General features: G+C 39.1%; 42 protein-coding genes and 7 pseudogenes. 18 read left to right on the top strand and 31 right to left on the bottom strand.

Annotation, left to right across the window (positions count from 1 at the left end; all coding sequences use genetic code 11):
• From ABPH35_RS02050 to ABPH35_RS02025, 6 genes and pseudogenes are all read left to right on the top strand, one after another.
• Positions 1–100: pseudogene (locus ABPH35_RS02050) on the top strand (IS30 family transposase); the annotation flags it as partial.
• Between the two features lie 15 nt (positions 101–115).
• Positions 116–1,771: a helix-turn-helix domain-containing protein gene (locus tag ABPH35_RS02045; RefSeq protein ID WP_368849524.1), complete on the top strand. Its 1,656-nt coding sequence runs from the start codon at positions 116–118 to the stop codon at positions 1,769–1,771.
• 32 nt (positions 1,772–1,803) lie between these two features.
• A complete protein-coding gene (locus tag ABPH35_RS02040) occupies positions 1,804–4,224 on the top strand; it encodes a GH39 family glycosyl hydrolase (RefSeq protein WP_349988868.1) in 2,421 nt (806 codons plus the stop codon).
• Positions 4,225–4,363: 139 nt separating this feature from the next.
• On the top strand, positions 4,364–5,005 hold the full coding sequence (locus ABPH35_RS02035; protein WP_349988869.1) for a histidine phosphatase family protein: 642 nt from the start codon (positions 4,364–4,366) through the stop codon (positions 5,003–5,005).
• A gap of 16 nt (positions 5,006–5,021) precedes the next feature.
• Positions 5,022–6,410: a PTS transporter subunit EIIC gene (locus ABPH35_RS02030; protein WP_349988870.1), complete on the top strand. Its 1,389-nt coding sequence runs from the start codon at positions 5,022–5,024 to the stop codon at positions 6,408–6,410.
• A gap of 67 nt (positions 6,411–6,477) precedes the next feature.
• A complete protein-coding gene (locus ABPH35_RS02025) occupies positions 6,478–9,006 on the top strand; it encodes a hypothetical protein (protein ID WP_368849523.1) in 2,529 nt (842 codons plus the stop codon).
• Positions 9,007–9,191: 185 nt separating this feature from the next.
• On the opposite strand, the pseudogene ABPH35_RS02020 reads toward ABPH35_RS02025, so the two are convergent.
• Positions 9,192–9,745: pseudogene (locus ABPH35_RS02020) on the bottom strand (IS110 family transposase); the annotation flags it as partial.
• A gap of 252 nt (positions 9,746–9,997) precedes the next feature.
• Here ABPH35_RS02020 and ABPH35_RS02015 point away from each other — a divergent pair.
• The 6 genes and pseudogenes from ABPH35_RS02015 (at position 9,998) to ABPH35_RS01990 (ending at position 12,895) form a co-directional block, all read left to right on the top strand.
• The gene (locus ABPH35_RS02015; RefSeq protein WP_349988872.1) at positions 9,998–10,861 is read left to right on the top strand and encodes a sugar phosphate isomerase/epimerase family protein; all 864 of its coding nucleotides are present in this window, start codon (positions 9,998–10,000) and stop codon (positions 10,859–10,861) included.
• Positions 10,862–10,872: 11 nt separating this feature from the next.
• Positions 10,873–11,304, top strand: a complete 432-nt coding sequence (locus tag ABPH35_RS02010) for a C-glycoside deglycosidase beta subunit domain-containing protein (RefSeq protein WP_349988873.1) — start codon at positions 10,873–10,875, stop codon at positions 11,302–11,304.
• 271 nt (positions 11,305–11,575) lie between these two features.
• Complete coding sequence (locus ABPH35_RS02005; RefSeq protein ID WP_349988874.1) at positions 11,576–11,764, top strand: hypothetical protein; 189 nt, start codon at positions 11,576–11,578, stop codon at positions 11,762–11,764.
• A pseudogene (locus tag ABPH35_RS02000) lies at positions 11,751–12,088 on the top strand (IS66 family transposase); the annotation flags it as partial. The gene ABPH35_RS02005 and the pseudogene ABPH35_RS02000, both read left to right, overlap by 14 nt.
• Before the next feature lie 239 nt (positions 12,089–12,327).
• A pseudogene (locus tag ABPH35_RS01995) lies at positions 12,328–12,543 on the top strand (PTS lactose transporter subunit IIBC); the annotation flags it as partial.
• Between the two features lie 169 nt (positions 12,544–12,712).
• A complete protein-coding gene (locus tag ABPH35_RS01990; RefSeq protein ID WP_368849522.1) occupies positions 12,713–12,895 on the top strand; it encodes an LPXTG cell wall anchor domain-containing protein in 183 nt (60 codons plus the stop codon).
• 166 nt (positions 12,896–13,061) lie between these two features.
• Here the strand turns inward: ABPH35_RS01990 and guaA are convergent, their stop codons facing one another.
• On the bottom strand, positions 13,062–14,609 hold the full coding sequence (gene guaA / locus ABPH35_RS01985; RefSeq protein WP_368849521.1) for a glutamine-hydrolyzing GMP synthase: 1,548 nt from the start codon (positions 14,607–14,609) through the stop codon (positions 13,062–13,064).
• Between the two features lie 130 nt (positions 14,610–14,739).
• Between guaA and ABPH35_RS01980 the strand changes: the two genes are divergently transcribed.
• From ABPH35_RS01980 to ABPH35_RS01965, 4 genes are all read left to right on the top strand, one after another.
• Entirely contained in the window at positions 14,740–15,438 is a 699-nt protein-coding gene (locus ABPH35_RS01980) for a UTRA domain-containing protein (protein WP_368849520.1), read from the top strand.
• A 92-nt stretch (positions 15,439–15,530) separates the two neighbouring features.
• Positions 15,531–15,863 carry a putative DNA-binding protein gene (locus tag ABPH35_RS01975; RefSeq protein ID WP_368849519.1) on the top strand — a complete coding sequence of 111 codons (333 nt, stop codon included), beginning with the start codon at positions 15,531–15,533 and terminating at the stop codon, positions 15,861–15,863.
• Positions 15,864–15,874: 11 nt separating this feature from the next.
• The gene (ffh, locus tag ABPH35_RS01970; protein ID WP_368849518.1) at positions 15,875–17,440 is read left to right on the top strand and encodes a signal recognition particle protein; all 1,566 of its coding nucleotides are present in this window, start codon (positions 15,875–15,877) and stop codon (positions 17,438–17,440) included.
• Between the two features lie 43 nt (positions 17,441–17,483).
• Complete coding sequence (locus ABPH35_RS01965) at positions 17,484–17,846, top strand: hypothetical protein (RefSeq protein WP_368849517.1); 363 nt, start codon at positions 17,484–17,486, stop codon at positions 17,844–17,846.
• 268 nt (positions 17,847–18,114) lie between these two features.
• Here ABPH35_RS01965 and ABPH35_RS01960 read toward each other — a convergent pair whose 3' ends face one another.
• Complete coding sequence (locus ABPH35_RS01960) at positions 18,115–18,939, bottom strand: AbaSI family restriction endonuclease (RefSeq protein ID WP_368849516.1); 825 nt, start codon at positions 18,937–18,939, stop codon at positions 18,115–18,117.
• 411 nt (positions 18,940–19,350) lie between these two features.
• Between ABPH35_RS01960 and xerS the strand changes: the two genes are divergently transcribed.
• Complete coding sequence (gene xerS, locus ABPH35_RS01955) at positions 19,351–20,421, top strand: tyrosine recombinase XerS (protein WP_368849515.1); 1,071 nt, start codon at positions 19,351–19,353, stop codon at positions 20,419–20,421.
• Between the two features lie 46 nt (positions 20,422–20,467).
• Here the strand turns inward: xerS and ABPH35_RS01950 are convergent, their stop codons facing one another.
• From ABPH35_RS01950 to ABPH35_RS01845, 22 genes and pseudogenes are all read right to left on the bottom strand, one after another.
• Positions 20,468–21,979, bottom strand: a complete 1,512-nt coding sequence (locus tag ABPH35_RS01950; protein WP_368849514.1) for a phosphomannomutase/phosphoglucomutase — start codon at positions 21,977–21,979, stop codon at positions 20,468–20,470.
• Between the two features lie 179 nt (positions 21,980–22,158).
• Complete coding sequence (locus ABPH35_RS01945; protein ID WP_368849513.1) at positions 22,159–22,878, bottom strand: nitrilase-related carbon-nitrogen hydrolase; 720 nt, start codon at positions 22,876–22,878, stop codon at positions 22,159–22,161.
• 9 nt (positions 22,879–22,887) lie between these two features.
• The gene (locus ABPH35_RS01940; RefSeq protein ID WP_349988559.1) at positions 22,888–23,826 is read right to left on the bottom strand and encodes a sensor histidine kinase; all 939 of its coding nucleotides are present in this window, start codon (positions 23,824–23,826) and stop codon (positions 22,888–22,890) included.
• A complete protein-coding gene (locus ABPH35_RS01935; RefSeq protein WP_349988560.1) occupies positions 23,823–24,488 on the bottom strand; it encodes a response regulator transcription factor in 666 nt (221 codons plus the stop codon). Before ABPH35_RS01935 ends, ABPH35_RS01940 begins: the two co-directional genes overlap by 4 nt.
• A 97-nt stretch (positions 24,489–24,585) precedes the next feature.
• Complete coding sequence (locus ABPH35_RS01930) at positions 24,586–26,553, bottom strand: FtsX-like permease family protein (RefSeq protein ID WP_368849512.1); 1,968 nt, start codon at positions 26,551–26,553, stop codon at positions 24,586–24,588.
• 3 nt (positions 26,554–26,556) lie between these two features.
• On the bottom strand, positions 26,557–27,309 hold the full coding sequence (locus ABPH35_RS01925) for an ATP-binding cassette domain-containing protein (RefSeq protein ID WP_368849511.1): 753 nt from the start codon (positions 27,307–27,309) through the stop codon (positions 26,557–26,559).
• A 272-nt stretch (positions 27,310–27,581) separates the two neighbouring features.
• A complete protein-coding gene (locus ABPH35_RS01920; RefSeq protein WP_368849510.1) occupies positions 27,582–28,748 on the bottom strand; it encodes an ATP-binding protein in 1,167 nt (388 codons plus the stop codon).
• Positions 28,749–28,762: 14 nt separating this feature from the next.
• The gene (locus ABPH35_RS01915; protein WP_368849509.1) at positions 28,763–29,509 is read right to left on the bottom strand and encodes an esterase family protein; all 747 of its coding nucleotides are present in this window, start codon (positions 29,507–29,509) and stop codon (positions 28,763–28,765) included.
• A 13-nt stretch (positions 29,510–29,522) separates the two neighbouring features.
• The gene (locus ABPH35_RS01910; RefSeq protein WP_349988565.1) at positions 29,523–30,347 is read right to left on the bottom strand and encodes an alpha/beta hydrolase; all 825 of its coding nucleotides are present in this window, start codon (positions 30,345–30,347) and stop codon (positions 29,523–29,525) included.
• Positions 30,348–30,475: 128 nt separating this feature from the next.
• The gene (locus ABPH35_RS01905) at positions 30,476–31,489 is read right to left on the bottom strand and encodes a DNA glycosylase AlkZ-like family protein (protein WP_349988566.1); all 1,014 of its coding nucleotides are present in this window, start codon (positions 31,487–31,489) and stop codon (positions 30,476–30,478) included.
• Positions 31,490–31,587: 98 nt separating this feature from the next.
• Entirely contained in the window at positions 31,588–32,706 is a 1,119-nt protein-coding gene (locus ABPH35_RS01900) for a low temperature requirement protein A (protein WP_349988567.1), read from the bottom strand.
• A complete protein-coding gene (locus tag ABPH35_RS01895; RefSeq protein ID WP_349988568.1) occupies positions 32,706–33,338 on the bottom strand; it encodes a putative quinol monooxygenase in 633 nt (210 codons plus the stop codon). The genes ABPH35_RS01900 and ABPH35_RS01895 overlap by 1 nt, the downstream gene beginning before the upstream one ends.
• A pseudogene (locus ABPH35_RS01890) lies at positions 33,338–34,254 on the bottom strand (amidohydrolase family protein). The gene ABPH35_RS01895 and the pseudogene ABPH35_RS01890 overlap by 1 nt, the downstream one beginning before the upstream one ends.
• 4 nt (positions 34,255–34,258) lie before the next feature.
• Positions 34,259–34,699, bottom strand: coding sequence for a MerR family transcriptional regulator (locus ABPH35_RS01885; protein ID WP_368849508.1), 441 nt, complete (start codon positions 34,697–34,699; stop codon positions 34,259–34,261).
• A gap of 88 nt (positions 34,700–34,787) precedes the next feature.
• Positions 34,788–36,134 carry a methylenetetrahydrofolate--tRNA-(uracil(54)-C(5))-methyltransferase (FADH(2)-oxidizing) TrmFO gene (trmFO, locus tag ABPH35_RS01880; protein ID WP_349988569.1) on the bottom strand — a complete coding sequence of 449 codons (1,347 nt, stop codon included), beginning with the start codon at positions 36,132–36,134 and terminating at the stop codon, positions 34,788–34,790.
• Between the two features lie 308 nt (positions 36,135–36,442).
• Positions 36,443–38,527, bottom strand: a complete 2,085-nt coding sequence (topA, locus tag ABPH35_RS01875) for a type I DNA topoisomerase (RefSeq protein WP_349988570.1) — start codon at positions 38,525–38,527, stop codon at positions 36,443–36,445.
• A gap of 100 nt (positions 38,528–38,627) precedes the next feature.
• The gene (dprA, locus tag ABPH35_RS01870) at positions 38,628–39,470 is read right to left on the bottom strand and encodes a DNA-processing protein DprA (protein ID WP_349988571.1); all 843 of its coding nucleotides are present in this window, start codon (positions 39,468–39,470) and stop codon (positions 38,628–38,630) included.
• 189 nt (positions 39,471–39,659) lie between these two features.
• The gene (locus ABPH35_RS01865) at positions 39,660–40,214 is read right to left on the bottom strand and encodes a sugar O-acetyltransferase (RefSeq protein WP_349988572.1); all 555 of its coding nucleotides are present in this window, start codon (positions 40,212–40,214) and stop codon (positions 39,660–39,662) included.
• Positions 40,211–40,993 carry a ribonuclease HII gene (locus ABPH35_RS01860; RefSeq protein WP_349988573.1) on the bottom strand — a complete coding sequence of 261 codons (783 nt, stop codon included), beginning with the start codon at positions 40,991–40,993 and terminating at the stop codon, positions 40,211–40,213. The genes ABPH35_RS01865 and ABPH35_RS01860 overlap by 4 nt, the downstream gene beginning before the upstream one ends.
• Entirely contained in the window at positions 40,980–41,831 is an 852-nt protein-coding gene (ylqF, locus tag ABPH35_RS01855) for a ribosome biogenesis GTPase YlqF (RefSeq protein ID WP_349988574.1), read from the bottom strand. The genes ABPH35_RS01860 and ylqF overlap by 14 nt, the downstream gene beginning before the upstream one ends.
• Positions 41,832–42,372: 541 nt before the next feature.
• Positions 42,373–43,302: a nitronate monooxygenase gene (locus ABPH35_RS01850; RefSeq protein WP_349988575.1), complete on the bottom strand. Its 930-nt coding sequence runs from the start codon at positions 43,300–43,302 to the stop codon at positions 42,373–42,375.
• A gap of 112 nt (positions 43,303–43,414) precedes the next feature.
• Positions 43,415–43,816: a MaoC family dehydratase gene (locus ABPH35_RS01845; protein WP_349988576.1), complete on the bottom strand. Its 402-nt coding sequence runs from the start codon at positions 43,814–43,816 to the stop codon at positions 43,415–43,417.
• A 57-nt stretch (positions 43,817–43,873) separates the two neighbouring features.
• Between ABPH35_RS01845 and ABPH35_RS01840 the strand changes: the two genes are divergently transcribed.
• Positions 43,874–44,374, top strand: coding sequence for an alpha/beta fold hydrolase (locus ABPH35_RS01840; protein ID WP_349988577.1), 501 nt, complete (start codon positions 43,874–43,876; stop codon positions 44,372–44,374).
• A gap of 183 nt (positions 44,375–44,557) precedes the next feature.
• Here the strand turns inward: ABPH35_RS01840 and tnpB are convergent.
• From tnpB to ABPH35_RS01810, 6 genes and pseudogenes are all read right to left on the bottom strand, one after another.
• Positions 44,558–44,847, bottom strand: a pseudogene (gene tnpB, locus ABPH35_RS01835) (IS66 family insertion sequence element accessory protein TnpB).
• Positions 44,848–44,884: 37 nt separating this feature from the next.
• A complete protein-coding gene (locus tag ABPH35_RS01830; RefSeq protein WP_349988578.1) occupies positions 44,885–45,070 on the bottom strand; it encodes a hypothetical protein in 186 nt (61 codons plus the stop codon).
• Between the two features lie 109 nt (positions 45,071–45,179).
• Positions 45,180–45,797: an LPXTG cell wall anchor domain-containing protein gene (locus ABPH35_RS01825; protein WP_349988579.1), complete on the bottom strand. Its 618-nt coding sequence runs from the start codon at positions 45,795–45,797 to the stop codon at positions 45,180–45,182.
• Positions 45,794–46,006: pseudogene (locus ABPH35_RS01820) on the bottom strand (hypothetical protein); the annotation flags it as partial. The gene ABPH35_RS01825 and the pseudogene ABPH35_RS01820, both read right to left, overlap by 4 nt.
• Before the next feature lie 163 nt (positions 46,007–46,169).
• On the bottom strand, positions 46,170–46,355 hold the full coding sequence (locus tag ABPH35_RS01815) for a hypothetical protein (RefSeq protein WP_349988580.1): 186 nt from the start codon (positions 46,353–46,355) through the stop codon (positions 46,170–46,172).
• 49 nt (positions 46,356–46,404) lie between these two features.
• A partial coding sequence (locus tag ABPH35_RS01810) for an LPXTG cell wall anchor domain-containing protein (protein ID WP_349988581.1) occupies positions 46,405–47,403 on the bottom strand: 999 nt, incomplete at its 5' end.

Raw genomic sequence — 47,403 nt, 5'->3', positions numbered from 1 at the left:
CGAGACTTTGGGAAAGGCATTAGGTGACATCAACCACCGACCACGAAAATGTTTAGCTTACAGAACCGCTGTTGAAGCTCTCTTGAATGAGTTCGAATAAAGGTTGCACTTTTTCTTGCAATTTGTCGTATCCAAACAGACCCTCAATCGATTTTTTAATTCACATTTTGGCTTACCTTTTGGAAAGTATCTCCAAGAAAAAAGATTTGAAGTTTTTGAAGAGAATTTGGTCAGTACGGAAGAGTCTATCAATTCTTTAGTCTATGAGGCAGGCTTTAAAAATATCAACTCCTTTAACAGATTGTTTAAGTCTAAGTATGGAGAATCTCCTCATGTTTGGCGTGAGAACCATCGACGGGAAAGGACTGAGCCTGAAAAGGTAGAAAACAGCTTAGTCGATGAAGATTTTTTTGAATTGCAACAGAAAAGCGAATTCAACTATATAATTGGCAATCAAGTTTGGATAACAAATCAGCAAAAAATGATATGGTCCATATCTCATCCGTCAGACCTCTTAGGACCAGTAGCACAAGAGAAACTGGATAAGATTTTAGAAGTTATTACAATTTCAGTTTTGCGGTTTGAGCTGGACTTATCGAAACAGCCTAGTTGGATTTATTTAGCAGTGCTTACTGAGTGTCTACAGAGACATATTCATCCTTGTTTGGTCATTCAGCTTGGAAACATAGTGGAGGTGAATAAAGTCATGTCTTTTCTCAAACAACTGATACTTGAGAAAAGAATGAATTTTAAAAATTGGCAGTTTGAAATTAAATTTGACCAAGAGCTTGAAGAATGGCCAAATGAATACAATCGATTTTATAGTTTTATCAAGGAGAATTTTCTTGATGGCCAATGTGGAATTGGTAATGTATCGTATCAGGAAAGCAAGGAGACATTACTTGCCAGGCTAAGTTTGCTTCAGTCGATTGATTTTGTAGGTATAACAGTTCTTCCTGAAATTGATCACTTTAGCCTTTATTCACGTCGCAATCAAATCGTTTCCCATTCAAGTTTAAGTAATATAAGTGCCGTAGTTTCAGGAATCATAGAATTTCTCAGAGCACACCTTCCGATGACTTCTCTTTTTTTGAGTCAATTTGGTTTGACTGGTGGTGAGAAGGATGAAATCAATGATCATATCTATTTAGCTTCTTATCATCTAGCATTTGTGAATGCATTTATAGAAATGGTTGATGGAATTGGCGGTTATACCTTATTAGATTCCCTGCATAAGAGTGAAGGGGAATTTGTAGGTTCACCTGGTTTAGTTACCAAATCAGGCTTGCTCAAAGCTCCATTACATGCCCTTAGCTTTCAGGAACGACTCTATTCATATATATTGACAAAAGAAGATAATTTTCTTGTTTCATATGACGGAAATGAGAACTATAGGTTATTGGCTTTTCAGTACCAACCAGTAAATGATTACTATTCGAGCGATAAAGATATTAATATTTATCACCATCAACAAAATATCTTTAATGCTAAAAATGATTTGATACAGTTTGAAATCTCCAATGTTTTAAACGGTATTTATAAGTTGACATATTATGTACTTGATAATGACAACGGAAGTGGTCCAGAGGTCCAGAGGAAATTTACAGGATTAGATCAATTAGATCGAAAAATGATTAATTTTTTGGAAACACAATACCGTCCTAGGATTTATCAAAAAAAAATTTCAGTTAAGGATAATAAAATTATTGAAAAATTGATTTTGAAGCCGTTTGAAGTCTTATTTGTAGAGATTGAAAAAGAAATTTTTTAATAAGGAATTGTAGAATAGAAAGAGTAGGTGAGATGATGAATTTTATGAATCCATGGAGTCATATTGAGATCTATCCACTGAGGAAAAATGAGCAATTACAATTTTTTGATACAAAGATTCGGATTATCTATTCTTTGGTGGGTAGTGTCAACATTAAAAGGAACGATTTTGAAACTATTCTAGGATCTGATGATTTTTACCTTATTTCACGATTAACAAAATACGATATTTCAAAAACGAAAGGAAAAGTTTATTGCTTTTCATTTGAGCATTTCCAAAAAGATACTGAGCAGATAGATTATCTGTTTCAAGGGGATTCAGTCAATAAAGTAAAACGAACAGACTTTGAAGTAGTACAAAGGTTGAAACAGCTGTTACTCTTGAAGGTTAGTCCGTCCTCATCTTCCTCAAGTCAAATTTATAAAGAGTATTTTTCTCTAGTACATACTTTGGAAAAATACTATGCTAGTCCAATTGTTTTTTCTGAAACAAAGCATGGAAAAAGTAGGGTTGAGGATATAAAACAGTATATCGATCACTATTTTGATCAGGACTTGACACTTTCCTCTCTCGCACAGAGAGTTTACATATCTGAGCAATATTTATCCAAAATTTTCAAAGATGAAGTTGGAATTGGGGTTTCAGAATATATCATAAAAAGGCGCTTGGAAAAAGTGCGTCGATTATTAACGGAATCAGAACTCGCTATTACAGATATCGCTTTTTCAGCTGGCTTTAGTAATATTAATTCTTTTAATCGTTTGTTTAAAAAATATCAAGGATTAACACCAAGTCTCTATCGACAGGAAACCAAGCAGAATATTGTATTGAAACACAATAAGAATGAACTGATGAGAGAGGACTACAAAGAAATTAAGAATGTTATTGAAAATGAGTTACAAGAATTGCATCATTCAACGATTGAGATTGATATTCGGCAGTTTCAACCCTTTCATCATGATAAATTACTGATTAACCTAGGCTATGCCGAAGATTTACTTCACCGTTCCTATTTCAAGAGCATTAAACCGATTGGTAATTATACTAATTTTAAATATGGTCGTGTATGGGGAATTATTGGTCAGAAATTGATGCCTAAAATAGATGGCATGTTTGATTTTACGAAGGTAGATGAAGTTATTCAGGCTATTTTAGACCTTGGTTTAAAGCCTTTTCTTGAGTTGGGAATCAAAGGAAAAGTAGTACATGGTGCCAATCGTCAGGTTGTTAAACAAACGCTTCTAGAATTACCAAGCCAATCTTTTGATGAGTTACTTGAGCGCTATCAAGCTTTACTTTCTCATTTAATCAATCGATATGGTAGGGAAAGAGCTGCTACTTGGATATTTGAAGTTTGGAAACCAAATTCGATTGTCTTGGAGTCTACTCATCAAGCTGAATTAGCCCTCTTTACGACTTCTGAAAAAGAGATTGACATTTGCTGTGATACGGATTATTTTGTACTATTTCAGGCTGTTCAACAATTAGTTAAAGGAGTTATTCCTGGTGCGAAAGTGGGGGGGTGTGGTATTAGTATGGATATTGAAGGTCAAGAAATGCAGAATTTCGTAACGGCTTGGTCCAAGCAAAAGATTCAGCCAGATTTTCTAAGTATCTATGTCTTTCCAATGGATACAGTAAAAGATAGGGCACTTCAGCATGTAGATTTTTACATTTCCCCTGATTCAGATTTCTTGATTCGTTCGGTTCAAACAGTACAATCATTGTTAAAGCATTTAAAATGGCAACCAGAACTTTACATTTCTGAATTTAATGTCACGATTTCCAGTCGCGATATTATAAATGATACGAGTTTTAAGGGACCTTATATTTTAAAAAATACTTTACCAATTATATCTGAAGTGGATATGTTGGGCTACTGGCAATTGTCTGATTTCCCTAGTGTTTCGATAGATATCTCTGAAGATGAAATTTTTGGTGGTTCAGGCTTGGTTACTAAAAGTGGTATACCGAAACCAGCTTTCTATGCTTTTGAATTTTTAAGTTTACTAGGTACAGATTTACTTTACCAAGCAGATGGCATTGTTGTTACAAAAAAAGGTTCTCGACTTCAACTGTTGTCCTATCATTACGCTCATTTAAATAGCCAATATTACTATGTTGACGAGAAAATGTTTGATAAAAATAATGCAAATGAAATGTTTGAGCAGGATGGAAATCTAAAATTATCTGTTCATATAAGAGGTATAAATGAAGGTAGGAATTATCATCTCAAAAGAAGATTGATGGGAATTGATTCTGGTGCTATCTTGGGAGAAGCAAATCAGTTTAGCCCATTTACTCATTATCGTTTAGAAGAAATAGACTATATGAAACATCGTTGTATTCCAAAGCTCAATCATCAAATTATACTAGCTGAAGATGGTGTATTAAACCTACAGATAGATTTACAACCACATGAAATGGTCTTTTTTGAAATCGAATTATATTAAAATAATATGATTATAATTTAATCTTATTTCATTTAACAATAAATTAGTTGAAAAACGTATCAAAATGATGCGTTTTTTTTGCTAGTTTTCAAAATATGGAAGCGGTATCATATAATCAAAGATAAGTAAAGGAGAAAGTATGAAACTTTATTTAATTAGACATGGGGAAACTTATCTAAATAAGTATAAGCGGATGCAAGGATGGTCTGATAGTCCGCTAACAGAAAAAGGTATTGAAATGGCTAAGCAATGTGGTCAGCGATTGAAAGAATACCCTATTAGCCATATGATTACTACCGATTTGGGACGGACTATTGAAACCGGAAGAATAATTGGCTCTATCCTTAATTTGACAGATAAAGTGAGGCAAATGAAGGCCTTTCGAGAAACCTTTTTTGGTTCATTTGAGGGTAGTTTTGGTAATGAAACATGGTCAACAGTTGCTAAATCAGCTGGTTTTACATCAGTAATAGATTTTTATCAATCTTCGAGCATAGCTGAAGTTATGGATTACTTCCATGAGGTTGATTCTACAGGAGATGCGGAGGATTACCAGGCATTTATTTCTCGAATTCAAGATGGTTTGAAACAGCTTGAGGAACAATACGGTTCCGACGATCATATTGTTCTAGTGACTCATGGAAATGTCATTCGCAATATCGCCTATCTAATAGATCCGACTATAGATTTAGCTGAGGAGCTTGTCAATGCTGGTATTACTATATTAGAGTTAACACTTGAGGGGCGAACATTACTTTCGTACAATAACAATTCTATCTAAAAATGGAGGAAGAATAATGAAGTATCAAGCACTCATTGATGGTATTTTGGAGGGTGTTGGTGGCAAAGCTAATGTCATCAGTGCAACACACTGTTTTACGCGTTTACGACTACAGTTTAAAGACTATGAAATAGTCGACGATGATAAAGTCAAGGCAGTAAAAGGTGTTGTAGGTCTCAATAAACAGGGTAAGGAGTACCAGATTATTATTGGTACTGAAGTTGGTAATTTATATCCAGAGTTCATCCAAGCAACCAACTTAAAAGCGCAAGCTCAGTTGGATGTCAAGGAATCAGAAGCTGATGAAAAACTATTTGATAAGCTTGTGGGAATCATTGTTGGAACATTTGTGCCATTAATTGGTTTGATTGCTGCTGGAGGTACTATTAAAGGCTTGCTATCTGTATTGGTACAAATAAAGTTATTGACCAATGATTCGAGCACATATATTGTACTCTACGCTGCAGCTAATGCTATTTTCTATTTTTTCCCAATATTCATTGGATTTACAGCAGGTAAGAAATTTGGAGCGACACCTTATCTATCTGCTTTAGTTGGTTCTGTTTTGGTATATCCTACATTACTAACTGCAGCTAGTGAAAAAGTAGCAGGGAATTTCTTTGGTCTTCCATTGACATTTCTTGATTACGCAAATACAGTTTTGCCGGCAATTTTTGCAGCCTGGCTAGTGTCTGTTCTTGAAAGATTCTTCAGAAAGCAGTTGCCACATGTCTTGCAAATGGTGTTCGTTCCGTTCTTCACTATCTTGGTTGCAGTACCAATCGTTTTATTAGTGGTAGGTCCATTGGTAACTATTTTTTCAGGTTGGTTATCAACCGGATTAGAATGGATTTTCAATTTTAGTCCAATCTTGACTGGTATTATTTTTGGTGGATTATGGTCAGTTATTATTCTATTTGGTCTTGCTTGGGGAGTTGTACCAATTCTTATCAACTATACCATTCAGTATGGTTACGACCCAATTTACGGTATGTTAGCCCCCGCAGCTTTGGGGATGGCAGGAGCAGTATTTGCAGTTGCTTTAAAATCTAAAAATGCAGAAATCAAATCGCTCGGAATTTCTACGGGAGTTACGGCTCTACTTGGTGTAACCGAACCAGCTATGTATGGTATTGCTATTCCCTCTAAGAAAACCTTTGTTTTTGCCTCTATGGGTACGGCAATTTCAGGAGCAATCGCTGGACTGATGGGAGTAAAAATTTTTGCTCCAGGGTTGAGTGGGGTCTTTAATGTCTTTGCCTATTTCGGAGGTGAGAATCTAGGTCAAAATGTTTTTTGGGGTATTGCAACACTAGTTATTGCTTTTATATCAGCTTTTATTCTGACTTATCTTTTCTCGGGTTGGAACGATAAAGAGTTTGAATCAAAAATTGCTGGCAAATAATTCAGTATACTAATAAGCTTGCCTCTACATAGTTAGCAGAGCAAGCTTTTTTATCTAGGAGAATTATATGAATCATCAATCACATATTTTCCCATTTCTATGGGTAAAGGGAGAACCAATAAACCGAATTAAGGAAGAAATCAGACGGATTAAGGAATCCAACATTGATGAATTTGTTGTGGAATCACGTACTCATCCCCAATTTTTAGAAGAGCAGTGGTGGAGCGATTTCAAGGAGATTTTAGATTATGCCAAAGAGTTAGATATGAAGGTTTGGTTATTGGATGATGCTCATTTTCCGACAGGCTATGCCAATGGCGCCATGAAACATTCTCCTTATCTCCGTAAACAATATCTGTATTATAGTGCAATTGACTTATATAGTGAAGGTTTTGAGCTTACTCTTAATCTCGAACTACTTCGTAAACCAAAAAGAAAGTGGTCAGATAGAAAGCGTTCAGAGTGTTACTATCAATCTTTAGAGGATAATGAGATTCAAGCAATTATTGCTTATCCGTTATTAGAAAATAATATAGTTTCAGAGGATGGGATTGATTTAAGTATTTATAAAAGTCAACAGTTTTTCGACTGCCTCCTACCAGCCGGAACATGGAGAGTCTATGTAATTTATAGCACGTATGAAAATGGTGGACAGGCTGATTATATCGATATGCTACAAAAAGACTCAGTTCGATTATTGATTGATACTGTTTACCAACCACATTTTGCATATTTTAAAGAGTGTTTTGGAAATGTTTTCCGTGGCTTCTTTTCAGATGAACCTGGTTTTGGCAATGCGACTGGGTTTAGTAAGGATGAAATCATCGGGAAAAAGGCTATGGCTTTACCTTGGAGTCAGGAAATTGCTGAGATATTAGCTCATGACAGAATGAGTTTGCCCTTCCTATGGGCTACTAGCAAGGAAAATCACTTATCCAGAAGTATCCGTCTCAACTATATGAATCTTATTACTGATTTATACAGCCAAAATTTCAGCCAACAAATAGGAAATTGGTGTCGTGAACGCGGCATCGAATATATTGGTCATATCATTGAGGACAATAATATGCACTCTAGATTAGGTACTGGTGCTGGTCACTATTTTAAGGCTATGGAAGGCCAAACTATGGCAGGGATAGATATTATCAGTAGCCAGATTACTATCGGTGGTGATGAAACATGGCGAACTAATTCCTCTCAAAATGATGGGCAATTTTATCATTACTGTCTACCTAAATTGGCAGATTCGTCTGCTCAGCTGGATCCTGTAAAACAATTTCAAGCCTTTTGCGAGCTTTACGGAGCCTATGGCTGGCAACTCAGCAGCAGAAACATGAAATGGATTTTGGATGCCCTTTTAGTTCGCGGTGTGACTAATTTTGTTCCCCATGCCTTTTCAATGGCTTCCTTTCCAGATTTTGATTCTCCTCCGCATTTTTATGCTAACGGTTTTAATCCACAATTTTCTCTTTTCAGCAAGTTAATGGAATATATGGGAAAGGCTTCGGATATCATTTCAGGAGGTCGTTCTACAGCTAAAATAGCGATTCTCTATCACGGTGAGTTGGAGTGGATTGGCGATTATATGAAAATACAGGAACCGTCCATGATTTTATCTCAAGCTCAAATTGATTTCCTTTATTTACCAAGTAATTGGCTCAAAAAGGTTCAGGTCAATAGAACAGGATTCCAACTCCAACAGCATCAGTTTGAAAAATTAATTATTCCCCAAACAGATCGCTTACCTTATATTGTTTATGATTTTATCCAAACTTTACCGAAAGACAAAGTGATTTTTATTAATGAAATACCAGAGATAGTAGTATTAGAAAGAGGCGATATGCCTGTAAAAATGACGGACTATATTTGTCTAGATTTGGATAATCTAGCTCAAGAATTACTTACTTACAGGTTGATACAAGCTGATTCAATACGAATGAAATTGGCTGCTCGACAGCAAATCAAAAATGGTGAAGCTTATCTGATTTTGCATAACGAATCGTTAACAGATTCTTACACGGTTGAGCTACCTACTGGATATCAGCAACTCGATATTGATACTGGTAAACTATCTGGTGTTTCGACTGTGCAAACTTTATTTCCTTATCAATTTGGTATTTATCAATACATTGAAGAATCCCAAGCTTTAGATGAAAAAGCACTATCCATTCAATTATTTGAGAGTTTTTCTAAACTTTGGGAAATTGAATTAGTCAATACTAAAGGTGAAAAAATTACTCTTCAATCGACTAAAAAACTACCCCATTTAGGACAGCACTATCCAACCTTTAGTGGAACAATTTTCTATAGAAATCAAATTGTATTAGATGCTAAACAGTCGTACCAACTGATTATAGATAGAGTTTTTGATGGAGCTATCATAAAATTAAATAATCACGAAGTTGCTACTTTAATTGCCCCACCATATCAAGTCCAGCTAGATGCTTACTTGAAAGAAGGACATAATGAATTGGAAATCATAGTTCCAACAACAGCAGACAGACAACTAGCTAATGAGAAGTTATTCATCAATCAATTTGAGCCGATGGAGCCAATAGGAATAGTTGGACAAGTGAGAGTGGTTCAAAGTAACTAAAAAGTGTAATTACTATTGGTGCAATCTTACTCTGATTTCTGGAGGAAAGGTAAAAACTAAAGAGTAAATGAAATAAAATGTATCAAGAGTTTTTCTAACTCTATTGACAAAATAAGCTCCCGATTAGAATTACTTCGCTTATGAATATAGGTTCTAAGAAAAGTCAATAGTTTCGTGTGAAATCATAGTCGTTTGATGGTTAGTAGCTGTTCCAATCCAGCTTCTAGCATTTTCTGAAGGCTGGGATAGAGTAAAAGAAGCTCATAGGCGTAGTCAGAATGCATTCCAATGAACTTATCTAATTCAGAGAAAATAATATCCAGACAGCGTGTGTACTGGACTTTCCAATCAGTTTGTTTCTTCTTGAGACAGTGAATATGTCTTATCAGAATTTTCAGTTCTTCTTGACTGTTATCATAACGAAATTGTTCATGATTAGGGTCTGAAAGTAGCTTAAGAGCAATGGTACGAGCATCCTTCTTATCTGTTTTAGTTTTACGAAGAGATACGGATTTGGCAAATTCCTTAAAAGGAAGTCTAAGAGATTAAAGGCATAGTGTCCCGTATCTTCAAGTGCGATGAGATAATCTGGTTTAAACTGATTTAGAATATTGGGCAAGAGTTCAAATCCAGTTTTACTATTTGAAAAAGTGACCGGTTTGAGAAGGAGTTTACCTTGGTCATCCAAGACAGCTACATCGTGTTTGTTTTTAGCGACATTAATGCCAACGTAAAGCATATGTACACCTCCCTTATGATATTCAAGCACACTTGGTAATCCACGAACTTTTTGCCTTGTTCCCTTACACGAGATAAAACGTCACTGCGTTATCAAACTCATTACTAATTGAAACAAAAAGCTGTGGTTAGAGCCTTTCAAGAGTCGTCAAGCGATTGGAAAACAAACTAATCCACAGTGGCTTATTCCAAGTGTAACACTTGGGCTCTGGCAGTAGCTAACTGCACTAAATATAATATAAGGAGATAGTCTATGTCAAGCAAAGTAAAACGCGGAGTAGCATTGTATAGCTATTCAGGTGAGTACGGAAAAACAATGAATTTGGAGGATTGCTTCAAGGATATGTACGATATGGGAGCAACTGGTATTGAAATTTTAGCCAATTCTCATATTGATTCATATCCCAAATTGAGCGATGATTATTTAGAAAAATGGCAAAGACTCTGTAAACAATACCAGATTGAGCCAGTAGAATATGGACATTGGATTGACACACGTCTCTATAAAAATCGTGATATTTCTATGGAAGAAGCACGAGAAATGTTGATTAATGATTTCAAAATTGCCCATAAGCTAGGATTTAAAATTCTTCGGACAAAGATGGGAGTTATCAATGGTGAATTAGCACCCGTCGAAAACTGGCGTGAAATCGTCAAGAGTGTTTTGGCAGATGCAGAAAAATACAATGTTATCATGTGTCCAGAAATTCACCTGACAACTGTTTTAGCAGATCAGTTTGTTCAAGACTATGTTGACTTTATCAAAGAAACTGGAACTAAGCACTTCGGATTGAATGTTGACCTTAGTGTTTTCCAAAATCGTTTTGATGTACCTGGTGTACTGGTTTTCAATCCTGATTGCAAACATTCTCTTCCAGAAGAAATCATTCCACTTTTGCCCTATATCAAATGTATTCATGCTAAATTCAATAAGATGGATGATGATTTCAACGAACTAACTATTCCTTATCCAGAAATTCTTAACCTCTTAAAAGAGCACGACTGGGAAGGGTATTTGCTCAGCGAATACGAAGGAGTTAATAAAGAGCTTGAAGGCTATGTTTCACAAGAATTACGAAAACATCATGTTATGATGAAACGAATCTTGGGACATTAAGGAGGAAAAGTATGCTAGAATCACAAGTTATTCAATATCGCGGTTTTCATAATATCATCAAACACGGTGAGGTAGTTGGTTTCCAAATCTGTGTCCGATCAGACTACTATCGAGGTGTTTGGCTCAGCCAGTTACGGCCAGGGAAAGTCATTGTGGACGGAGTGACCTATGCTAAAGAAGAGGTCATTTGGGAAATTAATGGAAAAGAGTATACGATAGAAGAATTATCTCAGGCTTCTAAGGATTTTTGGAGAGTGACAGATGTTGCTACCTTAAAAATCTATCAAGAGGGAGGCTTAAGCCAAGGTTTCCATGATGTATCTGTCCGCTTTGCGGCAAGTTGTTCCTATATGCCACCGTTTTTAGATCAGTTTGACGAAGAAGGTGAAGATAGAAGTTTCAATGGTGGTACCTATACACGAGAGAATATGATTATTGTATAGACATTAAGAGTTAGAAAGCTGAGTTGGATTCACATTGTTGCGACCAATCTGGCTAGGACTATGTTAAATAGTTACTCATAGTTATCTATTAAATGGCATATTCCAACTAATTAATGGGTTGAGACTAGATTCTATACTATGACACAGGAAAAGGTATAAGCATATAATAAATTGGTTGTTTTACTAAACATGGGGATTCACCTCATGTTTTTTTGTCATTTACTTTTCCGTAGTATACTGTTAGTAAAAAGTAAAACTGGAGGCTACCCTGATGACCCAATCTATCGTTCCTTTGAAAACTTCCCCATCTCATCGTTTAGATAAGAAAAACAAAAATGAGCTGGTGCTGAAACTGCGGATTGGACAACTTGAACTAAGCTTGTTTCAGGCTCCTCACCAAGAAACACTAGAAACTATTTTGGATAAGGTATTGCGACTAGCTGTTTGCCTTGGAGTATAGCCTCACCTACGAGACCACCTTCCGAACAATTCTCTCGGACCGGTAATCTAGTCTTGTCCAAAAATATGGCAGAGAGGGCTATAAAGACCTTGGTTATGGGGTGTAAAAATTGGTTATTTAGCCAAAGTTTTGAGGGAGCCAAGTCAACAGTTATCATTCTGAGTCTCTTGGAAACAGCCAAGCGACACGGCATTAATTCAGAGAAATATATGACCGACCTATCTTCCAGAGCATCTGCCTAATAATGAGGAAACCCTCGCAAACAGAGAGGTACTAGAGGCTTATTTACCATGGGCTGAAAATATACAAGAAAACTGTAAGTAAAAGTTCCAGAGTCAAGCAAGACTTTGGAACTTTTTCAAGTACGACGGGCATGTCGTACATCAGAGGTGCAAGTCCTCCGTGGGCACCCCTACTGGTGAACCAAATAGTGACTCCCAAGCCTGACTATCGTGAGGTAGCGGGGAGAGGAAGGGATAGCGAAATCGCGGCTCTACTTATCTTTGCGCCGATTGCCAATGTCTGGATTTTCAAATTCTTTGTTGATAGTTTAGGAATGAACAGCTTCAGCAGGCAGTTACGGGGCTCACCGTGAGATTTTTCCAGAATATGACCTCGTCATCCTTGCGCCTCAAGTAGCTTCAAACTATACAGATATGAAACAAGAAACTGATGCTCTTCAGATTCGCCTAGCGAAGACAGAAGGTGCAGAGTACATCAAATTAACCCGCGACGGTAAGGGAGCACTGGCTTTTGTTCAGCAACGGTTAGAAAATTAGAAGTGAAGTATGACGAAACAATTACCGCAAGATTTTATTTTCGGTGGACCGACAGCCTCTCGTGACAACCTGCCAACATTAGATCTGTCCACCTTGATGAAGGGAAGAGGGAGAAAACGCTGATAACAACAGCAAGGGAATTCTCTCTCCAGTAGAAACTCCTAAACCTATGCCAGCTCCTGTAGAAATGGGACGTGAGGTAGGAAGTGAAGTACAGACTCAGTCTTATTCTCGTAAAGAAAGATATAGGAAGCTGCCAGAGACAGGAGTAAGAGAAAATATCGCCCTAATGGCTCTTGGAGCTGTTGTATCAAGTCTAGGACTGGTTACTATGAAAAGAAAAACTAAATAAGAAAAACAAAAATTAAATAAAATTTTCTATATTAAAAGCCCCATCAGATTTTATCTCTGGTGGGGCTTTTGGTGGGGAATCAAACAGAATGTGTGATTTTTTCGCTTTTTATCGTATCTGTAAATGTTGTTAAATCAACTATTTCACTTCAAGTAATGTTTATGTTCTATTCCCACTCAACAGTTGCTGGTGGTTTGCTGGTGATATCGTAGACGATGCGGTTGACGTGGTCAACTTCGTTAACGATACGAACAGAGATTTTTTGGAGGACTTCCCATGGAATTTTGGCGAAGTCTGCAGTCATACCGTCGATAGAAGTGATTGCTCGAATGGCAATCGTATAGTCATAAGTCCGTCCATCTCCCATAACCCCAACAGAACGTACACCAGTGTTCACTGTAAAGTATTGCCAGATGTCACGGTCAAGTCCAGCTTTTGCGATTTCTTCACGGAGAATGGCATCAGATTCACGAACGGTTTCAAGTTTTTCTTCGGTAATTTCACCCATGACACGGATAGCCAGTCCTGGTCCTGGGAATGGCTGGCGCCATACGACTTCATCAGGCATGCCAAGCTCTGTTCCTAGGGCACGAACTTCGTCCTTGTAAAGGGTGTTGAGCGGTTCAATCAGCTTGAACTGCATATCTTCTGGCAATCCACCTACGTTGTGGTGGGATTTAATGGTTTGAGCAGTATCTGTTCCAGATTCGATGACATCCGTATAGAGCGTTCCTTGAGCAAGAAATGCAACATCAGTCAGCTTGCTTGCTTCGTCGTCAAAGACATAGACAAATTCATTGCCGATAATTTTGCGTTTTTGCTCAGGATCAGATACACCTGCCAATTTATCAAGGAAGCGTTTGGCAGCATCTGCCTTGACAATATTAAGACCGAATTTGCCCCCTAGCATCTCCATGACTTGGTCCGCTTCGCCCTTTCGGAGAAGCCCATGATCAACGAAAATACAGATTAACTGGTCACCGATTGCTTTTTGCAGAAGAACCCCAACAACGGATGAATCAACTCCACCAGAAAGTCCAAGAAGAACTTTTTTGTCTCCAACCGTTTCACGAATTTGTGCAATCTGCATATCAATGAAATTATCCATTGACCAGTCGCCTTTTGCTCCGCAAATATTTAGCGCAAAGTTCCGTAAAATATCATTTCCATAGATAGAATGACGAACTTCTGGATGGAATTGAATCCCGTAAATCTTCTTATCAGGATGTTCAATGGCTGCATAAGGGCAGTCAGCAGAAGTGCCTGTACGGACAAAGTTATCAGGAATCTCGGTAACCGCATCGCCATGGCTCATCAAGACCAATTGCTCATCTGGAGTCCCTTCAAAGAGAGGAGAAGGAGTATGGGTAAGTTTTGACTGACCGTATTCACGATTTCCAGCATCTCCAGCCGGTACTACCTTACCTCCGAGTTTGTGGGTAATCAGCTGCATACCGTAACAAATGCCTAAAATCGGAATGCCTAATTCAAAAATTTTGGGGTCAATATCAAAGGAGCCCTCTTCATACACAGAATTTGGCCCTCCTGAGAGAACAATTCCAATTGGATTGATTTCCTTAACTTCAGCTGCTGAAATCTTGTGGCTTTTTAGCTCTGAAAATACGCCAATCTCACGAATACGGCGCGAAATTAGCTGGTTATATTGGCTACCGTAGTCCAGAACAATAATTTTCTCTACATCTTTGCTTGTCATCTTATTTCCTTTCACATTACATTATCACATGATGTTTCTTATTTTAACATAAAAACGAACAATTTGCAGTAAGAATGGTTAAAAAGATAGAAATTTGGTACAATAGAGTTAGAAACAAAGAGGAGTGATTATGAAAGCCGCTTATATTGCCATTCATGATAAATTAAAAGAGGAAATTGATCGTGGAGTCTGGAAAATTGGAGAACGCTTGCCAAGTGAACGAGACTTGGCAGATGAATTCGGAGTGTCACGAATGACCTTGCGCCAAGGGATTACGCTCTTAGTCGAAGAAGGCATTTTACAAAGAAAAGTCGGATCAGGAACTTATGTAGCCAGTACCCGTGTCCAAGAAAAAATGCGGGGAACCATGTCTTTTACGGATATTATTCAGCTTCAGGGTAAAACTCCGTCCAGTCAATTGTTGTCCTATATCCGAACAAAGCCCAACGATAAAGAAGTAAGCCAATTAAATTTACAGGCAGGGGAGTATGTCGTGCGGATGGAACGTGTGCGTTTTGCAGACAATATCCCGGTGGTCTACGAGGTGGCCAGTATTCCAGAACGGCTGATTCACAATGTGAAAAAGAGTGATGTCACCAATCATTTTTTTAAAACCTTGACTGAAAACGGATATCGTATCGGAAAAAGCCACCAAACAATCTATGCTCGTTTGGCCAACGAAAAGGTTGCTAAACACCTACAAATTACGAAAAATCAAGCTATTTTAGCGCTACGTCAAGTATCGTATTTGGAGGACGGACAACCTTTTGAATATGTGAATAGCCAGTATGTTGGAGAACGGTTTGAGTTTTACTTAGAAAATAATTAGTTTACATAACTTTAATTATGTAAACATTTTTAATGTTTAAAACGAGAGAGCCGGGCTTTATCCTAGGGGAAAAATTTGGTATAATAAAAGGTATGGAAATTGAAAAAACAAATCGGATGAATGCCTTGTTTGAATTTTATGCGGCACTATTGACTGATAAACAGATGAATTATATCGAGCTCTACTATGCTGATGACTATAGCTTAGCTGAGATTGCGGAAGAATTTCAGGTCAGCCGTCAGGCGGTCTATGACAATATCAAGCGGACAGAAAAGATTTTAGAAGATTATGAGAAAAAGTTGCATATGTATTCGGATTACATTGTTCGCAGCCAAATCTTTGATCAAATCTTAGAACGCTATCCAGCAGATGAATTTTTGCAAGAACAAATCGCCATTTTGAGCAGTATTGATAATAGAGAATAAAGGAGAATACCATGGCTTTTGAAAGCTTAACCGAACGTTTACAGAACGTCTTTAAAAACCTACGTCGCAAGGGGAAAATCAGCGAGAGTGATGTCCAAGAAGCAACTAAGGAAATCCGCCTCGCCCTACTTGAAGCGGACGTTGCTTTACCAGTCGTAAAAGATTTTATTAAGAAAGTTCGCGAGCGCGCAGTTGGTCATGAGGTGATTGAAACGCTCAATCCTGCACAACAAATCATCAAAATTGTTGATGAGGAATTGACAGCGATTTTAGGCTCTGACACAGCTGAAATTATCAAATCACCAAAAATCCCAACCATTATCATGATGGTCGGTCTACAAGGGGCTGGTAAAACAACCTTTGCTGGAAAACTAACCAACAAGCTCAAAAAAGAAGAAAATGCCCGTCCTTTGCTGATTGCAGCGGATATCTATCGGCCAGCAGCTATTGATCAGTTGAAAACCTTGGGGCAACAGATTGATGTGCCTGTATTTGAATTGGGAACAGGTGTACCAGCAGTTGAGATTGTCAAGCAAGGTCTTACAGTTGCTGCTCAAAACAATAATGATTACGTCTTGATTGATACGGCGGGTCGTCTGCAAATCGATGAAGTATTGATGAACGAATTGCGTGATGTCAAGGCTCTTGCCCAACCAAATGAAATCTTGCTCGTGGTCGATGCTATGATTGGTCAAGAAGCGGCTAACGTTGCTCGTGAGTTTAATGACCAGCTTGAGGTGACGGGGGTTATCTTAACCAAAATTGACGGGGATACTCGTGGTGGTGCGGCACTATCTGTCCGTCATATTACAGGAAAACCAATCAAGTTCACAGGTACTGGTGAGAAGATTACCGATATTGAAACCTTCCACCCAGACCGTATGTCCAGCCGTATTTTAGGCATGGGAGATTTGCTGACTCTGATTGAGAAGGCTTCTCAGGAATACGATGAGAAAAAATCGCTTGAACTCGCTGAAAAAATGCGAGAAAATACCTTTGATTTCAACGATTTTATCGCTCAATTGGACCAAGTCCAAAACATGGGGCCAATGGAAGACTTGCTCAAGATGATTCCAGGAATGGCAGGAAATCCTGCCCTTGCTAATCTCAAGGTCGATGAGCGCGAAATTGCTCGTAAACGGGCGATTGTATCATCTATGACACCAGCTGAGCGGGAAAATCCTGACTTACTCACACCAAGCCGTCGCCGTCGTATTGCCAACGGTTCTGGAAATAGCTTTGTCGATGTCAACAAATTCATCAAGGACTTTAACCAAGCCAAGGCTATGATGCAAGGTGTCATGTCTGGTGATATGAACAAGATGATGAAGCAAATGGGCATCAACCCCAACAATCTTCCGAAAAATCTGCCAAACAACATGGACATGTCAGCCCTTGAAGGCATGATGGGACAGGGGGGGATGCCTGATTTGTCAGCTTTAGGGGGTGCTGGTATGCCAGATATGAGCCAGATGTTTGGTGGAGGCTTAAAAGGTAAAATCGGTGAATTTGCCATGAAGCAATCCATGAAGCGTATGGCCAACAAAATGAAGAAAGCCAAGAAAAAACGGAAATAGAACATGATAATCCATCTTTTGTTTAATTGAAAGAGATGAACCTATGGAAATTTTAGAGAATGATATTTTTTATAAATTTGTTGGACAACGTCTCCCTTTTACCGCAGTTTTAGCTGATTATAAAAAAATAAGAAGCCCACATTATCGTAAAGCGTACCATAGAGTCTTAATTTTCAGAAATATTAAATGGGAAAATCGACTGTTTCGGAATCACGTCCATATTCAAGTAAGTAAGGGTGTTTGGAATGAGCTTCATAACCGTTATCCAAATCCTTTCGGTTTAACATTTACCTTCACGGCTGAAATATATCGCTATACCAAAAAACCAGATTGGAAACGTCATGAAATTGCAAGAGTACAATCTATAGGTCTGCAAGATATTCGTAAAATACAAAGAGTGCGATGAAAACAATTCATCATAGAGAATAGTAACTCTGGGATAGATAAAACTAAAAATTTAAGTACGTTATACCAAAGAGTACTTATACCCTTGATATACTTGAGATAGAAAAACAAGTACATTCCTGAAAAATGTACTTGTTTTGTTTTCTGACTTGGAACATTACATTCTTGATGTCCTGAGAATTAGTGAGGAAAATTACTACGTCAAAATCTGAAAGGATATGAGGAAAAGCCGCTACATAAACAACGGCTTTTGTAAGAATGGTTGACGATTATTTCGGTTGGTAGTCTGTTAAGTTTACTTCGGTGCCAAGACGCTTGAATATCAATTGTGTATCTGTCTGTTCGGCAACATGGAAAATACCTTTGAAACTGTAGTAGGTGTCACCAAGTGCATCGGTTTTATGCACAAAAGTGACAAATTTACGTTCTGAGGCAATGGGTGCTTGAATAGAATCGCCTTTCGTGCGATAAGACAGAATTTCATCTTCAGTATCGTTTAGTGCATTGACCCAATCCTTATTTTGATAAAGTTTCGGGAACCAAAGTTCCACGTTATCAGCTAATTTATAAGTCGCTTTGAAATGAGCTTTTAGGTCACGTCCAAAAGCTTTTAAAACATCCGTATGGAGTCGGAATTTGAATTCGTCATTGATTGAAATAGTGCCTTTGTCAATAGCTGGCTCAACCTTGAACTCTTGACCGAAGGTGTATGGGGTGAAATTAGGGCTAGACTTCAACGTTTGTAGTTCAGAAATAAGTTCTTCGACCTGTTGGTTCACACCATCAAAACCCTTGCTGCAATCGATTCTACGAAAATCGGCTGTAGTTAGGTGCTTGATTTCGAGTTGACGCCATTTATCAGCCTCTTGCTGGTTCAAATGATGGAGTTCATCGACTTCAACAGCTAGCTTGAATTGAGGGAAGTATAAGTCAATTAGATACTTGCGACCATCCTTGCGTCGGACTAATTGTTGAGTCGTCCATTCAATTTCAGGATCATTTAACCGATGAATGATACGAGAAATAACGTAATACTCAAACTGTTTGTGTGCAATTTTCTTGAAAAGTAGTGCTTGTTTTTCTAGTTGGTTCATGATTTTACACCTTTTTTTCTGTAATATTTTTTTAAAAATAGTAGTCCAGCCACTTTGTGCGTTAAAACTTTACAAACAACTAGTTCAAACTGTTCGGTAGGGCTAGAATGATTATGAACGTATCTTAGTTTTCAAGTCATTGTTCAATTTACTCCTTTCATTCGGACTTCTCGTACCAGTTGAAATATTAACTACTATGTTTTTGTGCATACAACAAAAGTCTTTTTTATGAATCTATGTTGATAGCATTATATCACGGTTTGAATTTCTGGAAAATAGTTTTTAGCAAAAAAATTTTCAGTTCGTATAATTTTCTTTCTTAGCCACATCTTTCCGAAAAACTATAATTTTCTTGAAATATATCTATTAGTGTGTTATACTCTTGATAAGAAGAAAATTTGGAGAATCCTTATGCGCCGTGAATTGCTACTAGAAAAAATTGAACAATTAAAGGAGATCATGCCGTGGTACGTCTTAGACTACTACCAATCAAAGCTAGCTGTCCCCTATAGTTTTACGACCTTGTATGAATATTTGAAAGAATACCGACGATTTTTTGAATGGTTGCTAGATGCTGACTTGGTATCTGTAGCAAGTATTTCAGAAATTTCCTTGGATACTCTGGAACATTTGACAAAGAAAGACATGGAGGCCTTTATCTTGTATTTACGTGAAAGACCTTTGCTGAATGCTAATACGACTCAGAATGGGGTATCGCAGACGACGATAAACCGCACCTTGTCTGCTCTTTCGAGCCTTTATAAATATTTGACTGAAGAGGTCGAAAATGAGCAAGGTGAGCCCTATTTTTACCGCAATGTCATGAAAAAGGTTTCTACTAAGAAGAAAAAAGAGACTCTTGCTGCCAGAGCTGAAAATATCAAGCAAAAACTCTTTTTAGGAGACGAAACCATGGAGTTTTTAGAGTATGTTGATATCCAATATCCCGTCAAACTATCCAAGCGTGCGCTCTCATCGTTCCAGAAAAACAAAGAACGAGATTTAGCTATTCTAGCCCTACTGCTAGCTTCAGGAGTGCGGCTGTCAGAGGCAGTCAATCTTAATCTGTCTGATGTCAATGTAAAGATGATGATGATTGAGGTGACTCGAAAAGGAGGCAAACGGGACTCGGTCAATGTGGCAAGCTTTGCCAAACCCTACTTGGAGAATTATCTAGCCATTCGTCAGCAACGCTATAAGGCCGAAAAGACAGATATTGCCTTCTTTTTATCTGAATACCGTGGTCTGCCTAATCGTTTGGATGCCTCAAGTATCGAAAAAATGGTCGCCAAATACTCTGCTGATTTCAAGATTCGAGTGACACCACACAAGCTTCGCCATACACTAGCCACCCGTCTCTATGATGCGTCAAAATCTCAAGTGCTCGTCAGCCATCAATTAGGTCATGCAAATACTCAGGTTACAGACCTCTATACCCATATTGTCAATGATGAACAGAAAAATGCTCTAGATAAACTATAAAAACATTAAAAAGATTTACATAATATTAGTTATGTAAATCTTTTTGTTATTGACCGATAATTTCTTTCATCTTTGCTTGATTTACCTGAGGATAGATTGTTAAAAAGGCAGATAAACGCTTGAGGATTGGAACAATGTAACCTGAATAATCATTTTCTACTTGGAGAACCAATAAAGGTTCGTGAAGACTCATTCTTAATAAGAACCAGCCGTCTCCGTATGGTGCTGTGACATCAAAGCGTACTCCTTCTTCATTTTCAGGATTAAATTGGAAGCCTTCAATCGTTTGAGCTTGTAAGTCTGCAATCACCTGTTGACCAAGCGATCGGTAGTCTTCTGCTTCTAGCTTAAAGCGAACTTCTTGCGTTTCGACTGGCTGTTTCAATTGGGCAATTAAATCATCTAAGCTAGTTTCTTCTGCTTGTAGACGTGGTAAGAGCATGAGGATTTTTGCTGCGGCATAGGTACCATCATCAAGGAAGTAATTTTCCTTAAAGGCAGCGTGGCCAGATGTTTCAATAGCTAACTGGCAATCGATGCCTGCTTGATTGATCTCAATAGCCTTATTGATGACATTACGATAGCCTGAAATATAGCGAATCTGTTTACCACCTAGCTCTTCAATGAAGCGTTTTAAATGCTCAGAAGTTGGGGAATTGGTCACAATGCTCGTTCCAGGGTGTTCTTGTAGAATGATTTGAGCAAGAATGGCAATGAGATTATTCCGATTTAAAATCTCGCCTGATTTAGTCACCAAGGCAGCACGGTCGACATCGGTATCAAAGATAATCCCCAAATCCGCCTCATGTTTCAATACAGCAGCCTGAATACTAGCCATGGCTTCCTTATTATCTGGGTTTGGAATATGGTTTGGAAAGGTGCCGTCTGGGTCTAGGAATTGTGAGCCAGTTATATCAGCACCCAAGACCTGAAGGATCTTGTCTGCAAAGAAGCCACCTGCCCCATTCCCTGCATCAACAATGATATGCAAGCCGTCAAGCGGTGTTTTTTGACCTTGGTTAGCTTGGCGAATTTTATCAACCAAATCGGATGCATACGGTGTCAACAAATCAGCTGTCCGTACGGCACCATTTTCCTGAGCGGGCAATACTTCTTCATTTTCTAGAATAAAAGCAATATCTTCATGTTCTGCACCGCCTTTTTGGCTAAAAATTTTAATTCCATTGAAATAATACGGCAAGTGACTAGCTGTTACCATAACGCCAGCGTGACAGGAAAATTCCTCATATTGCGTACTCATAAAGAGTGCTGGAGTGGTAGCTAGACCAAAATCAATGACTTGAACTCCTAACCGCACCGCTTCTGCTGTAAAGGCTTCAACCAGACTAGGACCGCTGAGACGGCTATCGCAACCAATCCCAATGGTTAACTGTCCTTCTTGATAGATCTTCTGAAGGGTCTCGTCTTGACATAGCCAACGAACTAAGCCATGTACGATTTTTGTGACAGCTTCAGGTGTGAGGTTAACGGCTAATTCGTCTGTTGCAATCGCAATTCCACGAATATCAGACCCGTTTTGCAAAACATGATGTGACATAACTTCCTCCTTTATGTATTCCTAGTATATCATCTTTTAAACCGTTTTCAAGTCTTTGTTTAGAATCCATACAGAGATTTTTACCATTTCTAGCAACTTTGAAAATTTATTGCATTTCATAGTGGAACAGAAAGATAAAGGAATAAATTATTTACGTAATCAAAATTATGTAAATATTATTAATGTTCTATTTTCACAATTCCGTGGCTTCCTATTGGTAGAATAGGAGTAATCTGTCCTTTTTCAAAGAGATAGACTCCACCGTAAGCCTCTTGTTTGTCTGTTGAATAGGAATTAACAAGGTAGATAGGCTTAGAGATCCTTTTTGTCTGCTCTGCGTATTCATGCTGTGCAGTCTGCCATTCTTCAGGTGTATAATCGATGTAAACGGGCCAAAGGCAGATGTCATATTCTAAGGTAGTCAGACGATTCAATAGATTGTCGTGCCATAAATCACCACAGATAGCTGTTACAAGGCGCCTGCCTTGATAGTCAAAGACTTCAAAGTCCTCTCCTTCTTGATACTGTTTGCCTGCATTTTTATCTTTCCAGCCTTGCGAAATCCGTCGATAGTTAGATAGAATATCGCCAGTTGCTCCGATATATAATTGACTACTGAAGAATTTTTCATCATTTTTTTCAAAAAAACCAATTGAAATAGCTAGCTGATAGATTTGAGCAATGGATTGTATCCTGTTGATTACAGGGGAGTTCTGTTCAACTGCCCGTTTTTTATCTCTATCATAAGACCATGTGAGTCTGTCAAATCCTTGGAGATAGGCTTCTCCAAAAACGATGATATCGCAGTCTGCAGCTTCTTCACAATACTGTTCAATTCTTTCCAGTTGTATTTCAACTGCATGACTGGCCATAAGACCAGAAACAAGGGCTAACTTCATCTGCTTCTCCTACTTCTTCCAAATACTGACCTGAGTTCCCTGGTCAATTTGACTGCTAATATCAATGGACAAGGCTAACTGGGTGAGCACTCGTTTAGTCAAGTAAAGACCAAATCCACTGGCTTTCTGATGTTCACGTCCATTGTAGCCGGTAAATCCTTCGTCAAATAAGCGGGGAAGATCCTCAGGTAAAATGCCAATCCCCTGATCGATAATTGTGACTCCATTTTCCAAGTGAATCATAATCGTCTTCTGATTTTGACTATACTTAATAGCATTGTCAATCACTTGGGACAGGGCAAACGCTAGCCACTTACGGTCTGTTTTTAGCTGCCATGATCCACTGATCTCAAGACTTAAATCCTTCTGTAAAAATTGACTGCGGTATTTTTTGACCAAGTCGACAATCAGCTCTCGAACCTCAATCATCTCAAAACGAAAATCACTGGTCTGATTGGACAACTTCATGTAATTGAGGAGATTGGCCATGTAATTGTCAAGTCGCAATAATTGGTGATTGACCTCAGTTTGAGAGAGTTGATTTGTCTGGCTCATCAGAGAGAGGGCAGCCAATGGAACTTTCATCTGGTGGGACCACATTTTAACCAAGGACTGCCACTCATTTTCGCGAGATTTGTAGGCAAGGATGAGAGCATTACTGGCTTCTTTCTCACGTTCTAACAAAGCCAAATAAGCCAAATCAGACGGCAAATTGAGCACTGTGCCTTTTATTTCTCTCGTAAAGTTTTCAATGATTTCTTGTTTTCGTTTAAAATGAAAAAAGAGCCAAACCGTCCAGATTGCAAGGAGGATACTGGTAAAAAAGAGACTTTGTAAGAGAAAATCAAAAGGAAGTTGATAGAGGAGAAACATTCCCAACAAGCTCATTCCGATCATCAAATAGACCAGGTACCAGCCAGCATATTCTTTTAGAAATTTTATAATCATTGAACAATGTACCCCACTCCACGAATGGTATGAATGCGATCAAATCCCAGTTCGCTAACTTTTTTACGTAAACGTGTCATATTGACATTCAAGGTATTTTGATCAATAAATTCCTCGTTTTCCCATAGTTGTTCCAGTAGCTTTTCTTTGGTTACGACCTGACCTTGCTGCTGCATAAGGGTACTGAGAATTTTGGTCTCTGTCGGCGAGAGTTGGATGTGCTTATCTTTATAACTGAAACGCCCATCCATGCTCAATTGGTAGTCCTCTAAGACAAGGTGATTGACTTGTGTGAACTGTTGGATACGGCGCAAAAAGGCAGCAATTTTAGCATCCAAAAGAGGGAGGGAAAAAGGTTTTGCGATAAAATCATCCCCTCCCATATTCATAGCCATAACAGCATTCATTTCATCATCACTACTGGAAATAAAAATGATCGGCATGGTCATAGTCTTGCGAATTTCTGTCGTCCAATAAAAGCCATTAAAATATGGCAGACTGATGTCCATAAGAACCACATCGGGCTGCCATTCTGCTACTTCTTGGCTCACTGCCCGAAAATTATGGACACGTTTAACCTGATATTGTTGACTCAGATGGCTCATCAATAGTTGCACAATCGTTTCATCATCTTCTACGATATAAATTTTGTTTTTGTTCATAGTCTTATTGTATCAAAAAAGTGACCGACAAAGCCACTTTTTATGTAATCTATTCTATACAGAATACACCTAATATCCAGTTGTTAATGAACAAGGCCTATCTTTCAATAATGCGGTAGTAAGCTCTGCTTGTCCATTTGTAAATGATGTAATAAAGTAAGCAAATTATAGCAATGGTGATGCCACTGACAGTATAAATCATGGTATGCGAAGTTACGCCAAACATGAGTAGCATTTGTTTCAACATGACAAGAGATACGATAAAGTGGAGGATGGCCATGCCAAGAGGCATAAAGAAGACGAGTAAAACCTGAGAATTGATGGTCTTTTTAATAGCTGTTTGGCTCATTCCCACCTCTTGAAGAATTTTGTAAGCTTTCTTATCTTCATGCCCTTCAGAATACTGTTTATAGTAGATAATCAATGCAGCTCCTAATAAGAAGCTGATGCCAAGCAAAAAGCCTGTAAAGAGGAAGCCTCCGAAAAAACCTAGTATTTCATTTTGGAAGTATTCTTTTTGGATAGCAACTCCCAGCCTTCTACTATTGTCTTCTGCTATGAAATCTCCATCATTTGCTCCGACTAGTGCTTGGTATTCATCCTTGCTAAGATTAGTTTGGACTTGATAGTTGATAAGATGCTCGACTTCGCTCCGACTTTCTTTAAAGAGTTGGACAAACTCTTGGAGCACTTGATCATTGCTGACAATGAGTAAAGCAGGGTTATAGGTAGTTATCAGATCAGGAACTTGAATCTTCTGCCCACCTTGTACAACTTCAAAGGTCTTTTCTCCAAGAACAACTGTTTCAAGATGAGTCCTCTGATTTGGGCGGTAAAAGATGACTTGATCGTCCGTTAATTCTGGAATCGTATTGCCCAATTTTCGAACATCTTCTTGTGTCATAATAGACAAGGCGGTAAAACCAGCAATAGAAGGATGGGACAGTTCTTCTTTGTTGAAAGTAAGTTTTTTACTACCGTCATAGGAAATTGTTTCAGGAAAACTCAGATAGCTGACGCTATCATTCGCTTTTTCTGGGTAGGTATCCAGCACCGTTTTTTGAAATACGTCTTCGCCTTCTTGCCGACTATGAACGGGATAGGTCAGGTTACTGTCTTTTGGGAAGCGCACATTCATAGTCCTTGTCATGTTGGTATAAAGCGAAGTCGTTGTTGCAATGGTCACAAAGGCCATAATGGCAAGCAGGGTGATATTCGCAAGACCTGTTGCATGCTGCTTCATACGGAAAATCATCTGAGATGTTGAGATGAAATGTTCAGGAGTATAGAAATACTTTTTCTGCTTACGGCGACGCTTTAAATACCAGGTGATAAAGCTGATATAAAAGAGATAGGTTCCAGCAATGACAAATAAAACAGCAATAAAGAATCGGTATAAAACAACAATCGGCGTGATTTGATTTGATGAAAGGGATAGATAATACCCTACACCGAGACAAATGAGAGCCAAAATGGCAAGAAACAGATTTCCTTTAGGCTCTTTTTCACCTTCTTCCTTACTTTTGAACAAGATAAGAGGAGAGGTGAACTGTACTTTATAAATAGTTAAGAGTTCCAAAAGGAAAAATATTCCTGCAAAAATGAGGCTATTGAGGAAAATAGCTAGGAAAGAGATATCAAAATGCAGATTGGTTCCATGAATCAGATTCACAAAGATCAAGTACATGAGGTTGGCAAATACAGCGCTCAAGACACTTCCTAGAACAATGACTAGAATAAGAATCATCAGCAATTCAAGCGTTGCAACCAAGGCTAGCTTTTTCTTGTTCATGCCGAGCATATTGTAAAGACCAAATTCTCTACCTCGTTGCTTCATTAAGAAATTGAAGCTATAGATTTCCATGATGATGGAAAAAATCGTCAGGACTCCACTTCCTAAACCAAGCGTCACCGCTCCTGTTCCCATTGTTTTTGCCACAGGGCTGAGCATCAAGAGGATGATGGAACAATTCAGAACAAAAAGGACTAACGTTGCTAAGATAAAAGGCGCAAAAGTTTGAAAGGATTTCCGAATATTCCCATAAGCTAATTTGAGATAGAACATACCCTACTCACCTCCTAGAAGTGCAGACATACTGAGTGAGATTTCCTTGGCAAAATCGCTACTTGATTTATTGGCCTTATAGAGCTGATGAAATATCCGGCCATCCTTGATAAAGAGGACTCGTCTAGCATGGCTAGCTGCCTTGGCTGAATGGGTTACCATTAGAATGGTTTGACCTGTGGCATTAATTTCTTCAAAGAGGGTCAGTAAATCTTCCGAATTACGATAGTCAAGGGCTGCTGTCGGTTCATCTGCTAGAATCAATTGCGGTTGGGTAATCAAGCTACGGGCAATCGCTACTCGTTGCTTTTGCCCACCTGAAAGTTCAAAGGGTCGCTTATTAAGCAAACTTTCAATCCGTAAGGTTGGAGCAATTTGTGCTAGTCGCGCTTCCATTTCATTGTATGATTTTCTTGCTAATACCAGCGGCAGAAAAATATTATCTCGGATGGACAGGCTATCCAATAAATTAAAATCTTGGAAAACAAATCCGAGGTTACGCAGGCGGAAATCGGCTAGTTGACTTTCTTTGATTTTAGTAATGTCTTGATGATTGAGAATAACACTCCCGTTGCTTGGTTTATCAAGGGTGGCTAGGATATTGAGTAGAGTTGTTTTACCAGACCCACTTTCTCCCATGATTGCAATAAATTCTCCTTCTTCTACCTTAAAATCGACATCTTGCAGGGCACGTGTTTCTTCCTTTGAAAAACGGGTACGATAGACTTTTTCTAAATGATTGATTTCTAAAAACATAAAAACTCCTTTTCCTTTTACAGTATGTGTTTGTAGGCGAAAGATGACCTAGTTTGACATGAGCAATTTGATAAGTACAGCTGCTATTAATAATGCTAATCTGGCTCCTTCAACTAGTACTTCTCCTATTTCCTTTTATGCTTTTATTATACGCTTGTTTAAAAGGTCGCTACCTTACAGCTTTGTCACTCTACCTTACAATTTTGTAAGATTTCTCAATCGCTCACGTTTATACCACAAAAAACTCGCCTGCTAAAAGCAGGACGAGCTGATTAGGAGCGAGTTTGACTGATATAAGCAATCATATCATCCAATTCTGTACGGCTGTCCGTTGTGAGAATGTAAATTGTATCTCCCTGAAGAGCAGCAAAGGCGCGTGGCATGCGTTTTTCCATTTTTAGTTGCTGGGCATACTGCTGACGCAATTCCTCTTCACTATGTTGATACTGGGTTTGGTCCCGACGTGTAATAGCGAGACAGTATTGAGGAGAAAAGCTACGTTTCGCTACTTCTTCTCCAGCTACAATACTTGCATAATCACGGTACAAATCAATCGAATGAGCAAAGTTATAAACGTCTACGGTAAAACCACCTGCAGGACGATTATTGTACTCAATTGCAATATAGTCATCTCCTTCACGGAAAAATTCAATATGGAAGAAGCGCTCTTTCATACCAAAATTTTTGACAATCGAACGACCGTAGGCTTGAAGTTTTGGATCAATAGTTTTTAAAATATAGTAGGCATTGTCTTTTTGACCCTCCAAAAGATCAAGCGGTGTGTAGTGGTAATCAAAAGTTGTTTCAAAGACAATATTTCCTTCAGCATCTACCAAGCCATCGTAGGTGCAAATCTCACTTGAGTTGACAAATTTTTCAAAGAAATAAACAGTCTCATGGTCCCACTGCTCTGCAAAATGATCAACATCTGCTAGACTGCTCAATTTATAAGTTGCTGCTGCACCAACCCCATTATCAGGCTTTGCAATCATCGGAAGACCAATCTTTGTTACTGCTCTAGCAATATCTTTTTCAGTCTTTACGACCTGACCAGGTACAACTGGAACCCCTGCTTGCTTGAAATATTTCTTCATTTTTGATTTGAACTTGGTCTTACGCAGATGTTTTGGCTTGGCACCGAAGATATGGAATTGCTCCCGCAAAATCGCATCATTTTCTAGCCAATATTCATTGTGGGATTCGATTCGGTCAATCGGTCCGTGCTTATAGAATAAAAAGGCAACTGCACGCTTGACTTCCTCAATATCTTCCAGATTTTCGACACGGAAATACTCTGTTAAGGCTCCTTGTAAGTCAGGACCCAACTGTTCATACGGCTCTTGACCGATTCCTAAGACATTGATTCCTTTTTTGGCCAATTCAAGCGTAAAGGGTTGAAAATTTTCAGGATAATAGGGCGAAATAACTATGAAATTCATACAACATCCCCTTTCTATAAGTCTAGTGTACGTAGGAAATAAGGCATTTGCTTTCTCCACCATACCCAGTCATGAGCTACATCATTTCCCCATTCATCAAACCAGGCAGGGATATTTTTCTCCGCAAAGGCTGCCTTGAGAGTGTAAAAACTTGGCAGGCCATCCTGCTCCCAATCTCCCAGACCAGAGCAGACAATGATATCAGATTGGCGATAACGATCAATAAACCAACCGTCATTCTGGTTCCAAATGTAATCCGCAGGAGAATTTTGGTAAACTACATCATCGTGACCATAGTCTTGGTTGCCATTGAAGAAACGTGCATCATACACACCTGAAAGCGCGATGACCTTATTAAACACATCAGGGTGTTGCAAGAAGAAATTCAAGGCATGATAAGCCCCCATTGAACAACCAGTTGTCATCATTGGCTCAAACCAGTTTGTCTGATGTTTGATAAAAGGAATGGCTTCTTCAATCACATAGCGTTCGTAAGCACGATGTGCTTCTGCTCGATCGTGGATTGACTTCCAATCTGCTAACCAGCTTTCCTTATCGATACTGGTTAGGGTGAAAAATTGTACCTTTCCAGCTTCAATAGAGCCCTTACAAGCCTCAATCATGCCAAAATCAGCATATTCCGTATAGGAACCGCCTGATGAAGCAAAAACAACTACTGGGATACCAGCATGTCCATAACGATTGAGATTCATCTCTCGACCTAAATTTCCTGACCAATGACTTAAAAATTCTACATGCATATATGTTATCTCCTTACCATTTTTCACTTAGAAATCGCAAACAATCTGGCAAATATTTTGCCCAAGCCTCTTCATTGTGGATAGCGCCTGAAATAACCTCTAGGGTGAGATTGTCCAATTCCACTCCTCCAGCAATCAGCTGGCGATAATAGGAAATGGAAGAATGGATATAGGCTTGCTTGATGTTGCCTGCCATTAACGTTTTATCTGTATCATCTGCTTCTTCTGTCCCTACATAAATATAGACACGTTGCTCCTTATCTAGTTCTTGGCGCTCAATATAGCGATCGAAGGCTTCCTGGTGGAGCCAGTTAGCAGACGAAAAGACTCCCAAGCAACCAATTTGATTCTGATAGGCCAAGCCCATAAATTGGGTAATATTCCCACCTAATGAAGACCCAATCATGGCTGTATGAGCCTTGTCGGACTTAGTACGGTAGGTACTGTCAATGAAGGGTTTGACAACTTCCATGACAAATTCAGCGTATTCTGTTCCCTTACCACCAAATTGAACACCTGGAATATTGAGTTCTTTATATTTCCAAGCAGAATATTCGTTCATGCGCTGGAAACCGTCGTTGTCAATGGCGACCACAATCATCTTGGCAATGTCAGGATTGCGTTTAATTGTCGGAATGACTTTCCAAGAATGCCCGCTAAATGCTTCCTTGCTATAAAGGACATTTTGCCCGTCATGGAAGTAGACGACAGGATAAGATTGCTCCGTATCGGTTCCATAATTTTTCGGGAGCAAAACACGCACACGACGCTTCTCCTTTGAATAAGGTACCTCCAATTCATGGGTTTTCATATCCAGATAAAAATAAGACTTGTTCATAGGATTCTCACTTCAATTTCTAGTATCTCTAGTATAGCATACTTTTGATGAAATATTCAGAAAATTTAGTTATTTTTTCTTAAAATTCGGAATAAACGAACGAAAAAAGAAAGAAGAAAGAAGAGACGTTATATCTTCCCTCCCTCCTCATAATCTTTTCGACACTTCTCTAATTCCTGCAAGTCTGTCTGTGACAAGGGCTCAAAAATGTCTAAGAGGATGTTCTTTTTTTCCTTTTTCCATGTGGCAACTAGGCGCCCCTTGAAAAAGACGACAGGCTTCACAATCCCCGTCAAGGTGTAAATATTGCGGATATACTTGGAATCAAAGAAAGGGTTAGCCTTTTTCTCATAACCCAATAAAATTTGGTCAAACCCAGCGATGAAAAGACAGCGCGGTACTGCTGTCGTTTCCAACTCTCCCAAATAGTAACGCGTCTCGCCTTCCACTTCAACCGTCTGCAGATCCAGTTGCTTCATCCAGGTCAAAATCTTGCTCTTACTTTCCTTGAAATAATACCTAGCATCTGCAAGGCTAACAGGTCCAAAGCCTGCAAAATACCGCCGTGCAATTTCTAATTCTGCGGCTTCTTTACTCCAAGGTTCAAATGAAGGCAAGCGGTGAAACCGCCGCTCCCCATAGCTTTGGTAAATCTCACCTGCTTCCACCATATAGCGAAGTAGCCCACCCCAAGCATTGAATAAAACAGCTTCTATTTCCTTGGTCATTCCTTGCTCTCGACAAATCGTCTTCAATTCCTCACGGGTCAGGCTACGTTCTGCCAAAGCCTCTACTAAAATCTGATGAAATCGCTGTTTGGTCTGCGCAGAAACTATTCCATCCCGACTAGACTGGTCTAAAGGTAGGGAAAATCGCTTCATGCCCTCATAGAGGTAAAGAGGAATTTCTGATTTTAGATAGGCATGCACCGTTCCGCGAATCGACCATTGCCGGACCAATTTTTCCCGCCATACAGCATCCAAAAATTCCCCTTCTGACAGGCGTGTTTTAAATCCAACATCCACATAGGGTTGAAATTGTGCCTGCAATCCATTCAAGTTCTGGCAAATCTCTTCTACCGTCTTGGATTTCGTAAGTCCTTGCTTAGCAAGAATGATTGACTGCCATTCCTCATGCTTCATAGCAAAACTCCCTTGTATACTACTATTAATCTAATTCTAGTATAACAGAAAAAGAGTGAGAAAAAACGTAAAAACGCTCCTCTCACTCACAAACTAACCTATGATTTGTTCCACATCATCAAGGTCGTCATTCCTGCCGTAACAAGGAAAGTAACCAAGGTGAGCATCAGAGCATTTTCAGCGATCATTAAGCTTAGCAACAAGCCAATCGTTGGCAGAGCTAATTCGGCAAGATAAAATTTAGGAGTCCAGCTAGAGCCTGTCTTGTTATAAGGTGCATGTAGGAGAGTTCCAATCAAAAACGAGATAATGCCGCCATAAAGCAAGCCAATAATCGTGTTATTTGATAACTCTTGACCCTGCAATAAGGTAAAGGCAGCTGTAATAAAGCTCAAACCGAAGAAAATGAAGTAATGGTAATAAATAGCGCCATTTCCTGAGACATTCGTTTTATTGACATCGATCCTGTGATCTATCTCTGTAATATAAAAGAGAAATAAATTTGCCACAATTAAAAAAGGAAATAAAGAAGAAATTGAAAATTCCTCGATAGAAAAATAAGGGGCAATCCCAATAATCATCTCGCCAAAGGTAATAATGACAAGTAGGGATAAGCGTTCTATCAGGTGAGAAAAAGAAATTGGCGTTAATCCCTTTAACGCTCCTGTTTTTGCTGGATTAAGCAGGAGAGACGGCATGAGCCAGGTTATAATAATGCCTAAAACTGCAATGACTAGACTAAACTGATAGGGCGAAAATAGACAGGACAAGAGGCTAATAACTCGTACTCCTAAAATGGAAAAGAATTGCTTGATAAAGTATTGATCGGCCGTATTTCTAGTGGTGTGATACTCAAGAGCGTATTGTGCAAGTAAGAGCACCGTGAGAACAGCCATTGTGCTAAAGAAGGGGATGACCATGGTTTGCAAATCATTGGACAGCAAGCCTGCAGCAACTAGTAAACACATCATCTGTAGCAACATAAAGGCTGTATTCGTCAAGCTATTTTTCCCAAAACGGTTTGTAAAAACCATCTGAATCATCCAAGAATTGATAAAAATAATCAACGCAATACTAAAAACGATTACATTTTCTAAAATGAGCATTCCATGGTGAGCATGAGCTAACAGATGAGTCATCTGAGAAATGGCATAAACATAGACTAAATCATAAAAGAGTTCTGTCAGTTCTACTTTTTTATGTCGAATCAATGACACTATACCTCCTTTTCTGTAACAGCCTTATATCTCAAATTCCCTTTGTTGACACAAATAAGCGGTGAGAGGCTTTGTTTGACTTGTTGTTCTATAGAATCATTCTTTTCTAGAAATGCTGCTACTGCACTATTTTCTACGTTAGAAATATCAATGATGTACCATGTGCTGGGAGAATCTGCAACAAAGCCAACATAAAGAATGTTCGTGTTTTTTGCATGCTTTACTACATCAAAAAGATCGTCTTTAAATAGTATTTCCTTATCTTCTTTGACAATCACAGACGTTAGTTTGACAAATAGGTTTGACAAATCCTCCTCTTGAATCGGCTGTTCTTTTTCGTACAAAATTTGAGGAATCAGTTCCACACGTTCTTTGTGCGGAATAGAGTCTTGAGCAAAAGTAGCAAACTCCTTAAAATGCGAAGAGGTAACATGCGCTTGATAGGCCATAGCATCACGATAGACCTCAACCACACAAAATTCTTGTTGACTGGCCTCTTTCGCCAAATAGATAGCTAAGGTTCCGTCTTCTTTTGTGATAGACTGGTTGAAATTTGTCTGTCCAATTTGGAAAAATTCTTCTAGATGACTCTCGGCTACTTTCAGTTTGAATATGTTAAAAATAGGTTGCATTAGCTTCCTTTCTGTTTCGATAAACGGTACCAATTATCCGAAAAGATAGCTTGTTTATCTCCTGTTGAAAGAGACATCGCCTCAATCGCAGCAATAATCTCTTTGGTAGGGCCTGCAAGTAAAATCCCTAAAGGAGCATCCGTTCCAAACAAAACCCGTTCAACTCCAAAATAATCAACTGCTAATTCAAGCGCTTTTGGATTGCCTAACAAGGCTGTATCAACGTAAAATTTCTTAAAATCCTGAACTATCTCTTCTGGTAGGATATAACGAATCCGCTCCGCAAAATAGGGCGCCATCGCCCCTGCATGATGCACAATGATTTTTAAATCAGGATACTTTCTAAAATAACACGCTTATACTATTTCAAGCATGGCTTGTGTCTGCTCATATTCCCATGAAAAAACGATGTTATTATCTGGTTTTCTAGCGTCAAACACAGGATGAAGCCAGATTGGAATCTCTAGCCTTGCACAGGTTTCAAAAATTTCTTCAAATTCTGGTGCAGCAACCGACTGACCAAGGTGGCGACTGAACAGTTGAATCCCTACAATTTCCTTATTTTTAACGACAAATTCTTCCAGTATCTGAAGACTGCCTTCTATGTGATTGAGGGCAAGCATCGCAACACCACCTGCAAATTGCTCTGGATAGGCTTGTAGCGTTTCTAATAATTCCTGATTGGCTTCATGAACCAGTTCTAAAGCATGAGTAGCCTCTACATAGTCTTCTGGATTAACATTAACATGAGAGATGACTTGTTGGACATCCTTCTCCTGATACTAGGCTCTAATCGTCATATCTGTTAAAACCGGATTCTGTAAAAAAGCATTTTATCTGGCAAGTGCGGATCTAGCACCAGCATTTTTTCATAAAATTTCGGTAGTAAAATATGAGCAAATACATCGATTTTCATTTCGCTACTCCTTCCAACTATTTTCCTGATCTGCTAAAATTGCGTACTCTTCAAAATAAGAGTTCGTTTGATTAATTTCTCCACGTTCATAGAGGGAAACTTTGTGCTCTAGGCGGTCAATGGAGCGCTGTAAATTCTCTTTTCGTTTGTACAAGGTTGCTAATTGTTCTCTTAGGAGCAATTCACGCTCTTTTTGAGTTTCTTCCCCTCGTTGGAGCAGTTTTACATACGTTTTTAATGCTTCAATCGGAATACCTGAATGTCGCAAGCAAATAATCATTTCAAGCCAGTTCAACATTTCTTTCGTAAAATAGCGATTGCCATTTGATTTTCTCGGAATAGTTGATAATAGCCCAATACGTTCATAATAGCGGAGTGCATTGGAATTAATTTGATAAAGTTCACTGACTTCTGTAATCGTATAGGTCTTATCTGTATTAGCCATTTTCTCCTCCTTTATCCCAATAACTATACCACTTATAGTGGACTATAAGTCAAGATGAATTGCGAAAAAAGCTAGGAAACCCCAGCTTTTATTTGTTATTCAACATTTCCATACATTGGCTCAAATCTGCCAAGGCACGTTCTGCAATTTTTTCATAGCGTTCTTTTTTATCGCGAATGCGTGGACCTTCTAGCTCTTTGATAATACCAAAGTTGACATTCATCGGTTGGAAATGTTTGCTATCTGCATGGGTGACATAATGCGGCAAACTTCCAATTGCTGTAGTTTCAGGGAAGACGATCTCTTCTTCATTTTTGAACAAGCGAGCAGCGTTGATGCCAGCTACTAGACCAGACGCCGCAGACTCAACATAGCCTTCAACCCCTGTCATTTGACCAGCAAAGAAGAGCTGCGGATTTTTCTTAGACCGAAAAGTCTGGGTCAAAAGATTTGGCGAATCCATATAGGAATTGCGGTGCATCACCCCATAACGGACAAATTCTGCCTTTTCCAGTCCTGGAATCATCTGGAAGACCCGCTTTTGCTCTCCCCATTTGAGGTGAGTTTGGAAGCCTACGATATTGTAAAGACTACCTGCTGCATTATCCTGACGCAATTGGACAACTGCATAAGGCGTCTTGTACTCACCGTCACGAGGCCCGGTATAATCATCAGGATATTCCAGTCCAACTGGTTTCATTGGACCATAGAGCATGGTTTTCACACCGCGCTTAGCCATGACTTCAATTGGCATACACCCTTCAAAATACTTTTCTTTTTCAAAGGAATTAAGGGGCGCTTCCTCAGCATTGACAAGAGCATCGTGAAAAGCCATAAACTGTTCCTTGGTCATTGGAGCGTTCAGATAGGCAGCTTCACCCTTGTCATAGCGGGATTTTAGATAGACCTTGTCCATATCAATCGTATTGACATCAACAATCGGTGCTGCTGCATCGTAGAAATAGAAACCAGCTCCACCATTGAAGGCATGAATTTTCTCTGCTAGAGCATCACTAGTCAAAGGTCCTGTCGCAATGACAGTAATGCCTTCCGTTGGTAATTCTGTGATTTCTTCACGGATGACCTCAATCAGGGGATGTTGATGCAACTCTTCTGTCACCATTTGCGAAAAACCTTCTCGGTCTACAGCCAATGCACCGCCAGCTGGAACACGTGTCTGTTCCGCTGCTTTCATAATAATCGAATCCAAACGGCGCATTTCCTCTTTTAAGAGACCAACTGCATTCGTTAAGCTATCACCACGCAGAGAATTGGAACAAACTAATTCAGCAAAGTTATCTGTCTTGTGTTGGGGTGTTGCTTTCACGCCCCGCATTTCATAGAGTTTGACAGGAATTCCCTGTTTTGCAATTTGATAAGCCGCTTCAGAACCAGCTAAACCAGCTCCAATGACTGTAATATAGGATTGAGACAATAGACTAATACCTCTAAAAATGAATGGATAATGAGATTACTTCCCATTCATTTCCCAGATGTGGGGGCTACCCACACCTGAACCTTTCTAATTTGATACTTGTTTATCATAACATAAATTCGATCAAAGACCAATTAAATAGAATAAGCAGTATGTTTGACCAAATGATAGTAGCAAAAAATCTGCCATAGAATTAGTTAGTATACACCTATGACAGATAATATAGCATTTTAAGAAGAAAGCGGAAGATACATTCCAGGTCCTATCGTTTACATAGTTGAACCAGTTTACGATTGGAAGATTCCTTTTTATTTAACTTTCTTTTCTTCGTAGTCACCATTTGGACAGACTACTTGCTTGCCGCCGCCACGTACTTTCTTCTCAACGAGATAATGCTGGCACTTTGGACAATCACGCCCAATCGGCTTATCCCAGGAAGTAAATTCACATTCTGGATAGCGATCGCAACCATAAAAAATTCGATTTCGCTTGCTTTTGCGTTCAATGACTTGACCTTTGTGGCATTCAGGACAGATTACGCCTATTTCTTTTGTAATTTGCTTGGTATTTCGGCAATCAGGAAAATTACTGCACGCATAGAATTTGCCAAAACGACCTAATTTAATCACCATTTCATGACCACATACATCACAATCAAAACCAGCAGGTTCATCCTTGATTTGAATTTTTTCAATCTCAGTTTCGGCCTTGGCTAGCTCAGCCTTAAACGGCTGGTAGAAACTATCAATAATCTTCTGCCACTGTTCCTTTCCAATTTCGACATCATCTAGCTTTTGTTCCATTTCAGCGGTAAAGGTAACATTGACAATATCCGGGAAAAATTCGACAATGAGACGATTGACAATCTCACCTAGTTCTGTTGGTTCAAATCGCTTAGCAGCTAATTTGACATAGTAGCGCTTTTGAATCGTATCAATCGTCGGTGCATAGGTTGAGGGACGGCCAACTCCATTTTCTTCTAAAGTTTTAATCAGAGTCGCTTCCGAATAACGAGCAGGAGGTTGAGTAAAATGTTGTTCTGGCTTGGTCAAGACACGCTGGACTTTATCACCGACTTCCATATCTGGCAACATTTTGCTCTTATCCGAGTCATTGTAAACAGCCATATAGCCATCAAATTTGACTTGACTACCATTTGCGGTAAATAAGACACCATTTTGAGTAAGTCGCACACTCATGGTATCAAAGACGGCTGCTGTCATTTGACTTGCCACAAAGCGATTCCAGATAAGGGTGTAGAGTCTCAACTGATCCTTATCCAAATATTTGGCAATCGATTCAGGAGTTAATTGGACATTAGAAGGACGAATGGCCTCATGTGCATCTTGTGCACCAGACGCATTTTTGACCTTGCTACCGTGCTTAGAATACTTACTACCGAAACGTTCTGTGATGAAATCTGCCACCTGTGCTTGAGCAACTGGACTGATTCGAGTTGAATCGGTACGCATATAGGTAATTAAACCTTGTGTTCCGCCGGTTCCTAGATTAACTCCTTCGTATAATTGCTGTGCAACCATCATGGTCTTTCGTGTCCGAAAATTGATTTTGTTGGCTGCATCCATTTGCATTGTTGAAGTGGTATATGGTAATGGTGCGTTGCGTTTGCGTTCTTTTCGATCCACTTTTTCGACTAAGAAGTCATCACCTTGAATACGTGCTAAAACAGTTTTTACCTGCTCATTTGTCTCAAGTTTCAACTTCTTATCATCTACACCATAGAAATTGGCTTGGAATTTTTTGGTCCCTTTTTTGAAGGTTGCATCAATGGTCCAATATTCTTCTGGTTTGAAATTTCTAATCTCATTTTCACGATCAATAATCAATTTAAGAGCAACTGATTGGACACGTCCAGCAGATAGACCTTTCTTAACCTTTTTCCATAGAATAGGAGAGATAGAGTACCCCACGATACGGTCTAGAACACGACGCGCTTGCTGTGCATCCACTAAATCATGATTAATCGTTCGTGGCTCTTTAAAAGCATTTTTTACAGCCTCTTTTGTAATTTCATTGAAAACGACACGATTTTTATCCTGTTCATCTAAACCTAAAATATGAGCCAAATGCCAAGAAATTGCTTCTCCTTCACGATCCGGGTCACTTGCAAGAAAGACTTGTTTGGCTTTTTTAGCTTCTTTTTTCAGATCATTGATCAGTGGACCTTTTCCACGGATATTGATATACTCTGGTTCATAATTGTTTTCAAAATCAATCGACATACTTGATTTTTTCAAATCACGGATATGTCCGACTGACGCAACTACCTTATAATTTCGCCCTAAATATTTTTCAATTGTTTTGGCTTTTGCAGGCGACTCCACGATGACGAGATTTTTCTTAGTTGTTGCTTTCTTCTTTGTTGCGACCATATTTTTACCTTTTATCTATTCTTACTGCTATAACATTCACAAGAATATACTATTTTTAGGTAAGTGTCAAGGTTTTTATTTTCCTATAGGAAAACTCGTTTTAAAAAACATATTCTGAGAGAACATCTAAGCCTGATGTAATGCACTTTGCCCCCTCTTGGATTAGATAGTGACATCCATCAGATTTTCCATCCAAAATAGATCCAGGAATGGCAAAAACATCACGTCCTTCTTCTAAGGCACGTTCACAAGTAATCAGACTTCCTGAACGTTTTTTTGCTTCTGCTACGACAATTCCTTGTGACAATCCTGCAATAATTCGATTTCGCTCTGGAAAATGATATTTGAGCGGTTGAGCATTTGGTTCATACTCTGATAGCAACAAGTGATGCCGAGCAATATAATCTTGCAATTCTTTGTTTTCCTTGGGATAATACACCCCTAAACCAGAGCCGATAACTGCGATGGTTTTCCCACCGTTTTTTAAAGCTGCAATATGAGCTGCGGTGTCAATTCCCCTTGCTAAACCACTGACAATTACAAAACGATTTCCCAATTCTTTAATAATTTTTTGAACAGAGCTTGTCCCTGTCTGACTGGCTGCTCTAGCTCCAACAATAGCCAACTTAGGCTTATCCAATAATGCAATATCTCCTTGATAAAAAAGGAGAACTGGTGGGTTATAGATGTGTTTTAATGCGTCAGGATAAGCTTCATCCAAAATGGAAAGCGAAGGATAGCGATTAAATTCTTCTCGACAGGCTTTTCTATCCAGCTGCTTATACTTCTCAACAAACAAAACAGGATTTTTGCATTCAGAAATCTGCGCAATCGCCTTAATTGATAAAGAACTTCCAGTAGCTTCCTGATAGGCTAATACTTTTTGAAGATTGAGATTTGTCAATCCAGCTTTTTTTAATTTAAACAATTCAAAGTTATTCATTTTTTCACCTCTACTTGTTTATTCGCAAAAAATTTCTTTTTGTATGAACTATTCACATCGTTCGAAAAGAAAAAATCCTAACATCGTATGTCAAGATTTTTAGATATCTTCCAATAAAAATATAGAGATGTCATTCAACTTAGCTTGGCTCTCCCTAGAAGTCGAAAATCGAGGGCTTCAATAAGACTGTCACGACAAGTCAAGTATCTGGATAATACGAGCAGGATTGCCCGCTAGAACAAGGTTATCTCCAAAGGATTTAGTCACGACAGAACCAGCACCCACCACAACGTTATTCCCCAAGGAAATGCCTGGTAGAATCGTCACACCGCCACCAGCCCAGAAATTGTCTCCAATTGTAATTGGTTTACCATATTCCATACCTAAAATCCGTTCGTTTGCCTCCAAGGGATGAAGAGGAGTAAGAAGTTGTACATTGGGACCTAACATGGCATTATCACCAATCCTAATCGGACAAACATCTAAAAAGGTGCAGTTAAAATTAGCGTAAAAATTCTCTCCTACATGGATATTACAACCATAATCACAAGCAAAATTAGGTTCTATATAAATCTGATTCCCGGTGCTACCAAACCATGATTTGAGCAAACTACTACGTTTAGCCCCGTCCAATTCTTGGTTAAATTCCATGCGGTAACGACGTGCCAAGTTACGAAGCTCAACTAATTCTGCATCGCTAGCATCGTATAGGTCACCTGCTAGCATTTTTTCACGTTCTGTCATCCTTGTTTTCCTCTGTTCTCAAGCATGGATTTAATCGGTTCAAAGCTCTTGCGGTGAATGGGAGTTACACCGTTTTCGTGCAAGCCGTCCAAGTGCTTGGCAGTTCCATAGCCTGCGTTTTGGGCAAAATCATAACCTGGATAAACTACATCAAACTCAGTCATTAAGCGGTCTCTGGTTACCTTTGCGACGATACTAGCTGCAGCAATCGAGAGACTATTGGCATCACCTTTAATAATCGATGTCTGGGGAATAGCAGTATCCAAGATCATGGCATCAATCAGCAGATGTTGTGGAGTCTGAGATAGTTTGCCCAAGGCCTCTAGCATGGCTAACTTGGTCGCTTCGTAGATATTTACTTGGTCGATAACTTGGCTGTCCTTGATTCCAATTCCTACGGCTATTGCCTTGTCCATGATTTCTTCATAAATGGTTTGATGTTTGCTTTTGGGAATTTTTTTTGAGTCATTTAAAAAGCGAATTTTACAACCCTTTGGAAGGATGACCGCAGCCGCTACAACAGGTCCTGCCAAAGGCCCTCGTCCGACTTCATCAATACCTGCAATCAGTTCAATTCCTTCTTCATACAATTTTTTTTCATAGGAAAGCATGTGCTCTAATCGAGCATCTTCTGCTTCTTCTGCTAAAAAATCCTTGTATTTCTTCTGGAGTAAGTTTTGCACTCCAGCTCGAACATCCTGAGCTAATTCCTGTAAACGTGGATCGTCTTTATCTGTGATTGTTTCGAGCAGGGCTTTTATTTCCTTAATCGTTGCCATCTTCATCTCCAACGGTATCGAGGGTATAGAGACCTAGTTTGCCATCTCTTACTTCTTTCACAAACAAGGTATAAAAGCGATCATAGTCGTCACGAAAACCGAGTTTCTTCGTCATATCCATGATGATTTCAGGAGCTTCATCATCCAGATTCATCTGCTTAAAGCGCTCTTTCAGTGCTGCTGGATAATGGGTTTTGAAATAATTCAATCCGAATATTGTGACCTCGTCCATTGGCAACAGATTATCCTTAATTGCACCCGTTAAAGCCAATTTGAGGGCTACTTGCTCATCTTCAAATTTTGGCCATAAAATCCCTGGTGTATCAAGAATTTCCAAATCTTTATTGGACTTGAGCCACTGCTGCCCCTTAGTAACTCCGGGTTTATTCCCAACTACCGCAATTTTCTTACCAGCCAAGCGGTTCATCAAGGTTGATTTTCCAGCGTTTGGAATCCCAATAATCATGGTACGCAAGGTTTCAATCTGAATGCCCCGTTCTTTTTGACGTTCGATTTTTTCACGCATCAATTTTTTAGCGGCTTCTGTCACTTTCTTGACCGTCGCTTGTTCCTTGGAATTGACCGTTAAGGTTGGAATCCCTTGTACTTCAAAGTAAGTCCGCCATTCCTTGGTCGCTACAGGGTCTGCCAAATCAGCCTTATTTAAAATCAATAATTTAGGCTTATCTCCCACAATCTTTGTCAACATCGGATTTTGGCTCGATAAGGGCAATCGTGCATCTACCAATATCGTTACAAAATCAACAAATTTCAAATTTTCCTGCACCTGTCGTCTTGCTTTTGACATGTGGCCTGGAAACCATTGAATAGTAGCCATCGTGTATCATTCCTTTCCTAGTAAGGGAGTGAAACCTTTTTTACATTAGCTCCGATTAGTACATATTTTCTTATCTAAACAAGATATTCCAGAGCTAAATCTCCATACAATCTTATGAACAATTTTTATTCTACCATATTTTTGTCTATTTTTCTCAAAAGATTCTATCTTGAAATTCTCAGAGGAAATCAAAAAGTCACCTATGCTGGGTTCAATTTTCTGAGAGAACCCAACACAGATGACTTCGATTCTTGAATTTATCAGGATAGAAACAGATTAAATGATCACACAATCGTCACACACGTGTTTTACTAGCATTTGAAATAAAGGACGTATATTCTTGATTACAAAGCACCGATAATCTTATACGGTACATAGTTTTTATCCAGACAAACAAAGAGATGTACGGTGTTAAAACAACACCTTAATCTTTACAAATAGAAGAAATAAAATAAAAGAAAAAGTAGGGAGTATAGAAGAGCTTGCGCTCCTCTGTACTCCCTACTGAAACAGAAAATAGATTATAGAATGGTACACAATATTAAAGTGACAGATGTTCCAACACAGCTTTTGCTTCAGTCATAACATCTTCGATAATTACCTTGGCTGGACGTATAGTAGAAACCAAACCAGCAATTTGACCAGCCATTAGAGAACCATTATCAACATCGCCATCTTCAACTGCTCTAGAAAGAGCGCCCATTGTCATTGCTTCCAATTCATGTCGAGAAATATCTTGATTTTCTAATTCTAAGTACTTAGTCGTTAATTGATTCCGCAAGCATCTAACTGGCGCGCCGAATTTACGGCCTGTCACGACGGTTGAAGTATCAACTGAGATAAGGACTTCTTGCTTATAAGCTGCGGAGATTGGACACTCCTCTGCGGCTAAAAAGACTGTTCCCATCTGTACTCCTTCAGCTCCAAGTGCAGAAGCAGCAACAAAACCGTGACCATCAGCTATACCACCCGCACAAACTACTGGAATATCAAGGTGTGCTGCTACTTGACGTGTCAATGGCATTGTCGTCATCTCACCAATATGTCCGCCAGCTTCCATTCCTTCTGCTACGACTGCATCACAGCCGAGTTCTTGCATTTTTAACGCTAATTTTACAGATGGAATAACAGGTATTACAATAATCCCAGCCTCTTTTAGTCGTGGCATATATGGTTTAGGAGTTCCAGCACCAGTTGTAACAACTTTCACGCCTTCTTCTATCAGAACTTCTACAATTTCTGCTACATTATCCATCATCAACATCAGATTAACTGCAAATGGTTTATCTGTCAAGGCTTTTGTTTTACGGATTTCTTCACGAACTTCATCAGCTGTCATACCACCAGAAGCTAGTATACCTAAACCTCCAGCATTTGAGACAGCACTTACTAATTGGTGGCGCGAAATTTGAGCCATTGCTCCTTGGAAAATTGGATATTGAATACCCAGTAATTCAGTGATACGATTCATAAATTCCTCCTAAATAATCCTAACTACCAAAAGGATAGCATAAAATGGTGACGTTTTCAATCGATCAGCTATTATAAATTTTAATAGAAAGCTTCACATATTGTAATACCTATTATTTTGGAGGTATTACCTGTGCTTGACCACTAATAACTGTTTTTCCTTCCTGATTGCAGACGACTGTATCAAGAGTTAGCCATCCCTTATCGTCTATACTCGTAATCGTAGCTGTAGCAGTCAACGTATCACCTATTGAGACCGGTTTTAAAAAGGTTAATTGCTGCCCTAAATAAATTGTTCCAGGCCCTGGAAGGTACATTCCTAGGACTGTCGAGATAAAAGATGCACCCAACATCCCATGAGCAGTCCGTTTTTTAAACATTCCTTGAGATGCTTCTATTTCATTGATGTGTGCAGGATTCAAATCTCCTGAAATACCTGCAAATAAAACCACATCCGTTTCTGTAACTGTTTTCGAAAAATGAGCACTTTGCCCAACTGTAAATTCTTGCGACATATTTTCTCCTCTTGATTTTTAAAATTGCTTGTGTATAATGATAGTGAAAGGAGAGCCATGAAATTTTATCCTTCTTACAAGCAAATGTTGTCCAACGGAGAGACTCTCCACTATCTTAAAACAGGATCTAGCAATCCTATTCTCGTTTTGTTACATGGCAACCTAACCTCTAGTCGTCATTTTCAATCACTCATGCACGCACTTGAACATAACTTTCAATTACTGGCTATTGACATGCGTGGTTTTGGTCTGTCCACCTACCATAGACCTATTACATCACTACAAGATCTTGCTTTTGATATTATAGACCTCTTGGATTTATTAGGGATTGATCGTTATTACCTCTTAGGATGGTCAGCGGGTGGAGGAGTGGCACTAGAGATGGCTACTATTCGACCGCAATCAATTAAAAAGCTTTTTTTGCTCTCCTCTTTAGGTCTAAAAGGTTATTTACAAGAGCAATCCTTCTCACTCACTCCACTGCCTTTTTCTTGCAATCTGTTATTTGTGAAACGCTTACATGTTGTTGACATCTTTATCATAACGCGGATTTCCTAAAAAATCTAATTAATAAAATTTAATTAACTTATTAGTAAAACTGATAGAGTTTGAAGTTTTTTTCACAAATAGAACGACAGGAGCATCGTCAACAACCTAAAAAACTCTGTTTAAAAGACTCCATCATAAAAGTAACCGCTCCATAACGGAGTATATTGGGCGGTTACAAAGAAAGCCATGATTTCAATAGAAATCACGACTTTTTGAAGCATTTATTTTGGGAAAGGCGGAAAATCCTTTCATCGGCCAGTCAACTTGTTCAGATGTTAGGGCTTTGACTTCATTTTCATCACTTGGCCAATTGAGTTTGCCGTTTTCAAATCGCTTATAAAGCAGAAGCCTTGTCCGTCCCAGTAAAGAGCTTTGAATCGATCTTTTCGACCTCCACAGAAAAGATAAACCTGTCCTGAGAAGGGATCCAGATTGAACTGACTTTTGACAAGATAGGCCAAGGAATCAATCCCTTGACGCATATCTGTTTTCCCACAAACCAAGTAAACTTGTCCTAAATCACTTAGTCGGATGGTCATAGACTAGTACCTTATCCAAGATTGTTTCCAATACCTCTTGGTTGATAGATTGGAAGAAGCTGACTTCCACTTTGCCGAGACGAATTTTCATCAAAATATCATTCCTACTCTTCTTCTCAAAGCGTCGAGATTGGGGAACAGTCAATGGGACGATGGGGTGTGACATAAAAAACCTCCAGTTTTGTTTTTATAACAGTATACTGGAGAACTGACAATCTCGGTAGATACCTCGTTATGGGCGCTTACCATTTACCTACCTAATACTAACAGTTTATTCAACACAAAAGGAGAAGACAGTTGCCTTCTCCCCTAAAAATCATTAGATTGTCATGAAGCACATTCATTTGTTCGATGCCTTCTCTCAGGATGTCGCCAATAACGTCTGCTACAAAGAGCACTACAAAATACAGACCTACAATCCAATTTTCCTTGGATTGTCGTAATTTTTCGGCCACATCTCTTACAAATAAATGTCCTGCTGTCATACCACAAACTAGACTTTTGCTCTTTAATACTTGGCTATTCTTCTCCTTTCTTTTTTTACTAACCATACCTAAAGCGGCCAAACTAAGGGCGGTTGTAACATAGATAAACTCAAGATGTGACGCAGTGTCACCAGTGTCTGGTAAACGATTCTCATGTACATTCATGGCCTCTACCTTAGAACTTACTACAGAAGCTACCGGAGTGACTACTTTCTTGTCATCTGTAGGAGCTGTTTGTTTTGTATCCAATTTAGAAACTTTATTGCTATCTACAGTAAGAACATTAGTATTTCTTTTATTATTTATTGTAGAGCCGTTAATAGGCGGTGTTTGCTGCTTATCCTCACCTGGTTCTCCACTTTGAGATGGAACTGACGATGGATAATCCGCTTTCTTGACGACAATCACAGGTACTTCAACGGTATCAGTGATTTGTCGTCTGGGTAAGTCACAACTACCATAACAGCTCTTTTATCTCCATCATCGGTACTTTGAATAGTTCCAGTAACCACTGCGCTTCCTCCTGAACCTTCTGGGATGGTAACCTTATCAAGAATATCTTTAACACTGATTGGATTACCTTGCAGTACGGTGACAACACCCACACCTGGTTGGTACTTGTCTTTATCAGGCGTGGGATCCGGCTTTGGAGCAGTAGTGACAACCGATAATTTAACAGTTGTTTTACCTTCTTCTCCGTCACTATCGTTACTGTGTGTTCACCTGCTTGAGTTGGAACAAATGCTTTTTTCATTAAAGTTACTTTAGTTCCATCAGGTTTCACAATGATATACATTGGCTCTTCCGTATTTTGGCATCTGTAATTGAAGAATCGTCTTCTTTGCCCTTAATAACAACATCTTTTGTCAAAACAACTGATTCATGAGTTTCAGCTTTTTTATCTTTAGCTGTTACAACTGGAGCCTCATTTGTTATTTCACCCTTACCTGGTTCAGACGTATTCACACCATCTGTCGCAGTTGCTGTAATCTTAAGGTATCTCTACTATAAATGCCTATTCTTCTCTTTTGTGTTTTCCGAGAAGAAGCAATCCCGCAAAACCTAACGCAGCAATACCATATATCGTACTTACTCTGTCTGCTGAATCTCCTGTATTTGGTAATGTTTGCTCAATGCTCTTATTTATCGGAGCTTCTTTTACCGTTGAAACTTCCGGAACAGAAGAAGTAATTGGTGTCGCTGGCGTTGCTGGTACGACTGAAGAATGTGGCACAACCGGCGCCACTGGAGCTGTTGGTACGACTGGAGAATGCTGGATAACCGGTGCCACTGGTTTCGGTGTGACTACTACAGTCTTTTTAACTTCTGTTGTTAGACCACCCTTATCCGTTACTAGGAAGGTCACTTCGTAAACTCCTGGTACATTGTAATCAACTGGATTATTCTTGATAGTGACGGTAACGTCTTTACCATCTTCCTTGTCATTTGGAATGACAGAGGCAATCAAATCTTTATCGCTGATTGGGGTGCTACCTTGTGGTACTGTCACTGTTGGTGATTCACCTGTTGGTGGGGTATTTGGTACCACTGGTTTTGGTGTGACAAATACTGGTACTTCTACGTCTACCAAATCACCATTTGGTAATTCAACCGTCACTGTTACACTTGGTTTCATACCTGGAGTTTCGGTCGTTGGAATTTTTCCAATCGTTTTCACCTTAGCACCTTCTGGCAACTTCACATTCTTAGCTACATCATCTGGTGTGATTGGAGTATCTTGCTCAACAACAATTGGAGTTGTAGGGATAGCTGGTGCCACTGGTTTCGGTGTGACTACTACAGTCTTTTTAACTTCTGTTGTTAGACCACCCTTATCCGTTACTAGGAAGGTCACTTCGTAAACTCCTGGTACATTGTAATCAACTGGATTATTCTTGATAGTGACGGTAACGTCTTTACCATCTTCCTTGTCATTTGGAATGACAGAGGCAATCAAATCTTTATCGCTGATTGGGGTGCTACCTTGTGGTACTGTCACTGTTGGTGATTCACC

The sequence above is a fragment of the Streptococcus handemini genome, assembly GCF_040984445.1.
GTDB lineage: Bacteria > Bacillota > Bacilli > Lactobacillales > Streptococcaceae > Streptococcus > Streptococcus handemini.
The sequence above is the reverse complement of the archived record's forward strand: the minus strand, read 5'-3'. Positions and strand labels throughout refer to the sequence as shown.

Excerpts from the sequence above, each read along its gene's own strand:
- ABPH35_RS02040 (WP_349988868.1), top strand. The coding sequence starts at position 1,804 with ATGATGAATTTTATGAATCCATGGAGTCATATTGAGATCTATCCACTG.
- ABPH35_RS02035 (WP_349988869.1), top strand. The coding sequence starts at position 4,364 with ATGAAACTTTATTTAATTAGACATGGGGAAACTTATCTAAATAAGTAT.
- ABPH35_RS02030 (WP_349988870.1), top strand. The coding sequence starts at position 5,022 with ATGAAGTATCAAGCACTCATTGATGGTATTTTGGAGGGTGTTGGTGGC.
- ABPH35_RS02025 (WP_368849523.1), top strand. The coding sequence starts at position 6,478 with ATGAATCATCAATCACATATTTTCCCATTTCTATGGGTAAAGGGAGAA.
- ABPH35_RS02015 (WP_349988872.1), top strand. The coding sequence starts at position 9,998 with ATGTCAAGCAAAGTAAAACGCGGAGTAGCATTGTATAGCTATTCAGGT.
- ABPH35_RS02010 (WP_349988873.1), top strand. The coding sequence starts at position 10,873 with ATGCTAGAATCACAAGTTATTCAATATCGCGGTTTTCATAATATCATC.
- ABPH35_RS02005 (WP_349988874.1), top strand. The coding sequence starts at position 11,576 with ATGACCCAATCTATCGTTCCTTTGAAAACTTCCCCATCTCATCGTTTA.
- ABPH35_RS01990 (WP_368849522.1), top strand. The coding sequence starts at position 12,713 with ATGCCAGCTCCTGTAGAAATGGGACGTGAGGTAGGAAGTGAAGTACAG.
- guaA (WP_368849521.1), bottom strand. The coding sequence starts at position 14,609 with ATGACAAGCAAAGATGTAGAGAAAATTATTGTTCTGGACTACGGTAGC.
- ABPH35_RS01980 (WP_368849520.1), top strand. The coding sequence starts at position 14,740 with ATGAAAGCCGCTTATATTGCCATTCATGATAAATTAAAAGAGGAAATT.
- ABPH35_RS01975 (WP_368849519.1), top strand. The coding sequence starts at position 15,531 with ATGGAAATTGAAAAAACAAATCGGATGAATGCCTTGTTTGAATTTTAT.
- ffh (WP_368849518.1), top strand. The coding sequence starts at position 15,875 with ATGGCTTTTGAAAGCTTAACCGAACGTTTACAGAACGTCTTTAAAAAC.
- ABPH35_RS01965 (WP_368849517.1), top strand. The coding sequence starts at position 17,484 with ATGGAAATTTTAGAGAATGATATTTTTTATAAATTTGTTGGACAACGT.
- ABPH35_RS01960 (WP_368849516.1), bottom strand. The coding sequence starts at position 18,939 with ATGAACCAACTAGAAAAACAAGCACTACTTTTCAAGAAAATTGCACAC.
- xerS (WP_368849515.1), top strand. The coding sequence starts at position 19,351 with ATGCGCCGTGAATTGCTACTAGAAAAAATTGAACAATTAAAGGAGATC.
- ABPH35_RS01950 (WP_368849514.1), bottom strand. The coding sequence starts at position 21,979 with ATGTCACATCATGTTTTGCAAAACGGGTCTGATATTCGTGGAATTGCG.
- ABPH35_RS01945 (WP_368849513.1), bottom strand. The coding sequence starts at position 22,878 with ATGAAGTTAGCCCTTGTTTCTGGTCTTATGGCCAGTCATGCAGTTGAA.
- ABPH35_RS01940 (WP_349988559.1), bottom strand. The coding sequence starts at position 23,826 with ATGATTATAAAATTTCTAAAAGAATATGCTGGCTGGTACCTGGTCTAT.
- ABPH35_RS01935 (WP_349988560.1), bottom strand. The coding sequence starts at position 24,488 with ATGAACAAAAACAAAATTTATATCGTAGAAGATGATGAAACGATTGTG.
- ABPH35_RS01930 (WP_368849512.1), bottom strand. The coding sequence starts at position 26,553 with ATGTTCTATCTCAAATTAGCTTATGGGAATATTCGGAAATCCTTTCAA.
- ABPH35_RS01925 (WP_368849511.1), bottom strand. The coding sequence starts at position 27,309 with ATGTTTTTAGAAATCAATCATTTAGAAAAAGTCTATCGTACCCGTTTT.
- ABPH35_RS01920 (WP_368849510.1), bottom strand. The coding sequence starts at position 28,748 with ATGAATTTCATAGTTATTTCGCCCTATTATCCTGAAAATTTTCAACCC.
- ABPH35_RS01915 (WP_368849509.1), bottom strand. The coding sequence starts at position 29,509 with ATGCATGTAGAATTTTTAAGTCATTGGTCAGGAAATTTAGGTCGAGAG.
- ABPH35_RS01910 (WP_349988565.1), bottom strand. The coding sequence starts at position 30,347 with ATGAACAAGTCTTATTTTTATCTGGATATGAAAACCCATGAATTGGAG.
- ABPH35_RS01905 (WP_349988566.1), bottom strand. The coding sequence starts at position 31,489 with ATGAAGCATGAGGAATGGCAGTCAATCATTCTTGCTAAGCAAGGACTT.
- ABPH35_RS01895 (WP_349988568.1), bottom strand. The coding sequence starts at position 33,338 with ATGCAACCTATTTTTAACATATTCAAACTGAAAGTAGCCGAGAGTCAT.
- ABPH35_RS01885 (WP_368849508.1), bottom strand. The coding sequence starts at position 34,699 with ATGGCTAATACAGATAAGACCTATACGATTACAGAAGTCAGTGAACTT.
- topA (WP_349988570.1), bottom strand. The coding sequence starts at position 38,527 with ATGGTCGCAACAAAGAAGAAAGCAACAACTAAGAAAAATCTCGTCATC.
- dprA (WP_349988571.1), bottom strand. The coding sequence starts at position 39,470 with ATGAATAACTTTGAATTGTTTAAATTAAAAAAAGCTGGATTGACAAAT.
- ABPH35_RS01865 (WP_349988572.1), bottom strand. The coding sequence starts at position 40,214 with ATGACAGAACGTGAAAAAATGCTAGCAGGTGACCTATACGATGCTAGC.
- ABPH35_RS01860 (WP_349988573.1), bottom strand. The coding sequence starts at position 40,993 with ATGGCAACGATTAAGGAAATAAAAGCCCTGCTCGAAACAATCACAGAT.
- ylqF (WP_349988574.1), bottom strand. The coding sequence starts at position 41,831 with ATGGCTACTATTCAATGGTTTCCAGGCCACATGTCAAAAGCAAGACGA.
- ABPH35_RS01850 (WP_349988575.1), bottom strand. The coding sequence starts at position 43,302 with ATGAATCGTATCACTGAATTACTGGGTATTCAATATCCAATTTTCCAA.
- ABPH35_RS01845 (WP_349988576.1), bottom strand. The coding sequence starts at position 43,816 with ATGTCGCAAGAATTTACAGTTGGGCAAAGTGCTCATTTTTCGAAAACA.
- ABPH35_RS01840 (WP_349988577.1), top strand. The coding sequence starts at position 43,874 with ATGAAATTTTATCCTTCTTACAAGCAAATGTTGTCCAACGGAGAGACT.
- ABPH35_RS01830 (WP_349988578.1), bottom strand. The coding sequence starts at position 45,070 with ATGTCACACCCCATCGTCCCATTGACTGTTCCCCAATCTCGACGCTTT.